Here is a 57514-nt window from a genome sequence, read left to right as displayed (position 1 = left end):
GACGGCGGACGAGGACGGCACGCACGGCGGCGGCGGTGTCCTCGTCCAGCCCCTGCCGCAGGGCATGCAGCAGTTCGCTCCGCGACCGCAGGCCCTCCGGCGTCCCGGCCGCCGCGCCCCCGTCGAGGTAGCCGGCCAGGACCACGGCGTGGGCCCGCCGGTCCCGGGGTCCGGCGGCGGCTGCCAGATCGAGGACGGCACACACCCGCTTGAGTGTCCGGCTCTCGACGGGCCAGGAGTTGAGTTCGTCCGCGAGGGCCCTGCTCACCCGCGGGGTCCAGTGCTCCAGAAGCAGGCGCCGGGCCTGCTCCCGCTCCGCCTCGGAGCAGGCGCCGGGCAGGGTGCGGCGCGCCAGATGACGCGCCACCGCGGTGGCCTCCCGCTCGGTCAGGTTCTTGAACGGGCTCAGGCTCAGCAGTCGTGCCACATCGCGCAGTTGGCCGACGCCCCGGTCGATGTCCCTCACCACCACCGACAGGAGGTCGAGGTCCCGCAGGTGCCGCAGAGCCTGTTCGGCGTCGTGCGGGGTGAGCGGGTCGCGATGGGACAGCAGGTGGGTGAGCAGGGTCTCGATGCCCTTCTTCTGCCTCAGGCCCAGCAGTTCCGCCAGGTAGGCACGGCCGTGCTGGGTGCCGGGCTCCTGCGGGAGCTGCCCGGCGAGTACGGCATGGCACTGGTTTCCCCTGGGGCGCAGCGCGAAGGTCAGCCGCAGCTCGTGGTCGGCGCCGTGCCCGGCCCAGGTCGCGGCGGTCAGCCAGGCGCGGCTGCCGTACGGCAGCAGGGCGCAGATCCCGTCGAGCACGGCGACCCGGGTGACGGCGTTCAGATGGGCGTGGTCGGGGGAGAGGGTGATGGCCACATGCCGCCCCTCAAGGAGCAGCGCGGCGGACCGCGCCGCCCACTCGAACCCGATGCTCCGGTCGATGTACCGGGCCAGCTCCGCGACATCGACGGGTGCCGCGCCGAGAACGGTGTACGGCGGGTGCGGGGCGTCCGCGCCCATGGCCGGCCACTCGGCGTCCAGCGCGGCGTTGTAGAGCGAGGACCAAGTGAGCCCCGCGTCGGCGGCCGGCTGCCAGTCGAGGAGCAGCAGCCGGGCCGAGTAGCTGATCCGGCCGGTGGCGTCCCGCCCGCCCGACCACACGGTCTCCACCAGGCCGGTCGCGGGCCTGCCGGCCTCGATACCGCCGAGGAACGCCACCCAGGGCAGCGCGTCGGGGGCGTGGGCCCGGTCGGGGCGTGGCGTCTCCGTGGACGCCGCCCAGAAGTACTTCTGGGCGATCCGGGGCTCCACGCTGCCCGCCTGTACGTCGTAGGCCACCTGGCCCGGCGCCTTGCCCTGGAGGGACCAGGCGGCGCGCACCGAGGGCCCGGTCCGCGGCCCGCTCACCTCCGCCCCCACCGCAGCCTGCCGCCGCGCGGCGGCCGGTCGGCCGTGCCCCGCAGGCCTCCCTCAAGGGACAGCAGCGGTTCGATGATGTTGATCGGCATCGGCGGAGAGCCGCAGATCCGCCCGCCGTCCGGCTCCACATTGACGTAACTGCGGTAGTCGAACTGGTTGTGGGGGTTGAGCCGGAAGCCGATGGCGGAGCTGGCGTAGTAGGACATCCGGGCGGGGTGGAAGAAGTTGCGGAGGGCGTCACGGACCAGGCGGGCGCTGCCGCCGCGGAAGCTGTCGCACATCCAGTCGAAGTAGCCCGGTGCCTGGTGGTCGGGGACGCACGGGATGTCGCCCGTGCGCTCCTGGGTGACCCAGCCGGCCCGCAGCGCCGGCTCGAAGACATCCGGGTGGTCGAACTTGGTGATGCACACCGCGACGTGGTGCGGCAGCCGGCCGTTGGCGAGGAGACGGCCCTCGTCCCGTACCCGGCCGGCGATCTGACTGGCCATCCCGAAGAAGTAATTGATGCTCGCGGTCTGCTGGTTGGCGTCCAGGAGCGGGTCGAACAGATAGACAAGGCCGCCGCAGTTCGTCAGATGGGTCACGGCCCGGTCGTGCAGCTCCTCGCCGACCTGGTTGGACCTGGGGTTGAACGCTTCCCCGGGGAGGTCGAGCACTTCGAGCGCGAAATTGACCCGGCGGGCACGGAGGCCCCGGGCGCCCGGCAGCTCGCCGGAGAACGACCACCGGAGGTCGCGCTGCGCCCGGGTCGCCTGCGGGAACCGCTGCTCCGACACCAGCTGATCCACGCTTTCGTGCAGGAACTCCGCGGAGGAGGGGTCCATCCCGGCGACCACCAGGTTCGCCCGGCCGCGTCGCTGATGCTGCATCGCGGCGATCGGCACGGCGCCCAGGAACGTCGTCTTCCCGGAACCGGAGGCTCCCCACACGCCGATCCTGACACCGCCGGGAGAGGCGCCCGGTACGCCTATCGGTGGCATGACCCGGTCGGCCACGCTGTGGTTGTCGGTGGCGGCGGGCCGCGGCGGGTCGTACGCGGGCAGCGGAGGCGGGACGGGGGGCGGTACGGCGCCGCCGGGCGGCGCGACGTCGCGGCCGAGTGGCTGCCAGGCGCGGCTCGTATCGGAGTGCCCGTTGGGGGAGTACCCCTCGTCCGGGAAGCGGTCCCCGTCCCCGTCGTCCCCGGAGCCCGGGTCAGGTCGATGCGTCGGTGTCGTCATGGAGTGGGTCAGCTCCCAGATAGGTCGGATGGGCGTGGGGGCAGCGGGGGCGCGGCGAACGCCAGCGGGCAGCCGTCGGTGTCGCGTGCCCGTTCGGCGCTGAAGGCGAGTGCCGCCCGCTCCGCCGAGTCGGTGCCGGGCCGGAAGTGGAGGTGGTCCGCGCCCGTCAGGTCCTGCCAGGTACGGGTGAGGTAGTGGCGCAGCAGCTCCCCGCTGGGCACCCCGGGCGCGGCGGGCACGGCGAAAGGCTCGGCCCGGACGCCGACCCGCACGCCCTGGTGGCGCAGGGTCCCCAGCTGCTCCCGCCAGTCCACGGCGCGCGGGCAGCCGGGCACCAGACCGTCCTGCGAGGGCAGCGCCGGCGGCCGGCGGCCGACCACCAGGAGCGCTTGGGTGACCGGCTCGGCGCGCCGTCCCGCGGCCATTTTGGCGGCGGTCCTGAGCGCGTCCTCCAGCGAGGAGGTGAGGGTGTCCCGGGGCAGTATCTCCGGGGGCAGCTCCCGCAGTTGCCGTTGTGCCCGGTCGGGCGGCCCGGGCCGCAGGTACGTGATGAGGTCCCGGTCCCGCTGGTGCTCGTTGCGCGGCGCGTGGTGGTAGTAGCCGATCACCGCGACCCGTAGCCCGCCGCCCGCGCCGCTGTGGCGCTCCGCGGCGCGGATCAGGTCGCTCGTGAAACCGACGCGCTCGGCGACCTCGGCCCGGTCGGTGCCGGACATCTCCACCGCGCAGATGAGCTCCAGGGACCGGGGCCGCCGAAGGTAGCGCGGTACGCCATGGATCAGGGCGCGCAGGTCCGGTTTCCGTCCGTCCGGTGCCCCGGCCAGGGTGTCTCCGCCGCCCGTGCGTACCTCGATCTCGCCCGGTCCACGCAGGACGAAGGTGAGGCGCGCGGAGCCGAGCGCGGGCAGTTCGGCACGGGGCAGGTCGAAGAGCGGGGGGCGGCTGTTCTCCGGGCGGTAGTGACCGGCGAGCAGCGGCAGTACGACGAGCAGGGTCTCGGACGGCGCGGCGGAGCCGCCCGCCGGGGCTCCCGCCCCGTGCGGCGGGGGCAGCACCGGGGGGCCGCCGTGCACGGTGACCGTGACCGTCCGGGTCTCACCGGGCGCGAGCCGCAGACCTGCCTCGAACAGGACGTGGTGATCGAGTTCCACCGGAACGTGGTCACCCGCGCCGGTTCCGGCCCGTGCCAGGAGCAGGGTGTGCGGTTCGCGCAGCGGCACGCCGCGCAGCAGTCGGCGGACCCGGGCCATGACGGCGGACCCCGTGCCCGGACCGGGCGCGGGGTCCGGGGCGCTCTCGGCACTCGGCGCGTGGGTTTCACGCAGCACGGCGGCGGCCCGGTCGAGAAGAGTCCAGCCGGTGCCGCCACGCAGCAGTACCACCGCGGTGGTACGGGTGCCCGTCCCCTCGTACGCGCCGGGCACGACAGTGCGCAGCCAGCCGCGCACGGCCCGGTCGAAGTCCAGGCGGTCCACCGGCTCGACGGTGCCCACACCGCCGGCGAGCCGGAAGCGGCGCAGGGCTTCCCCTGGGCCGAGCCCGGGGACCAGCTCGGCCCAGGAGGTCTCGGCGTACGGCAGCGCGTGCGGCAGACCTGCGGCGTCGACGAACGCCCGTACCACTGCCGCCCGTTGGGTGCCGAACTCGACGAACAGCACCTCGGGTGGCCCACCGGTGGTGAGCCCGGTCAGCAGATCGGCCAGGGCGGACGGCCCGGCCGCCACCGAGGAGCCCGGGGTTCCCGCGTGGCCGGGGCCGCCGGCGGGGTGCCGGACATCGGCGGGGTACGGGATGGGGGCCGGGATACCGGAGGGCGCCGGGCGGAGCAGCCCGGCGATCTCCGCCCGCTCGGCCGGATCGCCCGGCGAGCGCCGGGCCGCGTCGAGGTCCCAGGCATGCGCGGCGGCGGCCAGTTCGGCCGCCGCGGCCCGGTGGTCCTCCTCGGTCGCGGCCCCCAGGACCGGGTCCCCGGCGAGCAGGAATCCGCACCCCCGACAGCGTCGTTCGCCCTGGTCCGGGTGGAGACAGACCGGGCAGCGCACCACCGGGCCGGACCGTATCTCGTCAGCTCCGGGAGAGAGCGGCATGGTCGCGGCGCCGTCTCAGAGCGGCCTGTAGCAACGTACGCACCCGGCACCACCCTTGATGGATCCCATATCCGCCCCTGCCTCTGTTCCGCCTTGATGGCCCGAGGGGTACCCGGCCAAAGCGGGCTCAGTCGTCAACTCCCGGACACCCAGGGGCAGTTCACTGGCTCCCCGCGTTGCCGGACCCATAACTCCAGTCAATCGGACCGTCCGGTCGGGGACTGGTCGGGAGCGGGGTGAATCCTGGCCAGCGGGGTGAACCCCGGCCGGGGAGCCGGGGAGCCGGTCCGCGTGTGTCGCGCGTATCAGTCCGACCACGGCGGCACGATCGCCGCTCGCAGCGGCGCGAGCAGCCGGTTGGCTTCCGTCCCACCGGACGGCGAGCCGAGATCCGGGATGCCACCGAGCGGCACCCCGTCCAGCGACTCGCCCCCACAGCTCTCGAAGCGGTCACCGAAGAGCACCAGAGCGCGATGAGGACGGTTGCGCCGGGACTGCCAGATCAGTCCCATGGCATCGGGCGCCTGGGTCCGGATCTCGCTCGCCCAGCGCCGCGTCTTCGCGTAGCGCTCCCCCTCGTCCTCAAGGAGCCAGGAGTCCTGGCAGACGGCGGCCAGATCGGCCTCGGTGACCAGGGACACGAGGTTCACCTCGCACCGGGTCCGCACCACGCTCAGCGACTTGCCCCTGACCGCGGCGAAGGGAATGAGGCGCATCCTCGACTCCCTGTCGAACTCCATCGAGCGCAGCAGCGTTTCGGCGAGCGCGGTGGCCGGACTGTCGGCCACATACAGATAGGGGTACGGGTCGTACGGCGTGCCGTCGAAGCGATTGCCACCGAAGTGCGCGTCCACGCTGACCGTGTTGAACTGTCCGGCGGGCCGCTTGGCCGCGTGTGCCCGCCACAGTTCCGTGCCGGCCGGGAGCACATGGCGGTGGGGCCGCAACTCGTACTCGGAAGGGGAGAAGGTGCCGGTCATCCGTCCCCCTCCACCAGCGCCGAGGCCGCGCCGACCAGCTGCTGGTCAGGCAGTGCGCCGAGGAGCGAGGCGGGCGGGCCGCCCAGCCAGGTGTTACTGCTGAGCCACCAGTCGGCGGCGCCCCAGGGATCGATGTCGGCGAGGAGGATGCGGTTGACCTGGAGGACGACGCCGTGCGGGGTGCCGTCATCGGCCGGGAACTGGAAGTCGGGGTAACGGTCGCCGCGTTCGGGATCCGCCAGCCGGATCAGTTCGAGCGGCGGTGCCGCCCCGGCGAACCGGGCGCGCGCCTCCTCCGCCGAGAGCGAGGGCGTCCGGAGCAGTCTGCGCCGCACGGCGGCGACGATCAGCGCGGTGTCCGGAGAGATCGAGGGGCGGCCCACGAGCCGCGTCAGCAGCTCCCGCGCTCCCGTCACGACCGGCGGTCCGACCGGCGGTCCGGCAAGCCGGAAGGAGTCCATCGCCAGCTGCACCGGATGGTCGAACGGCAGTGGAAGCAGGGCGAGCCGTACGCCCTGAAGTGCCTTGCGGACCGCTTTGTTGTCGTCCCGCGCCGTGTCGGCGAGCGCCCGCACCCTGGCGAGCAGCAGCTCGTGCTGCTCGTCGTCGAGCTTTTCGCGGACACTGTCCCGATGCTCGCCGATCAGGTCGAGCAGTTCCTCCGGATTCATGCGGTCCTCTCCCGCGGATTTCCCGGGCCCGGATGGCCCTGGTGGATGAATGGGGCCCAGACCGGCAGACGGTCGAGCCCAGGTCGTTCCATGTCACTCAGCAGATCGCCGCTCAGCGAGCCCGGATTCCGGCGATGGGGGTCGAGCATCCACATCTGAGCGGCCCTGAGCGCGTCGACGGGACTCCGCCCCTCAAGCGCCACGTAGTGGTGGAACACCGCCATCATCAGCGCCGACGCGCCGTCCCGGGTCGTCCACCGCGACCCGACCACATCGCGTGCACCGGCCGAGACGAACGCCGTCGTCAGGGTCAGCGCCTCATCGTGGTCACGGGTGCTCAGGTCGGTCTGACAGGCACTCAGGACCACCAACGGCCCGTCGCCGAAGGCCAGTTCACTGATCGTCTGGTCGAGCAGCCGGGTCACGGTCAGCATCCCCAGGTCCGGCTCGGCCCCCGGGCCGCCCTCGGCGGCGGACAGTTCGCCCGTGCGGCCGGGGAACGCGAGATGCAGGGCCGACAGCGTCGGACGCACCCCCGCCGATCCGTGGGAGGCCACATGGAGCAGCGAGGGCGCGTCGGCGAGGAGTGCGAGAAGTTCGTCGGGCGTCCCCGCGGACTCCGGCTCCACGGACGGCTCGAAGAACTCCCCGTACACGCGCGCCCGCGGATAGAACGTCTCGTGGAGCGCCGCGACCTCGCGCTCGGCGTGCGTCAGGTCCATGCGAGGGTCGGCCACCAGGACCGGGGCGGCGGCCGGGTCACGCCGCGTGCGCTTCACCGTGCGCAGGAACTGAGTGCCGGACGCCGCGTACGTGATGACCATGGCCTGACAGGCGTATTCGTGGGCTGCCTCCTCCGGGAGGCGCGCGGCATGCCAGGGGACGATGCCGAGTCGGCCGCAGGGCACCAGGACGATCCTGGGCGGGCCGGAGCGGTCGGTGAGCCGGCTCCCATCGGCCGCGAGTTGTTCCGTGATGACCTCGAACACGGGGGAGATGGCCTGGTACGCCCAGTCGCACAGGTCCGAAAGGGCGTCCTCCCAGACACGTTCGGCAGCGGGGTCGTGCCCGTTGTCGGAACGGGCGGTGGCCGCGTCGAGGTAGCGCTCCAGAGGGCCGCTCTCGGCCCCGGACAGCAGCGGCAGCCCGCCCGCGACCCAGGTGTCGGCGCCCACGATGATCCCCATGCCCTCGGCCTGACCCTCACCGGGGAGCAGATAGACGAGCGCGTCGGCCCCGCTGTAAGCGACCCCGTCCGAGAGTTCTTCCAGCGTGGGAGTGGTGAACAGGCTTCCTTGCTCTCGGTAGCCGAGGGCTTCGAGCGCCTGGCGGCGCAGGGTGCTCGGCAGCTCGCCGGGGAGCCCGCCGAGCGTCGCGGCGTCGGACGCCTCGGACGCCTCGGACGCGCCGGACGCGCCGGAGGCCCGCCACGCTTCGGCCAGCTCGTGGTGCCCGCGCGCCTCAAGGAGTTCGGGTACGGCCCGAGAGGTGGACGCCGTCTGCAACACCAGGGCGCGGCCCAGCTCCAGGGCGGTCAGGGCCTCCTCCACCCGGTAGTGCGAGGCGGCCCAGAGGGCCGTCTGCACGCCTCGGGTGGCACCGGAGCGCGCGGCCAGCAAGCCATGTTCGGGGCCGAGTTGGAGCACGACGTCGGCGGCGAGCGTGAGCAGGGACTCGATCGCGGTGGCCGTGGCGGCGGTGTGATCCGCGGGACTGCCGCTGATGGACCAACGGATCCAGTACGTCCCCGCCAGCTGCCACACGAGGGAGGCGGCGCCCTGCGGTGTTTGTCCCTGCCGGACGCGATCGCGGATCTGCTCCAGCGTGGCGATGGCGGCGTCGAGATCCGCGGGGTCGTCGGTGAGGTCGTACCGCGTGAACAGGGACAGCACCGAGCTGTACAGGTCGATCACCGAGGTGTGCGGGGGATGGGGAGAGAGGGTCGGAACCTGGATCAGATCCGGGTCGCCGGTGATGGCCGCCCGAGTGGCGGCGATGTCGGTCAAGATCGACGCGAGTTGTTCTTGGACGAACGCGGGGCTGTCCGCCAAGGCCTTCTCCTGGTACGCGACGCCCCGCAGCACCATGTCCTGGTCGTTGGTGAGCCTGCCGAGGTCGGTGAGAGCGTCCGCGTGGGCCATCTGGGCCAGGAAGCGGGACAGGCTGCCTCGCGGGATGCCCGCTTCGAGCGCGGCGAGTTCATCCACGAGGGAGCCGACCGCGTCCGCGTCCCTCGCTGTGTTGGCCTCGTGCGCCTGATCGGACAGGGTGAACACGCGTGCCAGGAAAGAGAATTCGGCGGCCACGGGATGCGTGGAGTGAGCCGCGACCTGGTGGAGGTTGTCGGCCACCGTTTTCCTGTACGCGTCGGCGGCCGACTGATCCTGGCGATTGCCACCGACGCCCTCGCTCATTTGCAGCAGGAGACCGATCTGGGCCTCAAGGAGGGTGGCCATCTCATGGCCCGGCGGCAGCTTCGTGTGCGCGGTGCGCATGCGCCCGAGGTACTGGTTGTACGTTTCCGAGTCGCCGCGCCGCAGAGCGTCCCAGAGGCCGAAGACAAGGGGGAAGACGGCCTCCAAGGCGACGGCGTCTGCGTCGGCGTCTGCGTCGGCATCCGCGTCGCCGGAAGCCGGGATCGGGCCCGGCTCCGGCTCCGGGCGTGGCTCCTCCTGCCGTGGCGGGTCGGCGCGTTCCGCACCCGTGGTGGACCCCGACATCTCCGACATCAGGGCGGCCATCAATCGCAGCTGGTTCGAGTGCGGATAATCCGGAGGCATCATGTCCGCGAACTGCTCCACGTCCTCAGGGCGGAGCCGCTTCCCCGAGAGCGCCGAGAGCATGCTGTCCATCTGCCGGAACGGCCTCACGAGGTCCGGCGGCACCGGCAGCCCCGCCGTCTCGGCCAAGAGCGCGCGCATCTCGGTGGTGGCATCGGCCATCTCCTCACCCTTGTGCCGTACCAACCAGTCGACGGCGGCGAAGTGATTGAGCTCCTGCCCGAATCCGCCCCCCATTTCTCGGATGGGCATCACCAGCATCAGCAGGAACAGCGCGGCCCACCGCCTGACCTCCTCATCGGTCCCCGCCCCGACCGCCGTCTCCCGATCCCGCGCGTCCCGCAGCAGCCGTCGCGCACGTTCCCGGTCCTCCGGCGCACCGTCTCCGGCGACATACCGCGTGGCGAGTACGGCCCCGAGCCACACCGTCACGGCACCGCGCAGCGGGGGTTCATGGTCCAACAGACCGGCTAGCGCGGTGAGTTCGGCCACCGAGCTGTCGTACGCGTCCGGGGGCGCCACCGTTCCTCCCGAAACCGGGATCAGCCGCTTGGCCCGCTCCGTGGCGTCCATCACCCAGACGCGCAGCCCCTGGACGCTCCCGCTCTCCCCGTCGTTCACGTGCCTCCTCCGAACCCGCCGTCCGTCGCCGGTGTGTACGCCAACTTCCTCGCGGAACAGTCATGATGGCGCCGACTCGCGCATCGCGCCGCCCGATTCACGTCAACGCCCGGAATCCGCGGAATCCGCCGCGGACGTGCCCAGATCGGCCCGCATCTTCCGCCGCATCTCCCGCAGCCGCTCCCACAGCCTGTCGATGTCGGCCTGCGCGGCGGCCGGTGAGTCGTCGGGGCGCGGGACACCGTCGTCCAGGCGCCTGAGCCTGCCGTACACCGCCCCGAGCCCGTGGCTGACCTCGGCCGTGATGCCGAGGACCGGCTCCGGCATGCGCATCTGGGCCTCCGCGTACACGTCCCGGTGCAGATCGCGGGCCTCGATGAGCCGCTGCCGCGCGGGCCGTCGGTCCTCGTCGCGGCCCAGCGCGTGCAACTGGTCCGTGAGGGCCGCCAGATACTGCCGGGCGGCGGTGTTGAGCGCTACATAGCCCGAGCGCCGCTCCTCGGTCTCGACGCGTCGCTCCCGCAGCCGCTCGACGCGCTCCTGCTCGCGCTGCCGGCCGCGGTCCGCCGCGCGCTGGGTCAGCAGCGCGGACAGGAGCGTCCCGACGACCCCGACGACCGCGACCACCGGGGCGGTCACGCTAGCGGCGTCCACATGGCCTCGATCCGTATGCGGTCACGCTGCCAGCGAAGCACCGGCTCCCCTCGCGGGTGAAGGCCTGTCCCGGGGAACGCCCAGCGTTCGACCGGCTCTCGACCAGGCGGTGTCCCTCACGGGACGACCGTGGGAACCGTGGGAACGGCCGGTACGGTGCGGGTGCGCACGGCGCGCGTGCCGAACGGCCGAACGGCCGAACGGCCGAACAGGCTGATGGGAGCAGAGGACATGTCGTACCCGGAGCCCCGCTACACCGGCGACCAGGGTGAGATCCATGTGGTCCACCGGCCCGCCGACACCCCCGCAGACGTGCGCTCACCGTCCGGCGGCCGGACCCATTTCGTGGCGTCCTCGCAGTCCACCGGGGGCGAGTTCGGGCTGTACCGGATGGACATGGCGCCGCACGGCGGCGGGCCGGGCCCGCACTTCCACAAGACGATCTCGGAGTCCTTCTACGTACTCGACGGGACGGTACGGCTCTACACCGGGGAGGGCTGGATCGACGCGGAGAAGGGCGACTTCCTGTACGTGCCGCCGGGCGGGCTGCACGGCTTCCGCAACGACGCGGACGAACCGGCGTCGGTCCTGATCCTGTTCGCGCCGGGGGCGCCCCGGGAGGAGTACTTCGAAAAGGTCTCCACGGTCGGCCGGATGACGGAGGAGGAACGGTCCGCCTTCTACATCAGGCACGACACCTACTGGGCGGACTGACCACCAGCCCCGGCCACCGGCGCGAGGCCGGTCTTCGCGCCCGCCCCGCACAGCGGTACGACGACGGAGAGACCGGCCCGGTCGGCCCCGTCGGCCCGGTCGGCGCCGTCCGTCCCGCCGGCTCCGTCGCGTACCGCCGCCCAGCAGGCGGCGGCGGTGGACTCCACGAACAGCCCCCGGGAGGCCAGGTCGAGCTGGGCGGCGCGCAGTTGGTCCTCGGTCACGGTACGGAAGGTGCCGCCCGAGGCCCGTACGGCCCGCAGGATCTGCCGGGCGCGCGGCGGGTTCGGGATGGCGATGCCCTCGGCCAGGGTCGGAGCGCTCTCGGCCGGCGCGCCCAGTTCCTCGGCGCCCGCGCGGAACGCGGTCGCCAGCGGTGAGACCGCCTCGGCCTGGACGGCGATCAGCGCGGGGCGTTCGTCGATGAGCCCGTGCGCGGACAGTTCGGCGATCGCGAGCGCCGCGCCCAGGAGCAGGGTGCCATTGCCGACGGGTACGACGATCGTCGCCGGGAGCCGTCCGCCGAGGTCTTCCCACAGCTCGTAGACATAGGTCTTGGTGCCGTGCGCGAAGTACGGGTTGTGGACATGGCTCGCGTAGAACGTGCCCGGCTCGTCGGCGGCGGCGCGGGCGGCCCGCGCGGTGGCCTCACGGTCGCCCGGGACGCGTTCGAGGCGCGCGCCGTGGGCCCGGATCTGCTCGGTCTTCTTGGCCGAGGTGGCCTCCGGCACGTACACCGTGCAGGGCAGCCCGGCCCGCGCGCAGTACGCCGCGATCGCCGTGCCCGCGTTGCCGCTGCTGTCGGCGATCACCCGCTCGGGGCCGAGCCGCCGTGCCAGCTCGGCGAGCATCACCGCGCCGCGGTCCTTGAAGGACAGCGTCGGCATCAGGAAGTCGAGCTTGGCGGAGACGGACGAGGTCAGCGGTACGAGCGGGGTACGGCCCTCGCCGAGCGTCGTGACCGGCGCGGCGAGCGGCAGCGCCTCCTCGTACCGCCAGAGCGAATCGACCCGGGCGGCAAGGGACTTCAGCGGTACGGGTGATGCCTCGAAGTCCAGGTCCCAGGGGCCCCGGCAGACGGGGCAGCACCAGGCGAGCGAATCGACTGGTGAGCGGGTCCCGTCGGCCGGGCAGACGTACATCGTGGTCATGACCGCCAGCATCGCAGTTTCACGGCGCGCACGGCGCGCGGGGAGTACGCGGAGCGCGGGGCGTATCGCGCTTGCTCCGCGGCGCGCGGCCGTGCCCGGTGGTGCGCCCGGTGCGGGATCGGGTCGCCCCGGGGCGTACCTGCGGTAAGTGCCTGCTTAAACGCAAGTCATCACTTCGGGTGAAACTCTGGCCCATGCTTGCGGTGATCAACCGACGGTTGCCACGCTGTTGCTGTCTGTCAACCTGATGGGAGTGGCCCGTGGCCTTCGGTGAGCAGCCCGCCTATCTCCGCGTTGCGAGCGATCTACGCGAGAAGATCGCCAATGGCGCACTGCCGCCGCATACCCGGCTGCCCTCGCAGGCCCGTATCCGCGAGGAGTACGGCGTCTCGGACACGGTCGCGCTGGAGGCGCGCAAGGTGCTGATGGCCGAGGGGCTGGTCGAGGGCCGCTCCGGGTCCGGTACGTATGTCCGTGAGCGCCCCGTCCCCCGCCGGATCGCCCGGTCCGGATACCGGCCGCCGTCCGGCTCCAGTCCGTTCCGTCAGGAGCAGGCGGCGACGGGCACGCGGGGCACCTGGGAGTCCCGCAGCGAGCAGGACCAGGCCGGCCCGGAGATCGCCGCCCGGCTGGGGATCGAGCCGGGCGACCGCGTGATGCGTACGCACTATGTCTTCCGGGAAGCGGGCGAGCCGATGATGCTCTCCACCTCCTGGGAGCCCCTGGCGGTCACGGGGCGTACGCCGGTGATGCTGCCCGAGGAGGGGCCGCTCGGCGGCTGCGGGGTGGTCGAGCGGATGGCGGCCATCGACATCGTCGTGGACAACGTGCTGGAGGAGGTCGGCGCGCGCCCCGGGCTGGCGGAGGAGCTCATGGCGCTCGGCGGGGTGCCCGGCCATGTCGTGATGGTCCTGGAGCGGACGTACTACGCGTCAGGGAGGGCCGTGGAGACCGCGGAGGTCGTCGTTCCCGCGGACCGGTACCGCATCGCGTACCACCTCTCCGTCAAGTGACCGGCGGCCCGGCCGTGTGACCGACGGCCCGGCGCGCACGGGGAGTTGACGGCGCGTACGGGCCGATCGGCCCCGGCGCCCGATCGGGCGCGCGAAACGGCAGGGGGCGTGCGCAGCCGGTCGCCGCCCCGGTTTTCGGCGTTTTCTTGGCTGGATGCGTATCTCTTTGTACAAACACGCATCCGCTCCGTGAAGGTCAGGCGTAGGCTCCGGCATATGCGTAATGCGGTTTCCTGTGGATCTTCGGAGAGATGCAGGTCGGCGGCGGGAGGAGCGCGATGAACGACGGCGGAGCCATGCTCCCGTGGCTCGTCATACGGGAGGACGACAACGGCAACCGCTATCGCGTCGGCAGATATGCCACCCAGGACGAGGCGCAGAAGATAGTCGCGAGCCTCGACGGCCGCGGACAGCAGCGGATCTACTGGGTGGAGCGCGTCGGCCAGACCACCGGCTAGCTCGGACAGGGCCCAGGACCTGTGCGGGCGCCGTGCGTTACGCCCATGGTTGCGCGCGCGTTACGCTCCGGCGCATGACTGATCGTGTGGTGGTGGCGGGCGCCGTGTACGACCGGGGGCGGCTGCTGGCCGCCCGGCGCAGCGCGCCCCCCGAGCTGGCCGGCCGCTGGGAGCTCCCCGGCGGCAAGCTGGAGCCGGGGGAGACGCCCGAACAGGCGCTGGTCCGCGAGTTGCGGGAAGAACTCGGCGTGGAGACCGAGCCGGTGGAGCGGATCCCCGGTGAGTGGCTGCTCAAGCCCGGCTATGTGCTTCAGGTATGGACGGCCCGGCTGCTCTCCGGCGAGCCCCGGCCGCTGGAGGACCACGACGAACTCCGCTGGCTGGGACCGGACGAGATCCACGCGGTGGACTGGCTCGACCAGGACCTGCCGGCCGTGGCCGAGGCGGCCCGCCGACTGCCCGCCGCCTCCGCGCCGACCCGCCCGGCCCCCTGAACCTGGTCCTGCTGAACTTGGTCCTGTCCTGGGGCCTGTCGGGCCGGCAGCGGGGCATGGAGAGTCCGCGAGGAGTGCGCGTCGGTGTGACAAGCGGTACGTCATGTGCGCAGGGGGCGTAGTCCGTTTGTGCCGGTGGACATCCCCTGTGGCGAAGGCTGTGACGGTAGCCGCGATGGATATCGGGTATGTGCTGATTAACCCCCCTAAAAGGGACGCGGGCCTGCCGTCGGTCTGGGGAAGTGATCGGCTTGATCGACACAGAGGGTGGCGCATGCGCCGAATGGACCTTCCCTGCCGAACTCGATGCCGTACGCTCCGCCCGCCATGCCGTCCGTGACACGCTCCACGCCTGGCGGCTGCCGCAGTCGGTCGGCGATATGGCGGTCCTGCTGGTGAGCGAGCTGGTGACCAATTCCCTGCGCTACACCTCGGGACCGATCGGCGTCCTGGTCGCCGTCCGCCCCGTCGAGCCGGGACCGGGAGACCCGGGTGGTCCCGACGGCGCCGGAAGCGGCGCCGCCGTCACGGAGCGTGCCGCGCTGCTGGTGGAAGTCTCCGATCCGCTGCCCGATCCGCCCACCGAACGTCCCGCCGGTCCCGACGACGAGGGAGGCCGGGGACTCCAGCTTCTGGCCGTTTCGGCCCGGCGTTGGGGCACGCGCCGGGGGAAGACTGGTAAGACCGTGTGGTTCGAGCTGCCCCTCCCTGGTTAGAAGTCTGAAAGGGAGAACGATCACAGCGGACTCGGCTCAAAAAGAACGAGACCGTGCTGTGATCGTGAACGCCGTGTCGGCTGGGGCCGTAGTGCTGAATACTGCGGGAATGGCCGGTCCGGTGCGTGAGCTGGAGGGGACGGTCGCGTGAGCGAGATATCCGGGGCGACGGGCGACGTCGCCGACGTCGTATGGCAGAGCAGTCCGCCCGGCTCGATCTATGACTACATCAAGGTCGCTTCGTTCTCGATCGGCCCGGACGGGCTGGTCGACCAGTGGAGCGAGCGGGCCGCCGAGCTGTTCGGCGTCGGTGCCGACGAGGTCAGGGGCCGTGACCCGGTCGAGGTGTTCATGCCCGCCGACCAGCGGTCGCGAGGGCACCGCAAGGTCAAGGAGATCCTGGACGGCAAGGAATGGACCGGCCTCGTCCCGTTCCGTACGGGTGGCGACGCCGGACAGCACGGGCTCGCCGAGGTCTATGTGATGCCGAGCGAGACGGAGCGTGGCGAACGCGCCGCGCTCTGTATCGTCGTCGACGTCAGAGCCCTGCGCCGGATCGAAACCGACCTCGCCTCCTCGCAGGCGATTTTTGGCCAATCTCCTTTTGGGTTCCTGCTGTTCGACACCCACCTCAAGGTGCAGCGCGCCAACCAGCGCTTCGCCACCGTCTTCGGCGGCCGGGCCAACGACCACCGCGGCCGTACGGTCCACGACTATCTCTCCCGCCCCGAGGCCGAGCGGATGACCGCCGCCCTGGAACGCGTCCTGAGGACCGGGGAGTCCGTCACCGACCTCCAGATCGTGGGCACCCGGCCGGGCGACTCGGAGCGCCGGCACTGGTCGATCAACCTCTATCGCGTACACAGCGGCTCCGGCCGCTCCATCGGGGTCGCCGGGGTCGGCACCGATGTCACACGCCGTCACATAGCCGCCAGGGAGGCCGCGAGCGCCCGCCGTAACCTCGCCCTCCTCAACGAGGCCAGCGCCCGGATCGGCAACTCCCTGGACCTGGAGACCACCGCGCGCGAACTGCTCGGCGTGGCCGTCCCCGGCTTCTGCGACCTCGCCTCCGTCGACCTCTACCAGAGCCTGCTCACCGGCGAGGAGGCGCCGCCAGGACGCTGGGGCTCCTCGCGGGCCGATTCCGGCGGCAGCAGTGCCCGGCTGCGCCGGGTCGCCTTCGCCAGCGCCGTCTCCGACGTACCGCTGACCGGGCCCGGCGGCGAGGGCGACGGATATGTCCCGCCGGACGTCGGCGCCGTCCACCGGTTCCCGTTCAGCTCGCTCAGCGCGAACGCGCTGCGCACCGGCCGCGTGCAGACCATCCCCGGCGAGGCGGGCAGCCTCGTACAGTCCACGTTCGCCGTACCGATGGTCGCTCACGACAGCGTCATCGGGCTCGTCCAGTTCTCCCGTACGAAGGGCAGCGAGCCGTTCGGCGAGCGGGACCGGGCGCTCGCCGTGGAACTCGCCGCGCGCGCCGCGGTCTGTATCGACAACGCCCGTCTCTACCGGCGGGAGCACGAACGCGCGCTGATCCTCCAGCGCAGCCTGCTCCCGCCCGGTGACCCGGAGGCCGCGGGACTGGACATCGCCTGCCGTTATCTGCCCGGCAACACGGCCACGGAAGTGGGCGGCGACTGGTTCGACGTCATCGAACTGCCCGGCCACCGCACCGCGCTGGTCGTCGGCGACGTCATGGGGCGCGGCCTGCGGGCCGCCGTCGCCATGGGTGAGCTGCGCACGGCCGTGCGTACGCTGGCGCTGCTCGATCTGGAGCCCGCGGAAGTGCTCTCCGCGCTGGACGAGATCGCCCGGGGACTGGGCTCGCCGAGCGGCGCCCAGCAGGCCTCGCGCGTCGCCCACAAATCGCGCGACGCGGACCTCGCCGAGGTCTATCTCGCCACCTGTGTGTACGCCGTCTACGACCCGGTCACCCGGCGCTGCACGTTCGCCAACGCCGGTCATCTGCCCCCCGTCCTGGTCGAACCGGGCGAGGAGGCGCTGATGCTGGACGTGCCGCCCGGGATGCCGCTCGGCGTGGGCGGCGAGCCGTTCGAGCAGGTGGAGGTTGATGTGACGGAGGGCGCGCTGCTCGCGCTCTACACGGACGGGCTGGTCGAGTCCAGGGACCAGCCGCTGGACGAGGGCCTGAGCGCCTTCCGCGCGGCTCTCGCCCATCCGTCCCGTCCGCTGGAGGACGTCTGCGACCACGTACTGAACACGCTCGACACCCGGCACGGCGAGGACGACATCGCCCTCCTGATGGCCCGAATCCAGGGGCTGCCGGACGAGGCGGTCGGGGACTGGCGGCTGCCCCGCGAGCCGCGCTCGGTGGGAAGGGCCAGGGAACTCGCCCGTACCCAGCTGCTCGCCTGGGATCTCGAACCGCTGGTGGACACCGTGGAGTTGCTGGTCAGCGAGCTGGTCACCAACGCCATGCGGTACGGCGAGGGCGAGATCCGGCTGCGGCTGCTGCGCGACCGTACCCTCGTCTGCGAGGTGTGGGACGCGGGGCTGGTGCAGCCGAGGCGGCGGCGGGCCCGCGACACCGACGAGGGCGGCCGGGGTCTCCAGCTGGTCGGGCTGCTGAGCGCGGCGTGGGGTTCGCGCCGGACGCCGCGCGGCAAGACGGTCTGGTTCGAACTGGCCCTGCCCGACGGTGACTCGTCGGCCGAGCCGACCGTCGAGCAGCTGCTGAGCATGTTCTGACACCCGGTCCCGGCCGCCCGTCCGGCCGGGCCGGACGGGGGCGGCACGCTCCACAGGGCCCGGCCGGGCGGACGGCCGCACGGGCAGGGCCCGGCCGGTCAGCCGCTCTTCAGCGCCGCCAGCCGCGCTTCGACCTCCGCGCGGTCGCCGAGACTGTCCAACTGCTCGAACTGGGCGTCCAGCGACGAGGCGGCGAGCTCCTGCTTACCCATCGCCCTCGCCTCCTCACGCCGCACCTTGTCCTCGAACCGGCCGAGGTCACTGGTCGGGTCCAGGACGTTGATGTTCTTGACGGCGTCCATCATCCGGTTGTGCGCCTGGGCGGACTTGGACCGCGCCACCAGTTCGTCACGCTTCGCCTTCAGCTCGTTCAGCTTCACCCTCATCCGCTCCAGACCGGTCTTGAGCTTGTCCACGACCTCCGTCTGGGAGGCGATGGCGGGCTCCGCGGTCCTCGCCTCCTTCTCGGACTGGAGCTGCCGCTCCAGCGCCACCTTGGCGAGATTGTCGAACGTGTCCGCGTCCGCGGCGTGCCCCGCCGAGCGCAGCTCGTCCGCCTTCTTGCTGGCCGCGAGCGCCTTCTCGCCCCACTCCCGGCCCGCGGCGACATCCTCCGTGTGGTCCTGCTCCAGCAGACGCAGATTGCCGATGGTGCCGGCCACCGCCTCCTCCGCCTCGGCGATGTTGTTGGTGTAGTCGCGGATCAGCTGGTCCAGCAGCTTCTGCGGATCCTCCGCCTGGTCCAGCAGGGCGTTGATATTGGCCTTCGCCAGCTGGCTGACCCGGCCGAGGATGGTCTGCTTGGTCATGGCTCTTCTCCTTGTGGGGAAAACGGAAATCCTGTGGTGATGACGTCAGAACCGGCCGCCGCCGCCCATCCGGCCGCGCGTACCCCCGCCGCCGAAGCTGCCGGGGCCGCCGCCGCCCCGATAGCCCCCGCCGCCCCGGTAACCCCCGCCGAACCCCCCGCCCCCACCGAGGCCGCCCCCGCCACCGAACAGGCCGCCCAGGAGGATCCCGCCGAGCACGGCGCCGCCGAGCCCGCCGCCCGTTCCCTGGACACCTCCGCCGCCGTACCCGCTCCCGAACGACCGCACGTCCTGCTCGGCGAGGTCCTGCGCCGTCCTGGCCAGCGCGTCCGCCCGCTGCGCCTCGGCCAGCGCGCCCTGCGCGTCGCCCGAGACCGACGCGGCGTGCGCCAGCTCCAGCCGCCGCTGCGCCTCCGTCAGACGGGTACGTGCCTGGCTGCCGACCGCCCCGCGATGCGTGCCGATGTAGTCGGCGGCGGCGCCGATCGCCGAGCGTGCCGTGAACATCGCCTGATCGAGGAGCGTGCCGGCCCGGCGGCTGCCCGCCTCGCGCTCCCGCGCCCCGGTCAGCGCCTCGTCGAGGACCGCGTCCGCCTCCTCGACCCGGCGCAGCGCGTCGATCGGGTCGTACCGTCCGGAGTCCAGCTCGCGCCGTACCCCCGAGACCACCGCCTCGGCGCGGCTGATCCGGCCCTGGAGATCGGCCGTGGGCACCCCCTGCGTCGTGCCCCTCAGCAGCCCGCGCGCGTCCGCGAGATCCGTCTCCGTCTCGGTCAGCGCGCCGGGAAGCTTCCCGGCGGCCTCCGTCAGCTCCTGCGCGCGCCGTTCGACCGTCTCGACGAGCGTGGCCGTCTGTCCGACGGCCGCCTCCGCCGCCCGCACATGCACGGCGGCCCTGCCGTTGTCGCCCGCGTCGGTGAGGCCGCGGGCCTCGTCCAGAGCGGTGGACGCGAAGACGAGCCGGTCCTCGGCCTGCGTGACGCTGTCCGCGACGGGCGCGGAGGCCGAGTCGGCGTACCGCTCGCGCATCGCGGCGAGCGTGTCCCGCGCCGACGCGACCCGCCCGTTCAGCTCGCGGAATGTGGCCCCGACCGTCTCGACGGCCCGCGGCGCGTTCCGTTCCAGCGCCCGGAGCCGGTCGAAGCCCTCGGACTCGGCGTCCAGCCGGCCGTTGGCCTCCGCACAGCGGGAGATGATCTCGTCCAGCATCCGGCGGCGGGTCGGGTCGTCCTCCGGGAAGGCGTCGTCCAGTTGCTGGCGCAGCCGGAAGGCGAGCGTCAGCTGCCCCTTCGCGAAGGCCACGGCATCGGTGAACGGCGCCGCCGCCTCCTCGCCGAACTGCGCCGTCGCGAAGCCCAGTTCCTCCTGGCTGGTGCGCAGCGCGTCGTCCGTCTCGACGAGGACCTGCTTCGCCCGGCTGTCGAGCTCGGGCAGCGGAGTGGGCGCGGGCTCCTCCGTACCGCCGGGGGAGCTCCAGCCGCCCCGCCGCCCGCCGTGCGGTGTCGTACGGGCCGCCATCCGCCGCTTGCGTTTGGCGAAGGTGTACGCCCCGATGGCCGCCGCCCCGAGCACCACGACGACGGGCAGCACGAGATTGGTCGCCGCGCCTCCGTCGGCCGCCGGGCCGCCCGGGTCCGCCACCCCGGGGGTGATGGCGGGCTTGGGCACCGGCCGGCCCGCGAGCACCGCGTCGAATCCGTCCGCGGCGCCGATCGCCGCCGCCGACCAGTCGTTCTGTCTCAGTGCGGGCTCGACGGCGGTACGGGCGACCGTGGCGAGCTGGTCGGCGGTGAGGGGCGAGTCGATGTCCGCGGAGTAGGCGTACTGCCGGTCGTGGGTCGCGACCGCCAGCAGCAGGTCGTCACGGCCGAGGCCGTTGCGGGTGGCGGTGGTGTCGGCCCAACTCTGCGGAGAGCGCCCGGAGAAGTCACGTACGTACACGACGAAGAGCTGCACCCGTCGTTCGTTGTAGAGCCGGTCGAGCGCCCGGCTCACGGCGGTCCGCTGGTCGCCGAGCGCCCCCACCTTGTCGGTGATCTGCCCCTGCCGGTCGAGCGGGACCGGCTGCTCGGCGGCCGCCCGCTGAGCCGTGGGTACGACGAGCCACCACGCCATGACCAGCGCGGCCAGAAGGGTCCGGGCGGCTATACGCGTCCGAGGGCGGCTTACGAGTGGGATCACATTTGGGAGGTTATGTCCGGTCAGGGGTGGGCGCGACCGGACGTAGCGCCTCCTGAAACGAGCCCTGGTCCGTCATCAGGTGGCGCCCGGCGCGGGCGCCCGGCGCGACGCCCGGCGCATAGTCTGAGCATCGCCCCGACCGGCCGGTCGGGGCACATGGGGGAGGGGTCGGCCTTGCGGGCACAGTGGCGCGGAATCGGACGGACACTGATACGGGTCTGGCGCGCTCCCCGCGCCCGGTGGCCCAAGCGGGTCGCGCTGGCGCTCGCCGTCCTGCTCGTCGTACCGGCCCTCACCGGCGCGGTCGCGCTGCGCCTCACCTACGCGGGCGACCTCCAGGACGGCACCTGCACCCGCGGCAAGGACGCCATCTGGCTGGGCCACGCCTGGGTGGACGGCCGGAAGAAGGACGCGGATCTCGACGCCTTCGCGCAGCGCGTCCGGGGGACCGGGATACGCGATCTGTATGTCCACGCCGGGCCGCTGGAACATGACGGCACTCTCCCCACGGCCCGCTACCCCCGGGCGCGCTGGCTGATCGACGCCGTCCACCGCGAGCTCCCGGGCGTACGCGTGCACGCCTGGCTGGGCGACAAGCTCGCGACCGAGACCCCCGACGGGCTGCGTCTGGAGCGGGCCGCGTCCCGCGCCGCCGTGGTGGGCTCCGCCGGACAGATCCTGGACGCGGGCTTCGACGGCGTCCACTTCGATCTGGAACCGCTGCACTCCGGCGACCGCGACTATCTCTCGCTCCTGGACGACCTGCGTGCCCTCACCCGGGCCCGGGAGGTGCCGCTCTCCGTCGCCGCCCACCAGATCGATCCGCTGCCCGCGCTGCACTCCGTCGCGGACGCCCTCACCGGACACCCCAAGTGGTGGTCGCAGGCGTTCTTCGCGCAGGTCGCCCGGCGGGTCGACCAGATCGCCGTCATGTCGTACGACACGGCGATGCCCCTGGAGAGCATGTACGGCGGCTATGTCGCGCAGCAGACCACGCTCGCCCTCGAAGTCACGCCGGAGGACACCGACCTGCTGATGGGTCTGCCCTTCTACTACGAGGACGACCTGAGCCATCACGGCCACGCGGAGACCGTCGCGGCCGCGGTCCGCGGCGTCAGGCTGGGCCTGGGGCGCACGGACCGCGACCGGGACCGCTTCGGGGTCGCGATCTACGTGGACTTCGCGGCGACCGAGAAGGACTGGAGGTCCTACCGCGACGGCTGGGGACGTCTTGACAGGACCGGCGAGTAAGAGGCCGCGCCGCCTATTCGCGCGGCCTCCGAGCCCGGCCTCAGATACTGAACCGCTCCTTCGCCAGCAGCGGCCGTACCCGCGAGGTGAATCCGCCCGTACGGAACGGCCGCTGGAGCAGTCCGGGACGCAGCTCCTGGGCGAGCGCGGCGGCGATCATGCCCTGGTCGAGGGCGAGGACGAAGTCGCTGACCCGGCCCGTCCCCACATTGACGGAGTCACGGAAGCCGTACCGGCCGTCGTACGCGCCGAAGTCGGCCGCGATCGCCTTCAGATTGGCGATGGCCTCCCCGCGCGCCTGCGGCAGCGCGAGGAACGAAGCGTGCGGGGTGACGACCCCGTTGGTGTACGCGGACGCCGGCGGCAGCGGCTCGCCGTGGGTGACGAAGGTGCGGTCGGTGTTGGAGGCGTAGCCGTCGGTCTGCATCCCGATCGCGTCGACGCCGTACTCCTGATAGCCGCCCTCGGGCACATTGGAGGGGGAGAAGCCCCAGTAGCCGTACCCGGCCTCCGCCAGCCCGTGTTCGATCTGGGAGCGCACATAGCGGCGGTGGGTGGTGCCCCAGGAGCGCGGCGACCACTCGGTCTCGGGCACGAAGAGCGGCACCATCAGCGCCTCGAACATCGAACCGCCCCAGGTGGGGACGAGCTTGCGGCCCCGGTGGGTGTAGTGGCCCTGCCAGAGGCGGACACCGTCGATGGTCTCGTACGCGCCGCCCGGCGGCTGCTCCTGGCCGTGCTCGGGGAGCATCGTGCGCAGCATGTGCCAGTAGTGGTCGCCGGGGAGCGAGCCGTCGGCGATGCCCAGATAACTGGCCATGCGGGGCTCGGTGTTGAGGGCGCCGTAGTGGTGCGCGGTGGGTTCACCGGTGTCGGTCCAGAAGCCGCCGCGCAGCTGGCCGGGGTTCTTCACCGGGTCGGCCGGGTCGTACGGCGTGTAGTAGTACGACCAGTCCGCGGTCGCGAGGATCGCGGCGACCCGGCCGCGCAGCCGCGGTTCCGCGTCGGCGGCGATCCGCAGGCCGGTGACGAGCCAGGCGTTGTCGACGGAGGAGAGGAAGGGGCGGACCGGGTCGCCGGTGCCGGGCCAGCTGGTGAGGACGGAACCGTCGTACGCGTCGTACCAGTTGAGCCAGAAGCCGTGGTGGCGTTCCAGCCGCTCGATCGCCGAGACGGTGTGCGCCAGTCTGCGGTACATGGTGTCCCGGCCGATGACGCCGAGGCCCGCGGCGGCGACGGTGGACCACAGGCCGCACCCGATATTGGTCGGAGAAGTGTTTCGCGAGGGGACGGGCGTGCCCGGGCCGGAGATATCGATCTTGTCGGCGGTGAGACCGAAGTCGGTCGTCATGGCCTCGATCGAGCGGTACGTGTCCTCGAACCAGCGGTGCAGCAGGGGTAGTTCGGAGGTGGATGCGGCGACGGTCGGTCCGGATCCGGCCGGTCCGAATGGGGCGGGTGCGGATGGGGCGGGTGCGGCGAGGGCGGGTGTGGATACGGCTCCGAGGGACAGAGCGGCGGCCCCGGTTCCCGCTGCGGCGAGAAACGTGCGACGGTCCATAAGAGTCCAGCTCCTGTTGGCGGGTGCGGAGTTGTGTGGTGGGAGTGGGAGTGGGGAGTTGTGGTGGGAGTGGGAGTTGCGGTGGTGGTACGTACGGGGGCCGACGGCGGTCAGGTGCCGTCGGCCCCCGGGTCCGGGGCGGCGGGGGAGAGGGGAATCAGCCGCGGGTGAGGCGCAGGAAGCGGATGCCGGGATTGGGCAGCTCGACGGTCAGCTCGGCGGTGCCTTCGGCGTCCGCGGTGACGGGCGCCGGCGCCTCGGTGGGCAGCTCGTCGGCGGCGCGCAGCTTCCGCCACTGCTGGTCGTCGGGCCAGTCGCCGCCGTCGAGGTCCTTCCAGACGGCCTGGATATTGGCGTGGTGCTCATCGACCCTGCGCGATTCGACGGCGTAAACGGCGCCCGGTTCGAGCCCGATGACACGGACGGTCGCGGCGCGGTCGAGCACGGCCGCGCCGTCGATCTTGGACTGGTCGAGGGTCCCGTTCCAGAGCAGGACGTCCACGGTCGAGCGGTCCTCGGCGCGGGTGGCGAGGGATTCGACGAGCGCCCCCGCGCCGTCGCCGCTGACGGCGGCGGGGATCCGGCCGCCGGTGAGCTGGGAGAGGAGATACAGCGCCCAGAAGCGCGGCTTGCGCAGATTGCCCACCGTCAGCAGCCCGAAACCGCCATGGAAGAGCCGGGGAGGCCAGCCCAGTTCCTCGAACTGGTCGGAGGCCACCCAGTAGGAGAGGCAGTCGGTGGACGACAGCGCGCTCTTCATCCCGCGCAGCACGAACGGCGCGGCGAAGACGGAGTCGCTGACGCGGTGGAAGTGCGTGGGTGTGACGCCCCACTCCGTCCACAGGATCTCCGGCTCCGGCCTGCCGGTCGCCTCCGCGAAGGCGCGGGTCATCGGACGGAAGTCCAGCGGGGCGTTGCCGTAGGTGTGGGTGGAGACGAAGTCGACGGGGACGTCGTGCTCCTGGCAGTACTCCAGCAGCGCGCCGACCCAGCCGGCCGCGGCGGAGGAGGGTCCACCGACCTTGATCCGGTCGTCCACGCCCTTCACGGCGCGTACGGCGATCTCGTAGAGCCGGTGGTAGTCGTCCTGGGTGCCGTTCCAGAACACCGCCAGATTGGCCTCGTTCCAGACCTCGAACTCCCAGCCGGCGACGGTGTCGCGGCCGTACCGTTCCTGGAGGTGGACCGTCAGTTCGCGGCAGAGATCGCCCCAGCGCTCCCACTGGGCGGGGGTGGAGACCAGGGCCTTGTAGTCGAAGACCGTGTAGTGCGGGTCGGAGGCGAGTTCCTTCGGCATGAAGGAGAGCTCGACGACGGGCTTGAGACCGGTGGCCAGGAAGCGGTCGTAGACGGCGTCGAGGCCGGAGAAGTCGAAGGAGCCGTCGCCGCGTACGGTCACGGTCTCGGGCAGGAAGGTGCCGTGCGCGCGGACGGAGCGTACGCCGATCTCGTCGCGGACGATGGCCAGCGCCTCGCCGTACTCCTTCGCGACCTCGGAGCCGCCCGCGCCCGGCTTGTCCCAGGTCAGCAGCGAGAAATGCTCGGCGCCGATCATCCGGTTCCAGACGCCGGGGAGTTCGGTGGCCGGGGCGGCCGCGTCCACGGCCACGGTGACCTCGGCGGGGCGTGACCCCATGGCCCTGGCGGAGCCGGGCACGGCCTCGGACAGCGCGCCGGCGCCGCTGTCCGACCAGGTGGCGACCTTGTAGAAGTAGCCGCGGCCGGGCTGGGCCAGTGTGTCCGCGTACGGCGGGTGCGGTACGGCGAGCACATCGCCGCCGAGGTGGTCGAGCGGTTCGAAGGGGCCCTCGGCGGAGTCGGCGCGGTGCACCAGATAGCCGAGCGCGCCCGGCACCGGCCGCCAGGTCAGCAGCACATGGCCGGTGCCGTCCTCGGCGGCCGGACCGGCGGGAGCGGGAAGCTCCCCGATGCCGGTGAGTCGCCGGTCACTGGGCTTCCCGATGCGCGAGTCCCAGTCGGCGCGAGCGGCGGACTTTTCGGTCATGGAAGTACAAACCTTTTCTTCGAGGGGGGTGTGGAGGTACGGCAGTGCGGAGGTAGGGCAGCGCGCGGAGTTGCGAAGGCGCGCGGAGATACGTGGAAGGTCCGGCGGGCGGCGGAGGGGCGGGCCATTACTTGATGCCGGCCGTGGCGATGCCCTGGGTGAAGTACCGCTGAAGCACGATGAAGACGAGCAGCACCGGCAGGACGATCAGCAACGAGCCGGCCATCAGCATGCCGTTGGAGCCCTCCGACTGATTGGGGTCGGTGGCGAACGTGGCGAGCGCCACCGGGAGCGTGTATTTGTCCGGGTCGTTGGTGGCGATCAGCGGCCAGACGAAGTTGTTCCAGGAGCTCAGGAAGGTGAGGATCGCGAGCGTCGCGAGCGCCGGCTTGACCAGCGGCATCACGATCCGCCAGAAGACGTACCACTCACCGGCGCCGTCCATCCGGGCCGCTTCCAGCAGCTCGTCCGGGATCGACCGCATGAACTGCCGCATCAGGAAGACGCCGAAGGCCCCGGCGGCGAACGGCAGCACCAGACCCGCGTACGAGTCGATCAGCCCCAACGTGCTCATCAGGACGAAGAGCGGCAGCAGCATCAGATTGCCGGGCACCATGAGCGCGCCGAGCACCAGCGCGAACAGCTTGTTCCGGCCGGCGAACCGCAGCCTGGCCAGGGCGTAGCCCAGCATCGAGCAGAACACCAGGTTGGAGACCGTCACCAGCACGGCGACGAGCACGGAGTTGAAGAAGTAGAGCGGCAGGTCGAGCCGGTCGAGCAGGCGCGAGAAGTGCGCCAGGGTCCACTCGGTGGGGAGCCACACCGGCGGGTCGGCCGCCAGTTCGCGGTCGGTCTTGAAGGCGGACAGCGCCATCCACAGGAACGGCGCCGACATGACCAGCACACCGAGCGACAGCAGGACGTACACGCCGGTTTTCCCGCGCCGGCCGGTACGCCCTTTGCGGCGCGGCGCCGCCTGCTGGGTCGAAGTCTCCGCGGCGCTCATTTCGTGTTGTCCTTCAGCAGACGGAGCTGGAGCACCGTAATGCCCATGATGACGACGAAGAGCACATACGCCATGGCGCTCGCGTAGCCCATGTGGAAGAAGTTGAAGCCTTCGCGGTACATGTTCAGCGAGACGGTGAGGGTGCTGTTCGAGGGGCCGCCCTCGGTCATCACGAACGGCTCCTCGAAGACGTTGAGGTAGCCGATGGTGGTGATGACCGTGGCGTACAGCGTCGTCGGCCGCAGCAGCGGCACGGTGATCCGGCGGAACTCCTGCCGGAGACCGGCGCCGTCCAGCCGCGCGGCTTCCCGTACGTCGGTGGGAATGGCCTGGAGACCCGCGATGAACAGCACCATCACCGTGCCGAGATTGCGCCAGACCGCCATCAGGATCAGTGACGGCATGGCCAGCGCTTCGGAGCCGAGGAAGTCGGGGGTGGTGAGGCCGACTTCGGAGGCCAGGCCCGCGATCAGCCCCTCGGACGGATCGAGGACGAACGTCCAGACGACGGCGACGGCGACGATACTGGTCACCACCGGGGCGTAGAAGCCGACCCGGAAGAAGGTCCGCGCCCGGTCGATCCCGCTGTTCAGCAGAACGGCGGCGGCGAGTCCCGCGCCGATGGTGAGCGGTACGCCGATGACCACGAAGTACGCGGTGTTGAACAGCGCCTTCAGGAACTTCTCGTCGCCGAAGAGCTTCGTGTAGTTCTCGAAACCGATGAACTCCGCGGAGAGCGGGTCGGTCACATTGCGCAGCCCGAAGTCGGTGAAGCTCATGGCGAGCGTGGCGACGATCGGGAAGGCCATGAAGACCGTGAAGAGCACCAGGAAGGGGGTGGAGAACAGCCACCCTGCCAGATTCCGCTCTCCCAGGGAGCGCGGCTCACGGCCCTTCGCACCGCTCGTCGGCGAACTGGCCCCGGCCGGTGCCGGGGCGGCGTCCGCGGCGGATTCGGTCGTGGTGGTCATGGCGGCTACTCCACGAGCCCTTCGATTTCGGACTGCGCCTTGTCGGCGGCGTCCTTGGCCGAGGACTTGTTCTGGGTCACCGCGCCGAGGGCCTCGTCGACCTTCGAGGTGATCTCGCTCCACTTGGCCAGGACCGGCGTGCCCTTGGCGGTCTCCATCTGCTCACGGAAGACCTGGAGCCCCGGGTCGTCGGAGAGCTTGCCGGAGTCCCAGGCGCCGGTGTTGGCGGGCAGGTCGCTGGTGCGGGTGAACCAGTCCTTCTGGCCCTCGGTGCCGGTGAGGTACGTGATGAAGTCCGTGGCCGCGGCCTTGTGCGTGCTGTCCTTGGAGACGACCAGGCTGGAGCCGCCCGCCATCGAGACGGAGGCCTTGTCACCGGGGACCTTCGCGACGCCCCACTTGCCCTTGAGGTCGGGGTAGTCGTCATTGATCAGGGTCATGATCCAGGGGCCGGAGAAGAACATCGGCACGTCACCGGAGTTGAAGTCCTTCAGCACCTCGTAGCCGGGCGGGGTGGTCTTCTTGGTGAGCCCCTTGTCGAAGTACGAGGCGTACTCCGTCATGGCCCTGATGGATTCGGGGCTGTTGAAGACCGCCTTGCCGTCCTCGGACACGATCTCGCCGCCGGCCGAGTACAGGAAGGGGTACCAGCTCTGTACGGTGTCCAGACCGCTGGGCTGGAGGTAGAGGCCCCACTTCGTACGGGCCTTGTTCTGGTAGGCGGTGGCGAGCTGCCCCAACTCCTGCCAGTTGGCGGGCGCCTTGCTGACGCCGGCCTTCTCGGCGAGGTCGGTGCGGTAGTAGAGGACGCGGGTGTCGACGTACCAGGGGACGCCGTACACCTCGCCGTCCACCTCTCCCTGCTTCCAGGCGGCGGGGAAGAAGTCGTCCTTCTTGAAGGCGGCGGTGTCGACGGGCTCCAGCACGCCGAGTTCGGCGAACTCGCCCATGTACGTCCCGCCCATCTGCGCGACATCGGGCAGGGTGCCGGCGGCGGCCGCGGAGACCAGCTTCTGGTGCGCGACATCCCAGCTGATGGGGGTGACCTTGACGGTGATGTGCGGGTTGGCCTTCTCGTACACCTTGGCGACGTCCGCGAGCTTCTCGCCCTCGGCGCCCATGGCCCACACGGTGAGCGTCTGCTTCTTGTCGGCGGCGACGCCCTCACCACCCGAGCTTCCGCACGCGGTGAGTCCGAATGCCACCGCGAGTGCGGTGGCGGCAGAGGCGGTTCTGGCGGTGCGGTGCATGGACGGCTCCTCCTTGAGCTCTCCGATGTATGCGCTGCCTGTAAGCGCATACATCACTCTGCCGTCGCGTTTCGGAAAACCGCAAGAGGCGGCTAGGTCACGCTCGTGCAACATGTGCGACATCTGCGCGTGCGACGTCTGCTCACCATCGCCGCGCCTGCCCCGCCGGACGGATTCGACACGTTCTGGCGGGACCGTTACGAGGCGGCCGTCCTGTCTTCAAAGCAGCGCCGTCCGCCCGGAGGACGGGCTCGGCTGTGGGTGACGGAGCGGGTAGCGGGATCCACCCTCCGTGGTAGCTATGGTCGGCCTCATGACTGCGGCTTTCGTTCCCAGTGACGTTCACCATCTCGCTTGCGGCATCTGTCCTTCGCGGGCGCTCCCTGTCGGGCAGTTCGATGTCTACGAGCGGCCAACGGAAGAGTGCCCTTTCAACCCCGACGACGGGCACCGGTACGCAGCGGACGGCACCCCGGTCTGTGTCCACCCGGATAAGGCCGGGCTCCCGCCAGGGCTGTACAAGAGCGGGTAGCGTTCGGGCGGTGTGCCCCACGCGTGGACGTAGGCGGTGTGCGTGTAGTCGCCGGTGGTGTGGTCGTGGTGCTCTTTGTCGGTCTGGTGGATGACTGCGATACCGACACGTCCCGCGATGCGTGCGAGCAACTGGGGTTGCGCGATCATGGCGTGCATCATCTCGTCCACCGGTACGGCAATCGGGATTTCCGTCATGGTCTCGTCCTGGCCGCCGAGTTCGTAGACAGCGGCTTTGAGGGCGAGGGCCCGAAGTCCCTCGGTCAGTAGCGGGCGCTTGTCGGCGCCCAGGTCCCAGTTACTGATGACCGGGAATCCGGTAAAGCACGTCCATGCTTCGTCGTACTTGAGCGCGGCGGCGCTGAACGCGCTGAACTCCGGGTCCCGCGAAAGGGCCGTCATGATCTCTCGGGCTCGCTCCGCCACCGTTTCGGGGGCAGGGCGGTTATCGGTGGTGGTGTTCACGTTGCACACTCCTTTTTGGGGTTGTGTGCTGTGATGACCCCGCCCTGGTGGTTGGCGACTGTCCGAGGGCCGCTGTACGTCGTGCTCCACCAGGGCGGGGGTTTCACCCGTCCCTGCCGGGGGTTGGTGGTGGCACCTCGGCAGGTGTCAACGGACAGCGGGCTGTCCGGGTGAGCGGACATCTCAGATCCTTGTGTGCGGACAGTTGACCTCCCTGTCCGGTACGTCTATCCGTCCCTCGGATGGGGGATATAGCGTCGCCATCATGAGACCCCTGACTGACACCGCCACCGACCAGGCGCCGGCTGATCCGGCTGCCACTGACGACATGCTGGCCACTCAGCCCATCGGATACTGGAGTGGCCTCGCGCAGGCGGCCGTCACTCGGCAGCTGCGTGACGCTATGGCCAGGATCGACGTCACGCAGCCGCAGTACTGGGTGCTCAACCGGGTGAACGGTGGGGCCGCGGCGCCGAGCCGCGAGGAGGTCGTCATCCAGCTGACGCCCCTCGCGGACGGGCCGCACGAGATCGCTCGTGTCATCGACCAGCTGCTCCACCGCGGCTGGCTCAGGATCGACACCGGGCAGCGCCTGCAGCTCACCGATGCCGGGGAGGCTGCCAGGGTGCGGCTGCGCGAGCTGGTGACCGAGCTGCGCGGTGTGGTCCACGAGGGCATCAGCGACGAAGAGTACGTAGCCGCGCTCAAGGTGCTGCGCAGGATGGTCGCCAACGTCGAGGGCAGCAAAGCCTCCTGGCCAGGTTCTTCCTCTCGGCCGGCCGGCGAACCCGTCAGCGCAGACACGTTCTAACCCGGCTGGTTCAGCGGGACGACGCCCTGGCCGGTGGTGGCCTGGGTCAGTCGCAGGCTGGAGCCTTCGCCGCTCGTCCTCGAAGCGTTGGCCCGGAGACTTCACCGCCCGGTGACGTTCAGTGAGTCAGGCTTCCCCCCCCCCGTCGCCCAACCAGATGAAACAACCCGCCAGTACCTTGGAGGGGTTGATCGATCTGGGAAGGCAAGACATGGACCCGTCCCGCCGGACTGTTCTCGGCGCGGGGCTTTTCTCTGTGGCGCTCGCCATCCCCGGCTGGCCTGATGTTGTAGGTCGGCTGGAGGCCATTAGAGCTGATCCACAGATGCGTATCGGGCAATCGGAAGTCCAAGCTGTTTCTGCAATGACTGATCGTCTTGCAGCCAGCGATGAAATCGGGCTCCGCGATCGGGTCACTACGCGGACCATGACTCCTCCAGGATTTCTTCGATGATCCGCGTCCACTCGGATTCCTCGGCCGCAAAAGGGATCGGATCGAAGGAGTTGATCTTCGCTGCAAACTGGGTGTTTAGTTGATCGAGGTCTGCACCTGAGCGACAGGCGTCCGTGAACTCCCGAAAAGCGAGAAGAGTGTGGACGAGCGACTCCACATCCCGATGGAGTTGCACATACGCGTCAAGAGGATCCCCTTCCGGGAACGCGTACACCTTCCCGTCCGTCGGGTCCAGCGCGATGACCATGTATGAGAACCAGCCCAGTTCAAGCCAGTTCTCGCACTGCGAGGGAAGTTCCTCATCACGATGCGCATATTTTTCCGAGAGCAGGATCGGCGCACCCTCCGCTCGTGTCATGAATTGCTCATCGTGCGGCAATCCGACAGAACTCAGAAAACTCACCGTCTCCTCATGGAGGTGCGCACCGGTTTCGTAACGCGGAAAATAAACGACGCCGGTGATTCCGTATCGGCGAATCAGCTCTTCGGGCGTGATTGCGTGATGCATAGCCATACCTTACCTATTTGGCCTCGAATTAGCGACCACGGGCGATCTTCGGATCGGCGATGAACACATCGCCAGGCACTGTCCGAAAACCGACGGGGAGTGGGTGCACCCGCTGTCGCACTTGGAACCATTCCGTCCGCAACTGGGGAGGGCGCCAACCACTTACAACACGCCATACGGGTACGGGTGGTGGCTTGAAACAACCTTTAGGTGCCCAAGGTGTCCACGTTACGGTTGTGGCATTGCGCCCTACACGGGGTTTGGGCGTATGCAGAGTGAATGGGGGGCGGCCTGGCGTATTGGCAGGTGACTTGATCCCTGTTGGTGGGTGGAGGGCGTCTCCAAAAGGGAAACGATGACGTCTACGTTCTTGGAGGACGAGCAATGGATCCGGTCGCGGGATTGGTTTTCGGCGTAGGGCTGATTGCGCTGGGCGTGATGATTCATTACGTGAAGAACCAAGTTGCGAGCGGAAGCATCCAGCGCAACTCCGCGATTGGAATTCGAACCAAGGCGACGATGTCATCGGACAGTGCATGGCAGGCAGGACATGCCTCGGCGGCTCCGATGCTGACGGTGACTTTCCTGACCGCCTACGCCGTGGGGGCGGCTTCTTTGGCAATCAGCTTGACGTTGACGCTGAGCGATGCCAAGAATCCGGCTGTCATCATCGTCCCGATGGCTGGAATCATAGTGGTTCTCACGCTCCTCACCACAGCAGCGATCAAGGCGAATTCGGCTGCACGCGCAGTCGGTCATTCGGATGGATAGTTCAGCTCACGCTGAGCTGCATCACGTGTTAGGGGAGGACAGTGTGAAGTTCAGATCGAGAAATATAGTTGCCGCGATAGCGGCCGGCTCCATTCTTGTGGCGGGCGGCTTTACTGCCCAAAGTGCCTTTGCTGACGACGGCCGCGGAGCTTCCGCGCCGGGCAAGGCGCAGCTCAAGGTGGCGGCACAGGACACCGTCAAGTACAGCGACGCGGAGCTTCTTCAGCTGCTGCTCGCCGCCCAGGGGCCGATCGCGGATGCGCACCCCGAGCTGAAGCGGATGCTCGGGTTCAACCCCGATAAGCCTCACACCAATGAAGAGGCGCTGAACCAGATCATCGGGGAGTACCTGGCTGCCCACCCCGGGTTCCACCAGGACGTGGCGGTTCCGTTCCATTCCGGCGACCCTGTGCGCGTTGACGCGGCTCTCCGTGACTTCTCGATCTCCTTCAACAAGTGGATCAAGGAGACCGCCGAGCCGGCGAACGACGGCAAGGCGCAGGCGCAGGCGAGCGGCTGGTTCTACATGGGCGCGTACGTGGCCATCTACGTGAACGCCGTAGGTGCCGCCAACGCCGTCGTGTACACGAACGCCGGCGTTGCCACCAACGCCCTCGCGACCGTCGTGGTTGTCACCTGGTATCTGGAGGATGGCAGCCCGACCGGCTCGGGTATCGAGCGCGACGCGTTCGTCGACGCCCTGACCTCCGCGCTGACGTGAGTCGCGGCCCGGTGACCACCGAGCAGAACACTGACGAGCGGACCGCCGAGGGGAGCGACCTTGAGTCGATTCGCTCAGTATCAGGTCTGGTCTCTGCTGCGGGCGGCATCCTCGTGGTCGGAGTTCTGCTGGCCGGATCGATCTTCTTCTCACTTCCGAGCAACGTACTCTCCACGCGCGACGGAGGTGATCTTCGGTCGCTCTCAGCGAGGTTTTTGCCCCAGAGCTGGGCGTTCTTTACGAAACCTCCGAGCGATCCTGAGTTCGTTCCTTACGTCGTGTCTGACGATGGTGTCGCCTATGCGGCGCGACTGCCGAACTCGCGCTCGGACAATCTCTATGGGTTAACGCGACGACAGCGTGCGCAAGGCCCGGAGGTTGCCAGTATGGCGAACCAGGTGCAGGCGTGGAAAGACTGCGAGGAGATAGAGGGAGATTGTCCAGCGGTGGTTGCCGGGTCCTCGGTTCCTACCTCTGTCACGAACTCGTCGCCGGTCCCAACTCTTTGTGGGCGATTGGTGCTTGTGGAGTCGAGGCCCATTCCGTGGAAGTTTCGCGAAAAATATGAGGGATGGCGCCTCGACAAGAAGGCTGCTCTTGTGGAGGCGAAGTGTTCGCGAAGCGATTAGCTGTGCTGATGGAGCGGTCTGTCCGGCGCTTTCCTGCCGAGTCCCGGGCGCTCGGGATGGGCAGGTCAATGATCGCACTTGCGCAAGCGTCGATCTTGATCTTCACGCCGGCATCTTATCTTTTCGTTCCGGTGGGTGGGGCTGAGATCGAGGTTGACTGTTCGACCCCGGTCCAGGCCGTTTCGGTGTATTGCCTGGCGGGCTCTGCGGATCGTCAGCTCCTCAATCTCCTCGTTCTGGCCTTGCTTCTGATTGTCGCGAGCGGGATTCTTCCCCGGTACACGACGGTGTTGCACTTCTGGGCGTCTCTCTCCATCGGCCAGTCGATATCGCTACCTGACGGCGGCGATGCTGTTGCGCAGGTTGTCACCTTCTTCCTTCTTCTGGCTTGCGCCAATGACAAGCGGAGGTGGCATTGGCAGAAGTCCAATAGCGAAGAGGGGAAGGGGTCGATCTGGCAGGGTCTCGCTTGGGCCGGCTGGTGGGGTGTGCGACTCCAAGTCGCATACATCTATCTCAATAGTGCCCTGGCGAAATTGCCCGTTGATCAGTGGGCGGAAGGCAGTGCGACTTACTATGTCGCACGTATGGAGAACTTCGGGGCCGCCGGCCTGTTCGCCGACCTGTTTCGCTGGGCAACGGGTATCACTCTTATCGCTCTTCTGTCCGCCTGGGGGACAATTTTCGCGGAAGGCTTGATCGCGTTTTTCTTGTTGCGGCGCGGGTCCTGGCAGGCGGTGGCTGCGACTATAAGCGCATCCCTTCACGTTCTGATCATCCTGCAGATCGGGATCATCTCCTTCGGATTCATTATGGTGGGAGCGGTAATCTGCGCGGCGTCCCGGGGCATCGATTCGAGTGCCCCGCGATGGAAAAGCCTGCTCTCGCGCACCCGGAGTTCCACTCGGGGCAGTCACTCGTCCGTGCCGACGGATCCTGAGCCGGCCGGCAAGACCGACGCGGTGACGCTCGGGGCGTAGGGCGAACCGAGTCGCGAGTCGATGTCCGGCTACTCGGCCACCACCACGATGAGCCCCCGCGCGTCAGCCGCAGCCGCAGCTCGCCCGGCGGGCCACCGAGACCGGGAGCATCAGGGACACCGGTTCGCGGGTCGGTTCCGTGAGTCGCTGTACGAGCAGTTCCACCGCCTCCTCGCCGAGCCGGCGGATCGGCTGGCGTACGGTCGTCAGCGCCGGTCGCACCATGCGGCTCAGCGGGATCCCGTCGAAGCCGGCGACCGCGATGTCCTCGGGTACCCGTACCCCGCGCCGCTCCAGTGCGTGGAGCGCGCCGATCGACATCTGGTCGTTGGCGAAGAGCATCGCCTGCGGGCGGCCACCGTCCCGGTCGGCGCGGTCGAGCAGCGTTTCGGCGGCTCGTTCTCCCTCGGCCTGCGTCATCATCACGGCGCGCAGATCGGGTTCGTCCGGCACCGGCAGTCCGGCCTCGGCGCAGGCGTCCCTGAACCCCCGGAACCGCGCCTCCGCGTCCGGTGAGTCCTTCTCGCCGCCGACGAAGACGAGCCTGCGCAAGCCGTGATCGCGGATCAGATGGCGGGTCAGTTCCCTTTCACCGTCGGAGTTGGCCACCTCGATGTGGTCGAGATGGTCGATCTCGCGCGGCCCGGCCAGCATCACCACCGGCAGTCGGCGCGAAATGACCTCAAGGTCCTCGGTGGGGACGGTCCGCGCCAGTACGGCGAATCCGTCGACCCGCCCCGCGACCTTCGCCACCAGTGACTCCGGCCCGCCCTTCAGGGACGCCGCGATCAGCAGCGCGTAGCCGTGCCGCCGCGAGGCCCGCTCCATGCCCCGGATGATCTGGTCCGAGTAGAGCATCACCGCGGAGTCGTCATACGCGTCGACCGCCTCGGCATCCGTCTCGGCGTCCGGATCGGAGTAGTCGTTGAAGCAGAGCCCGAGTACGCCGGTGGTCCTGCTGGCCAGACCGCGCGCGTTTCCGCTGGGTACGTAACCGAGCGCGCGCGCCGCTTCCAGTACCCGGTCGCGGGTCTGGACGCGTACGGAATCGGGGTTCCGGTAGACCCGCGAGACCGTAGCGATGGAGACGCCCGACCGCTCGGCGACGTCGTACACCGTGGGGGCACTCACCCGACCGACCGTCCCCTTCTTCTCTTCGGTGATATCCGCTGATGTTCGGTGCTGTTCGGTGCTATTCGGTGCTGAACCCGCTGTTCCCTCGCCGCTTCCGCCGCCAACCCGACCTCGGCGACGCGTACGCGTGGATGCGTGTGTCATGAAAGCGCATTCACCCTAGGCGCCGTGCGGTCCGGTGAGCAAGGCGGCCCCTCCGGGCCCGGGTCAGGATCCGGTCAAGAACGACAGGCAAACTTCCAAGGTTTCCTGCCCATCTCCTACGGTGGACGGATGTACGAGGAGTCCGAGCGGCCCGGAGACCCGACACCGGAGCAGGTAGCCGCCGATCTCACCGCTGTGGTCGGCAGACTGATGCGACGGCTGCGCACGACCTCACCGGACACCGGGCTCACGCCCTCCCAGCGCTCGGTGCTGGCACTGCTGGACGGCGAAGGGCCGTCGACCACGGCCGCGCTGGCCCGCGCGGAGTACGTACGTCCGCAGTCCATGCGGCTGACGCTCGGCGCCCTGGAGGATCAGGGCATGGTCGCGCGGACGCCCGATCCCGACGACGGGCGGCAGTCCGTCGTCTCGGTCACCGACACCGGCCGCCGCACGCTCGTCGCGGTCCGCGCGGCCAAGCAGGGCTGGCTCTCCGACGCGATCGCGGGCGAACTGGACGGCGCGGAGCGCCGGACTCTGGCCGAGGCCGCGGTCCTGCTGGAGCGGCTGGTGGCCGGTGGAGCGGAGTGAGTGACACGGAGCCGCGCGGGACGGAAGCGGGCACGCGCGGCGTATCCGCGGGCCAGGCGCATGCCCCACCCGGGAGCATGCCCCGCCCGGGAGCATCGGGCCCGCGGCCGGGCTCCGGCGCACCGCCCGGCGCACCGCCCGGGACACCGGCGCCAAAGCGGCCTCACCTCGGATCGGCCTCACCTCTGATCGGCGTCACCGACCGGGCGCCACACGTACACCGATAACCGCCCCACTCCGCACCGCGAGGAGCACCACCATGACCGTCACCACCCTCGACCCCAAGACTGCCCTGGTCGTCGTCGACCTCCAGAAGGGCATCGCCTCCCTGCCCACCGTCCCCCACCCGGCCGCCGACGTCGTGGCGCGCTCCGTCGAGCTCGCCGCCGCCTTCCGCGCCAGGGGCCTGCCCGTCGTGTTCGTACGAGTCACCGGCGGCGCCCCCGGCCGTACCGAGGGTCCCGCGCGCGGCGGGCAGCCGGCCGCCGACTGGGCCGACCTCCTGCCCGAACTGGGCGTCCAGGACAGCGACATCGTGGTCATCAAGCAGCAGTGGGGCGCCTTCTACGGCACCGATCTCGACCTCCAGCTGCGCCGCCGGGGCGTCACCCAGGTCGTGGTGACCGGTATCGCCACCAGCATCGGCGCCGAGTCCACCGCCCGCGCCGCGCACGAGCACGGTTACCACGTCACCGTCGCCGTCGACGCGGTCGCCGACATGGACGAGGGCGCGCACCGCAACAGCGTCGAGAAGATCTTTCCCAGGCTCGGCGAGACCGGCACCACCGAGGCGATCGTGAAGCTCCTCGGCTGACGCACCACCGCTGACGTACCACAGCCGGGAGGGGCCCGGAATGATGGGCCCCTCCCGTATCCGCGCGGCTAAGAGGTCCGCATTCACGCGGCTAAGAGGTCCGCGCGGCCTCTAAATCACTCGCCGCGCCGCCGGATCTTGTTGCCCAGCCACACCAGCGGGTCGTACTTCCGGTCCACGGCCCGTTCCTTGAGAGGAATCAGCGCGTTGTCGGTGATCTTGATGTTCTCCGGGCACACTTCCGTACAGCATTTGGTGATGTTGCAGTAGCCGAGGCCGTGCTCGTCCTGGGCGGTCTTCTTCCGGTCGAGCCCCGATTCCTCCGCCGCGTCCAGCGGATGCATGTCCAGCTCGGCCACCCGCATCAGGAAGCGCGGCCCGGCGAACGCGGTCTTGTTCTCCTCGTGGTCGCGCACCACATGGCAGGTGTCCTGGCACAGGAAGCACTCGATGCACTTACGGAACTCCTGCGAGCGGTCCACATCCACCTGCCGCATCCGGTACTCACCGGCGGCGACCCCCGGCGGCGGCACGAACGCCGGCACCTCCCGCGCCTTCGCGTAATTGAAGGACACGTCCGTCACCAGATCCCGGATCACCGGGAAGGCCCGCAGTGGGGTGATCGTGATCGTCTCCTCGCGCGAGAAGACGGACATCCGGGTCATGCACATCAGCCTCGGCCGGCCATTGATCTCCGCGCTGCACGAACCGCACTTGCCCGCCTTGCAGTTCCAGCGCACCGCCAGATCCGCCGCCTGGGTCGCCTGGAGCCGGTGGATGATGTCGAGGACCACCTCACCGTCGTTCACCTCGACGGCGAAGTCCTTCAGCTCACCGCCGTCGGCGTCGCCCCGCCAGACCCGGAACTTCGCCTCGTATGCGGTCGACGCGCTCGCGCTCGTACCCGTACTCGCACTCACTCGTGAAGCTCCTCTTCGGCGAGGTACTTGACCAGCTCTTCCTTGTCGAACAGGGCGAGCAGGTCTGGACGTATGGGCTCGGTCGTCCGGCGCGTCAGCGCGATCCGGCCGGCCGTGGGATCGGTGGCCGCGCTCTCCTGCGTACCGGCGAGCCGGCAGTACAGATTGACCCGGCGCCAGTCGGGGGCCATGCCGGGCCAGTCCTCCCGGGTGTGGCCGCCCCGGCTCTCGGTACGTTCCAGGGCCGCCCGTGCGACGCACTCGCTGACCAGCAGCATGTTCCGCAGGTCGAGCGCGAGGTGCCAGCCGGGGTTGAACTGGCGGTGGCCCTCGACCCCGGCCCGGCCCGCCCGTACGCGCAGCTCGGCCAGCTTCTCCAGCGCCTGCTCCATCTCCGTCTCGCGCCGGATGATGCCGACCAGGTCGTTCATCGTCTGCTGGAGCTCTTGATGGAGGGTGTACGGATTCTCCGCGGGCCGGCCACCGGGACCGCCCGCGCCACCGGGACCGCCCGCGTCACCGGGACCGCCCGCGTCACCCCGCGACGTCTCACCCGCGCTGAACGGGCGCAGCGCCTCGGCCGCCGCCGCGTCGATCTGCCCCTCGTCCAGGGCCGGGCGTACGTCGAGCCCGGCCGCGTACGCGGCGGCGTGCAGCCCCGCCCGCCGGCCGAAGACCAGCAGATCGGAGAGGGAGTTCCCGCCGAGCCGGTTGGAACCGTGCATTCCGCCCGCGACCTCGCCCGCCGCGTACAGCCCGGCGACCCCGGGCGCGGCGGCGGTCTCCGAGTCGACGGCGATCCCGCCCATCACGTAGTGACAGGTGGGGCCGACCTCCATCGCCTCCGCCGTGATGTCGACATCCGCCAGTTCCTTGAACTGGTGGTACATCGAAGGCAGCCGGCGCCGGACCACCTCGGCGGGCATCCGCGTCGAGACATCGAGGAAGACACCGCCGTGCGGAGAGCCGCGGCCCGCCTTGACCTCGGAGTTGATGGCGCGGGCCACTTCGTCGCGGGGGAGGAGTTCGGGGGGACGGCGGTTGTGGTCCGGGTCCTCGTACCAGCGGTCGCCCTCGTCCTCCGACTCCGCGTACTTCTCCTTGAAGACATCCGGGATGTAGTCGAACATGAACCGCTTGCCCTCGGAATTGCGCAGCACCCCGCCGTCGCCGCGTACCGATTCGGTGACCAGGATGCCCTTGACCGAGGGCGGCCAGACCATTCCGGTCGGGTGGAACTGCACGAACTCCATATTGAGGAGCGGAGCGCCCGCGAGCAGCGCCAGCGCGTGGCCGTCGCCGGTGTACTCCCAGGAGTTCGAGGTCACCTTGAAGGACTTGCCGATGCCGCCCGTGGCGAGTACGACGGACGGGGCCTCCAGCACGAAGAAGCGGCCGGATTCCCGCTCGTAACAGAAGACGCCCGCGACCCGGCCGCCGTCGTCCGCGCCGCCGTCCCCCGGGCCGCCCTCCTTGAGGATCCGGGTGACCGTGCACTCCTGGTAGACCTTGATCCGCGCCTCGTAGTCCCCGTACTCGCGGAAGTCCTCCTGCTGCAACGCGACGATCTTCTGCTGGAGCGTGCGGATGAGCTCCAGCCCCGTACGGTCACCGACATGGGCGAGGCGCGGGTACTCATGCCCGCCGAAGTTGCGCTGGGAGATCTTTCCGTCGGGTGTACGGTCGAACAGCGCGCCCCAGGTCTCCAGCTCCCAGACGCGGTCCGGCGCCTCCTGGGCGTGCAGCTCCGCCATCCGCCACTGGTTGAGGAACTTCCCGCCGCGCAGGGTGTCGCGGAAGTGCACCCGCCAGTTGTCGCCGGAGTTCACATTGCCCATGGAGGCGGCGATCCCGCCCTCGGCCATCACCGTATGGGCCTTGCCGAAGAGGGACTTGCAGATGACGGCGGTACGAGCGCCCCGCTCGCGCGCCTCGATGGCAGCGCGCAGGCCCGCACCTCCCGCACCCACCACCACGACGTCCCACTGCCGGCGTTCGAGTTGCGTCATATCGGATGGCTCTCCCTAAAAAGAGGCGCGGATCGTCAGAAGAGGCTCGGCGAGGCTCAGAAGAGGCGGGGGTCGTCGAAGGCTCCTGTGGCCAGCAGGTACACGTAGAAGTCGCAGAGGGCGACGCTGATCAACGAGGCCCACGCGAGCTGCATATGGCGGTTGTTGAGCTTCCCGGCCCAGCCCCACAGCCGGTAGCGCACCGGATGCTTCGAGAAGTGCCGCAGCCGGCCGCCGATGATGTGCCGGCAGGAGTGGCAGGAGAGCGTGTACGCCCAGATCAGCACAGTATTGGCGAGGAAGATCAGCGAGCCCAGACCCATATGGCCCCAGGCGTACTCCTCGTCCCGGAACGTGAGCACGGCGTCGTACGTGAGGATGCCGGCGACCGGCACGGCCGCGTAGAAGAAGTACCGGTGGATGTTCTGCAGGATCAGCGGGAAGCGGGTCTCGCCGGTGTACTTCGCGTGGGGCTCGGCGACGGCGCAGGCGGGCGGCGAGGCCCAGAAGCCGCGGTAATACGCCTTGCGGTAGTAGTAGCAGGTCAGCCGGAAGCCCAGCGGGAAGATCAGGATCAGCAGCGCGGGGGACAGGCCCCACCAGCTGCCGAAGATCTCCCAGTTGGGGCCGCCGCGCATCGGCGCGCAGTTCTCCGCCAGACAGGGCGAGTAGAACGGCGAGACATACGGCGCCGCGTAGTAGTCGCTGTTCGCGAACGCCCGCCAGGTCGAGTACACGATGAAGGCGAACAGTCCGGCGGCGGTCATGGCGGGCGCCAGCCACCAGCGGTCCGTCCGCAGATGGCGGGGCGCGATGGCGGCGCGCGAGGCGCCGTGCACGCCCGTACCGCCGGATACGCCCGTACTGACAGCCGGAGGTTCGGTACCGGTGGCCAACGAGGACTCCTGACTGCTAGGGAGCTCGCCGGTCGCGTACGCCCAGGCCCTCGTCGTCCGAGTCCGTCCACAGCGCGCTGTCGTACGGAGTGTCGGGGATGGTCACCAGGTCTTCGACGCGACCGGCCGGCTGGGGTCGGGACTCGTTCTCTCGCAGGAGCGCGAGATTCTGCTCCAACCGTCCGACCGTCCGGACCAGGTCGTCCAGGCATCGCTTGACCGCTGTCAGATCGTCTTGCAGGGACATGAGTTGCCCTCACTTCCACGGTGTCGGGTGGCATGCGGGGATCGCGAGGGTCACCCCTCGGACGGCTCTCTTGTGCGCCTGACTGTGTTCCGTGCGCCTGCGAGTGTTCCGCGTCACATCCCCTGTTGTGAAGCGGTAGGTCACTAGTTTCTGCCGAGCCGGTCCGTCCCGGGACCGCTTTGAGCCAAGAGCCGGGGCCGGGCGCGTTGGGCCGCTCGGGTGGGTTTGGCGGCACGTAACGCCGTGTCTGCGCCGCCGCTGACTCGCGGTCCCCTTCAGTGAGTGGGCAAATAGGTGTGATCATCTCTAAATTCCACAAACAGGACGAAGAGGTACAAGCCATGTCCCACGTCGGCGCCCCACGCGGGAGGACATGCTCCCGAACGCTCCGCTCCCGAACTCTCCGCTCCGTCGCGCTTCTCACCACCGGTGTGCTCGCCCTGTCCGCGTGCACCTCGGAGGAGGACGGGAGCGAGCCCTCGGCCGCCGCCGCCCCGGACATCTCGGCCGTGAAGCGTGACGGGGTCGCGCAGGGCGGCACCATGCACTGGGCGGTCGACACCATGCCCGCGACACTCAACAGCTACCAGGCCGACGCGGACGCGGCCACGAGCCGGATCGCCGGTGCCGTACTGCCCGCCCTCTTCACACTCGACAAAAGCGGCAGGCCCCAGCGGAACCCCGACTATCTGGAAACCGCCAAGATCGTCGAGCGCGAGCCCAAGCAGGTCGTGCTCTACAAGCTCAACCAGCAGGCGGTGTGGAGCAACGGCCGGGAGATCGGGGCACCGGACTTCGTGGCGCAGTGGCGTGCGCTGCGCGGCAAGGACTCCGCGTACTGGACGGCACGCAACGCCGGGTACGAGCGGATCGAGAAGATCGAGCGCGGTGCCAACAACCTTGAGGTCAAGGTCACCTTCAACAAGCCGTACGCCGACTGGGAGTCGCTGTTCAGCCCGCTCTACCCCAAGGACGTGATGGGGACGCCCAACGCGTTCAACGACGGTGCCAGGAAGAACCTGAAGGTGACGGCAGGGCCCTTCACCGTCAAGAAGGTGGACAGCAAGGCCAAGGAGACCACGCTCGCCCGTAACCCCCACTGGTGGGGAGAGCCCGCCAAGCTCGACCAGCTGATCATGCGCACGGTGCCCAGAGGTGAGAGCGCGGCGGCGCTCGCGGCCCGCAAGGTCGACATCGTCGAGATCGACAGCAGCGTGGTGAAGCGCATGGCCCTGGCGGAGAAGGACGCCGAGTCCGGCGGCGGACAGCCGCTCACCCACGGTCCTGGCGTCAACGTCACCCCGGGCTCCGCGCTCCGGTCCTGGGCGCTGGTCAACGGCTCCGACGAGGAGCGGGCCGAGGAGGCGATGGAGGCGCGCAAGCGGAAGGCCGAGTCCATCGTGCGGTACGCGCGGGAGCAGAAGGGACTGCGCGGCTGGGAGGTCCGCAAGTCGCTGGAGCCCGCGTTCACGCAGCTCGCGCTGAACGGCGAGTCGGGACCGCTCGCGGATGAGCGGGTACGGCGGGCGGTGGCCCGCGCGATCAACCGCCAGGAGCTGGCCGACACGGTGCTCAAGCCGCTCGGACTGCCCGCGAATCCGCCCGGTAGCCATCTGGCGCTGATGGGCCAGAAGGCGTACGCGGACAGCAGCGAGGCGCTTGGCAAGCAGGACACCCTTGAGGCGCAGGCTCTGCTGGCCGACGCCGGCTGGACGCCGGACGGTGCCAAGAAGAAGGTGACCGCCAAGGCCGGCAGCAAGGCCCAGAAGAAGCCCGTGGAGGGCGAGGAGGGCGACGAGGAGCTGACCGAGGAAGAGGCGGAGGCGGCGGCCGAGGCGGCGGCCCAGGCGAAGCGGCCCGACGCCAAGACCGAAGAGGCCGAGAAGAAGAAGGCCGAGGAGCAGAAGCGGAAGTACGAGGAGAAGGCCGCGGCCGAGGAGAAGAAGAAGGGCGACAAGAACGACGACAAGGACGCGGCCCGCGACGTCCCCTCCGACGAGGGCCTGTACATCGTCGGCGACAACAAGCCCGGCAGGACGGCCCCCCGCCCCGAGTCCGCCACGCATGTCCTCGCCCCCGCGTCCGTCGCCCGCATCCAGGGCGTCGCGCTGCTCCGGCAGGCCGACGCCGTGGACGACTCCGACAAGAAGCCGGGTGGTGTGGCGGGCGCCTACGCCCCGCGTGGCACGGCCGCTCCCTCCCCGTCCCCCTCCGTCGCGACCGTCCCGAGCGGCCCGCTCGGGAAGGACGGAAAGCAGCTCAGCCTGCGCTTCGTACTGCCCGCGGGCGCGGGCGCCGAGTCGCTGCGCTCCGTCGGTGAGCGGATCTCGCGGATGCTCCGGCGCATCGGTGTCGGTACGGAGATCAGCAAGGTCGCGGACGAGGAGTACTTCAAGGACCACGTCGCCTCGGGCCACTACGACCTGGCCCTCTACTCCTGGCCGGCCAGCGCCTTCCCGGCGACCGACGGCCGGCCGATCTACGCCAAGCCCGTGCCCGCCAGCGACGGTTCGCTGCTGGTGGAGCAGAACTACACCCGCGTCGGTACGGACCACATCGACCAGCTCTTCGCCAGCGCCGCCGCCGAGCTGAACGAGGGCAAGTCCCGCGATCTGGTCAGGCAGGCCGACGCCCGCATCTGGGCCGCGGCCGGATCCATCCCCCTCTACCAGCGCCCGCAGCTGGTCGCGGTGAAGCCGACGGTCGTGAACGCGGGAGCCTTCGGCTTCCAGACCCCCCGCTACCAGGACATCGGATTCAAGGAGGGCGGGGCCGCCGGCCCGGACACCAAGAAGAAGAAGTAGCGAAGAACCGGCGACAAAAGCGGCAACGGAAGCGTACATCCGGCGAAGACCGAGAGAAGAAAAAACGGTCCTGTTTCCGAAATCGCAGGTCAGAGCCTGCTCGGAAGCTCAGAGTCCCATCAATTCGCTTGCCCGCCGGCCCCCCCCGGCGGGCAAGCTCGTTTCTGCCCTGACCCGGGCAGCTCCGCACCCTCCCGCGCATCCCCAGGCGCCCCCGCACAGCCCCAGCACAGCCCCCGCACACCGTGATTTCGGCCTCTCCGATCGGGCTGGGAAGCCCGCGACGCCTCGGCCCCGTACCATGGGACTAGCCGTGGCGTGTCCGCCCGGCGGGCGTACGAGGAAACAACGCCGCATCCCACGATCGAGAGAAGCGCCAGCCAGCATGCCCACGCGCCACGACATCCGTAACGTCGCCATCGTCGCCCACGTCGACCATGGCAAGACCACTCTGGTCGACGCCATGCTGAAGCAGGCCGGAGCCTTCGCCGCGCACGCCGCCGAGCACCTCGACGACCGGATGATGGACTCGAACGACCTGGAGCGTGAGAAGGGCATCACGATCCTGGCCAAGAACACGGCCGTGAAGTACCACCCGAAGACGGGTGGCGACCCCATCACGATCAACATCATCGACACCCCCGGCCACGCCGACTTCGGCGGCGAGGTCGAGCGCGGACTGTCGATGGTCGACGCCGTCGTGCTCCTCGTCGACGCCTCGGAAGGCCCGCTTCCGCAGACCCGCTTCGTGCTCCGCAAGGCGCTCCAGGCGAAGATGCCGGTCATCCTCTGCATCAACAAGACGGACCGCCCGGACTCCCGGATCGCCGAGGTCGTCGACGAGACGTACGACCTCTTCCTGGACCTGGACGCGACCGAGGAGCAGATCGAGTTCCCGATCGTCTACGCCTGCGCGCGGGACGGCGTCGCCTCGCTGACCAAGCCGGAGGACGGTACGGTCCCGGCCGACAGCGACAGCCTGGAGCCGTTCTTCAGCACGATCCTGTCGCACGTACCGGCTCCGGAGTACGACGAGGAGGCGCCGCTCCAGGCGCACGTCACCAACCTGGACGCCGACAACTTCCTCGGCCGTATCGCGCTGTGCCGCGTCGAGCAGGGTGAGCTGAAGAAGGGCCAGACCGTCACCTGGATCAAGCGTGACGGTACGAAGTCCAACGTCCGTATCACCGAGCTGCTGATGACCGAGGCTCTTACCCGCAAGCCGGCCGAGAAGGCCGGTCCTGGCGACATCTGCGCCATCGCCGGTATCCCGGACATCATGATCGGCGAGACCCTGGCCGACCCGGAGAACCCGATCGCGCTGCCGCTGATCACGGTCGACGAGCCCGCGATCTCGATGACCATCGGTACGAACACCTCGCCGCTGGTCGGCAAGGGCGGCAAGGGCCACAAGGTCACCGCCCGCCAGGTCAAGGACCGTCTCGACCGCGAGCTGATCGGTAACGTCTCGCTCCGTGTCCTGGACACCGAGCGCCCCGACGCCTGGGAGGTCCAGGGCCGCGGCGAGCTGGCGCTGGCGATCCTCGTCGAGCAGATGCGGCGTGAGGGCTTCGAACTGACCGTCGGCAAGCCCGAGGTGGTCACCAAGCAGGTCGACGGCAAGACGCACGAGCCGATCGAGCGCATGACGATCGACTCCCCCGAGGAGCACCTCGGCGCCATCACGCAGCTGATGGCGACGCGCAAGGGCCGTATGGAGACCATGACCAACCACGGCTCGGGCTGGATCCGCATGGAGTGGATCGTTCCGTCACGTGGACTCATCGGCTTCCGTACGGAGTTCCTGACCCAGACGCGTGGTACGGGCATCGCCCACTCGATCTTCGAGGGCCACGAGCCGTGGTTCGGCGAGCTGCGCACCCGCCACAACGGCTCGCTGGTGGCGGACCGTTCGGGCTCGGTGACGCCGTTCGCGATGGTCAACCTCCAGGAGCGCGGTGTCATCTTCACCGAGGCCGGCACCGAGGTCTACGAGGGCATGATCGTCGGTGAGAACTCGCGCGCCGACGACATGGACGTGAACATCACCAAGGAGAAGAAGCTCACCAACATGCGCGCCGCCTCCGCGGACACCACGGAGAACGTGGTGCCGGCGCGGAAGCTCTCCCTGGAGCAGTCCCTGGAGTTCTGCCGCGACGACGAGTGCATCGAGGTCACCCCGGAGACGGTCCGGATCCGCAAGGTCGTCCTGGACCAGAAGCAGCGCGGCCGTACCGCCTCGCGCGCGAAGCACGCCTGAGGCGACGGGCGCACGCCTGACGCGACGGGGGCGGGCGTACGGCGCCTGCCGCCCGGACAGTACGACGGCCCGGCCACCGCGGATGCGCGGCGGCCGGGCCGTCGCCCGTTCCGTATCCGTTCCGCGTCCGTTCCGTGTGCGAGGGCAGCGGGGCGGAATCGGAATGGCATCGGAAACCGGACGGAATCACGCGGCTCTGGAGCGTGACGATTCCGATGACTTCGCGGCGGCTTGACGTCAAGTTCGTTTTTGTGGGCAGCGTCCGATTATCGGCGGGTGGTCACCGGATGGTGTGTTAACGGTCCGTTTCGCGGGTGTCTGCCTGGGCTAACTTTGTCCGGATTTCGGGCGGACGGGGGGTGTCGATGTTGCCAAAACGAGACCCTTTAAGTGTGGTTTACGGCCCGGTCGTACTTAATAGTTGGCCATTGAGCTCGGGTCAATGGGTCATGCGCTGTGGGGGGCGTGGGCTCACGAGCACACTTCGGGGTTACTTGAAAACGCGTGCTGTCAGGGGTGTCAGCGCGCGTAGACAGTGCCCTTCTTGTTGTGACAAGTGGACTCATGAGGAGGACCCCATGCGTGGTGCCATCAGCACCAAATGGGTCGGGCGCGCGGTAGTGATCCCCACGGGGGACGAGCGATCGTGACAAGTCCAGTACAGACCGAGGGCGCCGAGGCGTCCACCGTCCCCGACGCCAAGGGTGGGTCGAAGGACGGGACCCAGGAGGCCAAGACGCTGACCGGGCTCTCTCCCGGGCAGTTGATGTGGCGCCGCTTCAAGCGTGACCGTACCGGGGTCATCGCCGCCGTCGTCGTCATCTTCTTCTTCGTGATCGCGTTGCTCGCGCCGGTGATCAAGATGGTGTACGGCAAGGACCCATACACCCTGTACGGCCAGGACAGTCTTGATCTGCTCGACGAGTTCAACATGCCGACCGGCACCTTCGGCGGCATTTCCGCCGATCACTGGTTCGGTATCGAGCCCAACCTCGGCCGCGATGTGTTCATGCAGCTGATCTACGGCATGCGCACCTCGATCTACACCGCCATGGCGGCGACCATCCTCATGGTCGTCGTGGGTGTGCTGATCGGGCTCGTCGGTGGTTACTACGGCGGCAAGGTCGACTACTGGCTGGGCCGGCTGACGGACTTCCTGCTGGGTTTCCCCAGCCAGTTGTTCTTCATCGCCTCGATGCCGGTGGTCGTGGCCGCGTTCGTACGTCCGGACGAGGAGACCCCCACGGCTCTCCGCGCCGGAGCGATCATCGCGGTGCTCTCGTTCCTGGGCTGGATGGGTCTGTCCCGGTTGATCCGCGCCGCCACTCTCTCCCTGCGCGAGCGGGAGTTCGTGGAGGCCGCCAAGATCGCGGGTGCTTCGCCCTGGCGCATCATCCGCAAGGAGCTGCTGCCGAATCTGGTCACACCGATCCTGGTGCAGGCCACGCTGCTGCTTCCGTCCACCATCCTCTCGGTGGCCTTCCTCTCCTTCGTGGGTGTCGGCTTCGTCGAACCCACGCCTGACTGGGGCCGGATGTTCGCCACGGGGGCCGACATCTACGAGCAGGACCCCGCCTACATGGTCTTCCCGGGTGTCGCCATGGTCATTTTCGTCGTGGCGTTCAACCTCCTGGGCGACTCGGTCCGGGACGCCTTCGACCCGAAGTCCGGACGCTGACGTTCAGCTGAGGGGACAGCTGCCACCCGGGCGCCGGTCCGTGCCGGATGCGCCAGGCAGCACAGTTGGATCACTACTGACAGATAGGTACTCATCACCATGAGCATCTTTGGCACGCGCAAGACACGTGCTGTCGTCGTCGCCCTGGCGGCCGGCTCGCTGGCGCTGACCGCCTGTGGCGGCAACAACAGCGGCAGTGACAGCAAGGACAAGAGCAAGACGCAGGAGGACGCCGCCAAGCAGTCGGCGGCCGTCACCTACGGCGACGCCAAGGCATCCACCGGCCCGGCCGCGGAGGTCCCCGGGGCCAAGCCCGGCGGGACCATGACCGTCTTCCAGGAGGCCGACTTCTCCCACCTGGACCCGGCCCAGACCTATGTCAGTGACGGCAAGCTGCTCGACCGTCTGCTCCAGCGCGGCCTGACGCAGTACCAGGAGGACGACGAGGGCAAGCAGACCCTCGTCGGCGACCTGGCCACCGACTCCGGCACGGCGAGCGACGGCGGCAAGACCTGGACCTTCACGCTCAAGGACGGGCTGAAGGACCAGAACGGTTCCGCGATCACCTCGGCCGACATCCGCCACAGCATCGAGCGGATGTACGCCCCGTTCATCACGGACGGCCCGACCTACGTCCAGCAGTGGCTGTCCGGCACGGGCACCACGTACCGCAAGGCGCTGCCCGACGGCCCGTACAAGGGCAAGCACCTGCCCGACTCGGTCCTCGCGACCCCCGACGCCAAGACGGTCGTCTTCAAGTTCAAGGAAGCGCAGCCCGACCTGCCGCAGGCGCTCGCGATGCCCGGCTACTCGGTGGTGCCCGAGAAGACGGACACCAAGGAGAAGTACGACACGGCCCCGGTCGCGACCGGCCCGTACAAGATCGCTGAGTTCAAGCCGGGCAAGTCGATGAAGCTCGTCAAGAACACGAACTGGGACCCGAAGACCGACTCGGTCCGGCACCAGTACGTCGACGGCTTCAACCTTGAGTACAACCACGACGACGACGACCAGACCAAGACCCTGCTGGCCGACCGCGGCGAGGCCAAGAACACCGTGATGTTCACGGGTCAGGTCTCCACCAACCAGGTGCGCAACGTCGTCGAAGACCCCGAAGCGATGAAGCGCACGATCCAGGGCTACGCGCCCTACGTGTGGCAGCTGAACTTCAACCTGGACCGGATGAAGGACAAGAAGGTCCGGGACGCCATCACCTACGCCCTGCCGAGCGCGCAGATCTACAAGCTCGACGGTGGTGCGTACGGCGGTGAGACCGCGACCGGTCTGATGTCCCCGACCACCCCGGGTTACGAGAAGGGCTACGACCCCTTCGGCAAGCTGAAGAAGCCGAACGGTGACGTCGAGAAGGCCAAGGCGCTGATCAAGGAAGCCGGCGCCGAGGGCCAGAAGGTCGTCTACGCGTACAGCAACACCCCGGTCCGCCAGCAGCAGGCCGTTGTCATCGCCGACCGTCTGAAGGCCATCGGCCTTGAGGTCGTCAAGAAGGAGATCGACTCCGCCACCTGGTACGAGCAGGTCGGCAAGGTCAACAACGGTCTCGACCTCTACATGACCGGCTGGGGCCAGGACTGGCCGTCCGCCTCCACGGTCTTCCCGCCGCTGTACGACGGCACGCAGCTGCAGGACGGCTCGTCGATCTACTCGCACATCAACGACCCCAAGGTCAACTCGGAGATCGCCCGCATCCTGAAGATCACGGACCCGGCCGAGGCCCAGAAGGCGTGGACCGCGCTGCACCACGACATCGTGGAGCGGATCAACCCGGCGGCGCCGATCTACTACACCAAGGTGTTCCAGATCTTCGGCTCCAACGTCGGTGGCCTCCGCTACTCGTCGGACTCCAGCTACGTCGACGTCACGCGTCTGTACCTGAAGAAGTAAGCACCGCGTAGGCAGGACCCGGAGGTGCGCACACGGCGGAGTGCGCACCTCCGGGCCGCCGATCCTCTCCTCTCGACCCCCTCCTCACAGCCGCCGTCCTGAGAGCAGCGACCAGCCATGCTTCAATTCCTCCTTCGCCGGACGTTCGGCGCAGTCCTGACCCTCTTTCTGATCAGTGCCGTCACGTTCTTCATGTTCTTCGCCATCCCGCAGGACCCGGCTCTGCTCGCGTGTGGAAAGAACTGCACTCCGGACGCGCTGGCGGTCATTCACCAGAACCTCGGCCTCGACAAGCCGGTGCCGGTGCAGTTCTGGAACTTCATGGTCGGTATCTTCGCCGGCCGGGACTTCGCGGTCGGGCACTGCGCGGCGCCCTGTTTCGGAATCTCCTTCAACAACCAGCAGCTGGTGTGGGACACGATCGTCGACCGGTTCCCCCTGACGCTCTCCCTCTCCATCGGCGGCCTCATCGTCTTCCTGATCGTCGGCCTGGGCGCCGGCATGATGGCCGCGTGGAAGAAGGGCACCGCCACCGACAAGGCGTTCAGCTCCGCCTCGCTGGTGCTCAGCTCGCTCCAGATCTACTTCCTCGGCCCGGTCGTGCTCGGACTCTTCGTCTACAGCACCGGATGGCTCGACAAGCCGAAGTGGGTCCCGATCACCGAGAGCCCGAGCGCCTGGTTCATGGGCCTGCTGATCCCCTGGTTCGTGATGTCGGTGATCTTCACCGCCAACTACACCCGTATGTCACGGTCGACCATGATCGAGCAGCTCCAGGAAGAACATGTCAGAGCGGCCCGTGCCAAGGGCATGACCAGCCGCTACGTCTTCTTCCGCTACGCGTGGCGCGGCTCGCTCATCCCGATCGTCACCATTCTCGGAATGGACCTCGGCGCGCTCTTCGGCGGTGCGATGGTCACGGAGATCACCTTCGGGCTGCCGGGTATCGGTCTGCTCGCCCGTGACTCGGTTCTCAACAAGGACCTGCCGCTGACCATGGGCGTGATGATCGTCAGCGCCGCCTTCATCCTTCTGTTCAACGTCATCGTGGACGCGATGTACGCCCTTATCGACCCGCGCGTGCGTCTGTCCTAGGAGAACGACCGTGACCACACTCACCAAGACCGAGGACGCCCCGGCCCCGACCGAGCCGGACGCGTTCCTGTCGGTGCGCGACCTGCGCGTCCACTTCTCCACCGAGGACGGCATCGTCAAGGCCGTGGACGGGCTCTCCTTCGACCTGGCGCGCGGCAAGACGCTCGGCATTGTCGGGGAGTCGGGCTCCGGCAAGTCCGTGACCAACCTGTCCATCCTGGGACTGCACAACCCGCAGTCCACCGAGATCACCGGTGAGATCCTGCTGGACGGCCAGGACCTCACGGACGTCTCGTCCAAGGAGCTCGAAAGGCTCCGCGGCAACAAGATGGCGATGATCTTCCAGGACGCGCTGACCGCCCTGTCGCCGTACTACACCGTCGGCCGGCAGATCGCCGAACCGTTCATGAAGCACACCGGCGCCAGCAAGAAGGAGGCCCGCGCGCGGGCCATCGAGATGCTGGGCAAGGTCGGTATCCCCGACCCGAAGAACCGGGTCGACGACTACCCGCACCAGTTCTCCGGCGGTATGCGGCAGCGCGCCATGATCGCCATGTCGCTGGTGTGCAACCCCGAACTGCTGATCGCCGACGAGCCGACCACGGCTCTGGACGTCACCGTCCAGGCGCAGATCCTCGATCTGCTCAAGGATCTCCAGCAGGAGTTCGGCTCCGCGATCATCCTGATCACCCATGACCTCGGCGTGGTCGCCAATATCGCCGACGACCTGCTGGTGATGTACGCGGGCCGGGCCGTGGAGCGCGGCTCTGTCCGTGAGGTCCTCAAGCAGCCGGAGCACCCCTACACCTGGGGCCTGCTCGGCTCGATGCCGCGACTCTCCTCCGATGTGAGTGAGCCGCTGCGGCCCATCCCGGGCACTCCGCCCAGCCTGTTGAACCCGCCCACCGGCTGTGCGTTCAACCCGCGGTGCGACTACGTCGACCTGGTCGACGGTGGCCGCTGCACGCACGAGCGCCCGCTGCTGCCCGAGGGACGCGGCTCCGCGTGCCATCTGACGGCGGAGCGCAAGCAGCAGGTTTTCATCGAGAAGATTCAGCCCCGGCTGGGCTGATGTACCAGCGACTGGGGCTATGACCATGAGCGAGAAGAACACGAACACCACCGTCACGGACGCGGTTCCGCCGCAGCGTGACCCGTCGACCGAGCCCTTGCTCGAAGTGAAGGGCCTGACCAAGCACTTCCCGATCTTCGGCGGCTTCCCCATCAAGCGGCGGGTCGGCGCGGTCCAGGCCGTCGACGGCGTGTCCCTGAGCGTCTACCCGGGCGAGAGCCTGGGCCTGGTCGGTGAGTCGGGCTGCGGCAAGTCGACCACGGGCCGGCTGCTGACCCGGCTGCTGGAGCCGACCGGCGGCACGATCACGTACAACGGCCAGGACATCACCCGGGCCAACCGCAAGCAGCTGGCGCCGATCCGGTCCGAGATCCAGATGATCTTCCAGGACCCGTACGCCTCGCTGAACCCGCGGCAGACCGTCGGCACGATCATCTCCAGCCCGATGGAGATCAACGGCATCAAGCCGGCCGGCGGCCGTGAGGCCCGGGTGCGTGAGCTGCTGGAGATCGTCGGTCTCAACCCGGAGCACTACAACCGCTTCCCGCACGAGTTCTCCGGCGGTCAGCGCCAGCGCATCGGTGTCGCCCGCGCGCTCGCGCTGGAGCCGAAGCTGATCGTGGCGGACGAGCCGGTCTCGGCCCTCGACGTCTCCATCCAGGCGCAGGTCGTCAACCTGCTCCAGGATCTCCAGCGCGACCTGGGGATCGCCTTCGTCTTCATCGCCCATGACCTGGCGATCGTGCGGTACTTCTCGGAGCGCGTCGCGGTGATGTACCTGGGCAAGGTGGTGGAGGTCGCGGACCGCGACTCGCTGTACAACCGCCCCCGCCACCCGTACACCCACGCGCTGCTTTCCGCGGTGCCCGAGGCGGACATCGACATCGCCAAGAGGGAGCGGATCCGGCTGGCCGGCGACGTACCCTCGCCGATCATGCCGCCGTCCGGGTGCCGGTTCCGTACCCGCTGCTGGAAGGCGCAGGACAAGTGCGCCACCGAAGAGCCGCCGCTGGTGCAGATCTCGGGCAGCGCGGACGGGCATCTGACGGCCTGTCACTTCCCGGAGGAGCCGACGACCGAGGCGCGCGAGGAGGATGTCGTACTCGACCCGGCGCTGGTGGCCATCGAGAAGGAACTGAACGACTGACCGGCTGGTCTGTTGTGGGCGGGGCCCGCGCCCGGGGAATGCCTCGGACGCGGGCCTTCGTGCTGCGCGGCATTCGTGTTGCGCGGCCTTCGTGCCGCGCGGGCCTTGTTACGCGGGTTCCGGCGGCCGGTGCGGTGATACAGGCGATTCCGTGGTCGCCTCGATCCCGGCGCGGACGAACGCGCGCGCCAGCTCCCCACGCCGGTGGAGCCACTCCTCGGTGCCCGGACCGTCCGCCGTTCCGTACCGCCGTCGGTGGATGTCCTCGACGACCGCCGCGGGCGCGCCCTGGGCACGCAGCTCGTCCAGCGCCTCCCGCTTGGTGACCAGCCGGCCGTCGCGCAATGTCACGGAGGCGCGCGCGAACGTCAGCATGGCCGCGTCCACCCAGGCGTCATGGACCCAGAGCTCCGGCTTGGCGGTCACGGGCAGCCAGTAGTCGCGCAGATCGCGGCGGATGAAGTCCGTCAGCTCCGCGTCGCTCACCCCGGGCAGCTCGCCGACGGGGGAGGGCCCCGTCAACACCAGTGCGCCGGTGGTCAGTTCACGCCGCCCCACCGGACTCACGGGCCGCTCGAACCACTCGCCGAGCGCCCAGGTCGGATGAGACCGTCCGGCGTCCGCGGCGTCCTGCCGGGGCAGGTAGGTGCAGTGCAGCTTGTCGGCGAACGGCGCTTCGGCGAAGAGCCGTTGATGGAGGGCGCGCAGCCGCTCCCGCTGCGCGTCCGTCGGTTCGGTGCCGACGAGGGCCACCAGATCGAGATCGCTGCGGCCGGGCTGAAAATCCCCGAAGGCCAGTGAACCGTGCGCCCACAGGGCGACGAGCGGCACGGCGGCGGAGACGTCCGCCATGAATCGGTCGAGAAGTCGCGTCACCCCGGGCTCGGTCATGGGGCCACTCTCGCACGCGGAAGTCGTGCGTAACATCCGGCCGGGCCGAAGCGTGTTCCTGGCGAGAGGGAAGAGCGGACGAGGGAGTGGGAGCGGGGGGAAATATGCCGGACAGGATCGAAAGACCTGACAGGTCGGAGGAGTTCGACGCGTTCTACGCCGCCACGGCACGGCGTCTGGTCGCCGCGGTCTACGCGATGACCGGAGATCTGGCGGAGGCCGAGGACGCGGTTCAGGAAGCCTATGTGAGGGCGTGGCAGCGCTGGTCGAAGCTGACGCGCGAGGGTGATCCGCTGCCATGGGTGCGGACGGTCGCGATGCGGCTGGCGATCAGCACCTGGCGCAGGACGCGCAGTCGGCTGCGGGCGCATCTGCTGCATGGTCCGCAGGCGGATGTCCCAGGGCTTTCCGCGGACCGGGTCGCGCTGGTCGCGGCGCTGCGGGAGCTGAGCCCGGATCAGCGACGGGCGGTGGTGCTGCACCATCTGCTGGATCTGCCGGTGGATCAGGTGGCGCGGGAGACCGGCGTCTCGAACGGTGCGGTACGGACCCGGCTGAGCCGGGCCAGAAAGATCCTCGGCGAGCGGTTGGCCGATTCCAGTTCCAGTTCCAGTTCCACTTCCGGTTCAAGTGTTCTGCGCGAGGGGGTTGTCAGCCATGGCTGAGGTCGAAGAGGTCCTGGACGATGTGGCCATACGGATGCCGAGCGCCGCGGAGATCAGGGCCCGGGGCTCGCGGCGCCGGGCCCGCAGGCGGCTGAGCGCGGTGACGGCCGTCGCGGCGGTGGTGATAGCGGGCGGGTCATGGGTGCTGCAGCCGGGGCCGGGGGGCGACGAGGTACGGCCGGCGGCCCCGCCCGCGGAGGCGAATCCGTACAGGAAGAACGGCGTGGTCGAGACGATGGACGGCCGGGACGTGCCGTTGTTCGGTACGTATCACTGGAAGAAGGACAGCGATGCCTTCTTCGACGCGCTTCCGCTCCTCGGCTTCTCCGACGCCTGTCCATACACGCTGCCGCCGCCCAACGTGGAGATGATCGAGCAGTTCCGGTACAGCGCCGCGTACGACGGTGCCGGCACGGCTCTGGCCCGGCATCGCGTCATCGAGTACGACGACGCCGACCAGGCGGCCGAGGACCTGGCGGCGCTCCGCGACTCCATCGCCGCCTGTGGTCTGAAGCAGTACGGCGAGGGCAAGGACGCCTACTACGCCGGCAATGCCTCGAAGGGCGGTCAGTGGCTACGGGTCTCTGTGGAGCACGGCAGGACCTGGACCTCTGTCGTGGAGGTGCAGAGCACCTGGGAGTGATGCCCGATCCGCTCGGGGAAAAGCCGTTGCGCGACGGGCGCCCCCACCGGAAAGTAGCCTCCATGTCCCTTTTCATACGTCCCGCCACGCTCGACGACGCCCCCGCGATCTGTGAGCTGCTGAACGCCATCGACACCGTCGAGATCGGGAGGCCCGAGACCGGTCTCAACGAGGTGGAGGCCGACCTCCGCCATTCCGAGGTGCGGCTCGCGCGGGACTCCTGGCTGGCGTACGAGAGCGACCGGCTCGTCGGGTACGGACTGCTCTGGGACGACTCGGGCGCCGAGCGCATCGATATGGATCACTATGTGCTGCCGGACCGTCATGACGCGGCGGTCCGACTGTTCGAGCTGATGGAGGCCCGTGCCGTCGAGCGGGCCGGGGAGAACGGCGCCGGCCGGACCGTGGTCCATATGCAGCTCCATACCGAGCCCACCCTCGACACCGCGATCATCGAGAGCCGGGGCTGGGGGCGTGTGCGCCGGTATCAGGTGATGGTCCGTGAGGTGTCCCGGGAGGCCACGCCCGTGCCCGTGGCGCCGCCTGGGGTGACCCTGCGGGACTGTGTCGCGGAGGCGGACCGCCGGCTGGCGTACGAGCTGTGCGAGCGGACCTTCGCCGACCACTTCGACCACCAGCCCCGCACCTACCAGCAGTGGCTGGACGACCGGGAGGGCGACCGGCTCGACTGGTCGCTGGTCCGGATCGCCACCGTGGAGGGGCTCGGTGACGCCGGAGTCCTCGTCAGCCGTAACGACCGGGTGTCCAAGGGCTGGATCAGCATGATCGGGGTGCTCAAGGAGGCCCGTGGCCGGGGGCTCGGAGGCTATCTGCTGCGTCATTCCTTCGCGTCCTTCGCCGCCCTTGGCCGCGAGACCGTCGGGCTCGGGGTGGATACGGCGAATGCCACGGGCGCGCTGAAGCTGTACGAGGACAACGGCATGCGGGTGCACTTCGCCGTGGACACCTGGGAGGTCACTCTTCCGGTGTGACCCGGGCGAGTGGTTCCGATGGGGCGTTCGCGTTCCGGGACCGCGCCTACAGCCGCCATCACGACACGACTCATCACTGTAGGGGGTGTATTCGGGGGCGAATGGGAGGTGCGTCTGATGAGGGAGCCACTTCATGCGAGGACCCGCACACACCGGACGGGTCGCCTGCGCGGTGGCTGTCGTCCTCACCGCGTCGGGCTGTGGCGGGGCGTCCGACGTCATCGGTGGTCCCAACGGTGTGGTGCGTTCCTCCTGGGGTGATCCGCAGAATCCGCTGGAGCCCGCGAACACCAACGAGGTCCAGGGCGGCAAGGTCCTCGACATGGTCTTCCGGGGGCTCAAGCGGTACAACCCGAAGACCGGCAAGGCCGAGAACGCCCTCGCCGAGAAGATCGACACGACGGACTCGACCCACTTCACGGTCACCGTCAAGGACGGCTGGACCTTCAGCGACGGCGAGAAGGTCACCGCGAAGTCCTTCGTGGACGCCTGGAACTACGGGGCGTATCTCGACAACAACCAGAAGAACGCCTACTTCTTCCAGTACATCGACGGATACGACAAGGTCCACCCGGCCTCGGGGCAGCCCACCGCCCGGACCCTGTCGGGGCTGCGGGTCACCGGGCCCCGGACGTTCACGGTCAAGCTGTCGCAGCGGTTCTCCACCTGGCCGGACACTCTGGGGTACGCGGCGTTCGCGCCGCTTCCCAGGGCGTTCTACGACCACCACGCCGCCTGGCTCGCCAGGCCCGTCGGCAACGGCCCGTACACGGTGCGGAACTACACCAAGGGCTCCCAGATGTCGCTGCGCACCTGGAAGGGCTACCCGGGCGCCGACAAACCACGCAACGGCGGTGTGGATCTCGTGGTCTACACCGACAACAACACCGCCTACACCGATCTGGTCGCGGGAAACCTCGATCTGGTCGACGACATCCCCGCCTCACAGCTCAAGAACGTGCGCTCCGACCTCAGCGGCCGGTACATCAACAGCCCGGCCGGCATCATCCAGACCCTCGCCTTCCCGTACTAC

General features: G+C 69.3%; 48 protein-coding genes (2 of these 48 only partly in view). 25 read left to right on the top strand and 23 right to left on the bottom strand.

Features of this window, described 5'->3' with window-relative positions; translation table 11 throughout:
* The 7 genes from ACFRMN_RS11950 to ACFRMN_RS11920 form a co-directional block, all read right to left on the bottom strand.
* Positions 1-1390 carry the beginning of a hypothetical protein gene (locus ACFRMN_RS11950; protein WP_383017108.1) on the bottom strand. 1406 nt of this gene lie to the left of the window's left edge, so 1390 of the gene's 2796 nt are visible here — the first part of the coding sequence; its start codon is at positions 1388-1390; the stop codon falls past the left edge of the window.
* Positions 1387-2622 (bottom strand): hypothetical protein, encoded by a 1236-nt coding sequence (locus ACFRMN_RS11945; RefSeq protein WP_383017105.1) that lies wholly within the window; start codon positions 2620-2622, stop codon positions 1387-1389. Before ACFRMN_RS11945 ends, ACFRMN_RS11950 begins: the two co-directional genes overlap by 4 nt.
* 8 nt (positions 2623-2630) lie before the next feature.
* Positions 2631-4709: a hypothetical protein gene (locus ACFRMN_RS11940; RefSeq protein WP_383017102.1), complete on the bottom strand. Its 2079-nt coding sequence runs from the start codon at positions 4707-4709 to the stop codon at positions 2631-2633.
* A gap of 305 nt (positions 4710-5014) precedes the next feature.
* On the bottom strand, positions 5015-5689 hold the full coding sequence (locus ACFRMN_RS11935; RefSeq protein WP_383017099.1) for an RES family NAD+ phosphorylase: 675 nt from the start codon (positions 5687-5689) through the stop codon (positions 5015-5017).
* Positions 5686-6360 (bottom strand): hypothetical protein, encoded by a 675-nt coding sequence (locus ACFRMN_RS11930; protein ID WP_383017096.1) that lies wholly within the window; start codon positions 6358-6360, stop codon positions 5686-5688. Before ACFRMN_RS11930 ends, ACFRMN_RS11935 begins: the two co-directional genes overlap by 4 nt.
* Complete coding sequence (locus ACFRMN_RS11925) at positions 6357-9761, bottom strand: CHAT domain-containing protein (protein WP_383017093.1); 3405 nt, start codon at positions 9759-9761, stop codon at positions 6357-6359. Before ACFRMN_RS11925 ends, ACFRMN_RS11930 begins: the two co-directional genes overlap by 4 nt.
* Positions 9762-9863: 102 nt before the next feature.
* Positions 9864-10400, bottom strand: coding sequence for a hypothetical protein (locus tag ACFRMN_RS11920; RefSeq protein ID WP_383017090.1), 537 nt, complete (start codon positions 10398-10400; stop codon positions 9864-9866).
* Positions 10401-10646: 246 nt separating this feature from the next.
* Between ACFRMN_RS11920 and ACFRMN_RS11915 the strand changes: the two genes are divergently transcribed.
* The gene (locus tag ACFRMN_RS11915; protein ID WP_383017255.1) at positions 10647-11129 is read left to right on the top strand and encodes a cupin domain-containing protein; all 483 of its coding nucleotides are present in this window, start codon (positions 10647-10649) and stop codon (positions 11127-11129) included.
* Here the strand turns inward: ACFRMN_RS11915 and ACFRMN_RS11910 are convergent.
* Positions 11114-12280 (bottom strand): threonine synthase, encoded by a 1167-nt coding sequence (locus ACFRMN_RS11910; protein ID WP_383017087.1) that lies wholly within the window; start codon positions 12278-12280, stop codon positions 11114-11116. The genes ACFRMN_RS11915 and ACFRMN_RS11910 overlap by 16 nt on opposite strands.
* A gap of 260 nt (positions 12281-12540) precedes the next feature.
* Between ACFRMN_RS11910 and ACFRMN_RS11905 the strand changes: the two genes are divergently transcribed.
* The 5 genes from ACFRMN_RS11905 to ACFRMN_RS11885 all read left to right on the top strand — a co-directional run bounded on the left by ACFRMN_RS11905 (position 12541) and on the right by ACFRMN_RS11885 (position 17673).
* Positions 12541-13293 carry a GntR family transcriptional regulator gene (locus ACFRMN_RS11905; protein WP_383017085.1) on the top strand — a complete coding sequence of 251 codons (753 nt, stop codon included), beginning with the start codon at positions 12541-12543 and terminating at the stop codon, positions 13291-13293.
* Between the two features lie 278 nt (positions 13294-13571).
* Positions 13572-13751: an SPOR domain-containing protein gene (locus ACFRMN_RS11900; RefSeq protein ID WP_383017082.1), complete on the top strand. Its 180-nt coding sequence runs from the start codon at positions 13572-13574 to the stop codon at positions 13749-13751.
* 74 nt (positions 13752-13825) lie between these two features.
* Positions 13826-14245 (top strand): (deoxy)nucleoside triphosphate pyrophosphohydrolase, encoded by a 420-nt coding sequence (locus ACFRMN_RS11895; protein WP_383017079.1) that lies wholly within the window; start codon positions 13826-13828, stop codon positions 14243-14245.
* A gap of 242 nt (positions 14246-14487) precedes the next feature.
* Positions 14488-14961: an ATP-binding protein gene (locus tag ACFRMN_RS11890; RefSeq protein WP_383017076.1), complete on the top strand. Its 474-nt coding sequence runs from the start codon at positions 14488-14490 to the stop codon at positions 14959-14961.
* A 147-nt stretch (positions 14962-15108) separates the two neighbouring features.
* Entirely contained in the window at positions 15109-17673 is a 2565-nt protein-coding gene (locus ACFRMN_RS11885; RefSeq protein WP_383017073.1) for a SpoIIE family protein phosphatase, read from the top strand.
* 98 nt (positions 17674-17771) lie between these two features.
* On the opposite strand, the gene ACFRMN_RS11880 is transcribed toward ACFRMN_RS11885, so the two are convergent.
* Together ACFRMN_RS11880 and ACFRMN_RS11875 are read right to left on the bottom strand one after the other, a co-directional pair.
* Positions 17772-18482 (bottom strand): PspA/IM30 family protein, encoded by a 711-nt coding sequence (locus tag ACFRMN_RS11880; protein ID WP_383017070.1) that lies wholly within the window; start codon positions 18480-18482, stop codon positions 17772-17774.
* Positions 18483-18527: 45 nt separating this feature from the next.
* Positions 18528-20597 carry a TPM domain-containing protein gene (locus ACFRMN_RS11875; RefSeq protein ID WP_383017253.1) on the bottom strand — a complete coding sequence of 690 codons (2070 nt, stop codon included), beginning with the start codon at positions 20595-20597 and terminating at the stop codon, positions 18528-18530.
* 222 nt (positions 20598-20819) lie between these two features.
* Between ACFRMN_RS11875 and ACFRMN_RS11870 the strand changes: the two genes are divergently transcribed.
* Positions 20820-21914, top strand: a complete 1095-nt coding sequence (locus ACFRMN_RS11870; RefSeq protein WP_383017067.1) for a hypothetical protein — start codon at positions 20820-20822, stop codon at positions 21912-21914.
* 40 nt (positions 21915-21954) lie between these two features.
* On the opposite strand, the gene ACFRMN_RS11865 is transcribed toward ACFRMN_RS11870, so the two are convergent.
* The 6 genes from ACFRMN_RS11865 to ACFRMN_RS11840 all read right to left on the bottom strand — a co-directional run bounded on the left by ACFRMN_RS11865 (position 21955) and on the right by ACFRMN_RS11840 (position 29703).
* The gene (locus ACFRMN_RS11865) at positions 21955-23475 is read right to left on the bottom strand and encodes a glucoamylase family protein (RefSeq protein WP_383017064.1); all 1521 of its coding nucleotides are present in this window, start codon (positions 23473-23475) and stop codon (positions 21955-21957) included.
* 157 nt (positions 23476-23632) lie between these two features.
* Positions 23633-25480 (bottom strand): glycoside hydrolase, encoded by a 1848-nt coding sequence (locus ACFRMN_RS11860; protein ID WP_383017061.1) that lies wholly within the window; start codon positions 25478-25480, stop codon positions 23633-23635.
* A 127-nt stretch (positions 25481-25607) separates the two neighbouring features.
* Entirely contained in the window at positions 25608-26486 is an 879-nt protein-coding gene (locus tag ACFRMN_RS11855; protein ID WP_383017058.1) for a carbohydrate ABC transporter permease, read from the bottom strand.
* Positions 26483-27457, bottom strand: coding sequence for a carbohydrate ABC transporter permease (locus tag ACFRMN_RS11850; RefSeq protein ID WP_383017055.1), 975 nt, complete (start codon positions 27455-27457; stop codon positions 26483-26485). Before ACFRMN_RS11850 ends, ACFRMN_RS11855 begins: the two co-directional genes overlap by 4 nt.
* Before the next feature lie 5 nt (positions 27458-27462).
* Positions 27463-28707, bottom strand: coding sequence for a sugar ABC transporter substrate-binding protein (locus ACFRMN_RS11845; protein ID WP_383017052.1), 1245 nt, complete (start codon positions 28705-28707; stop codon positions 27463-27465).
* Positions 28708-29109: 402 nt separating this feature from the next.
* Positions 29110-29703, bottom strand: coding sequence for a hypothetical protein (locus tag ACFRMN_RS11840; RefSeq protein WP_383017050.1), 594 nt, complete (start codon positions 29701-29703; stop codon positions 29110-29112).
* Positions 29704-29968: 265 nt separating this feature from the next.
* Here ACFRMN_RS11840 and ACFRMN_RS11835 point away from each other — a divergent pair, with 265 nt between their 5' ends.
* Positions 29969-30514 (top strand): MarR family winged helix-turn-helix transcriptional regulator, encoded by a 546-nt coding sequence (locus ACFRMN_RS11835; protein ID WP_383017047.1) that lies wholly within the window; start codon positions 29969-29971, stop codon positions 30512-30514.
* Between the two features lie 416 nt (positions 30515-30930).
* Here the strand turns inward: ACFRMN_RS11835 and ACFRMN_RS11830 are convergent, their stop codons facing one another.
* A complete protein-coding gene (locus ACFRMN_RS11830; protein ID WP_383017043.1) occupies positions 30931-31476 on the bottom strand; it encodes an SUKH-4 family immunity protein in 546 nt (181 codons plus the stop codon).
* A gap of 384 nt (positions 31477-31860) precedes the next feature.
* Between ACFRMN_RS11830 and ACFRMN_RS11825 the strand changes: the two genes are divergently transcribed.
* Genes ACFRMN_RS11825 through ACFRMN_RS11810 form a run of 4 tightly spaced genes read left to right on the top strand, consistent with a single transcriptional unit; the run spans position 31861 to position 34577 of the window.
* Positions 31861-32247, top strand: a complete 387-nt coding sequence (locus ACFRMN_RS11825) for an SdpI family protein (RefSeq protein WP_383017040.1) — start codon at positions 31861-31863, stop codon at positions 32245-32247.
* Positions 32248-32290: 43 nt separating this feature from the next.
* On the top strand, positions 32291-32968 hold the full coding sequence (locus ACFRMN_RS11820) for a hypothetical protein (RefSeq protein WP_383017037.1): 678 nt from the start codon (positions 32291-32293) through the stop codon (positions 32966-32968).
* An 11-nt stretch (positions 32969-32979) separates the two neighbouring features.
* A complete protein-coding gene (locus ACFRMN_RS11815; RefSeq protein ID WP_383017034.1) occupies positions 32980-33597 on the top strand; it encodes an SdpA family antimicrobial peptide system protein in 618 nt (205 codons plus the stop codon).
* Positions 33579-34577, top strand: a complete 999-nt coding sequence (locus tag ACFRMN_RS11810; protein ID WP_383017031.1) for a sporulation-delaying protein SdpB family protein — start codon at positions 33579-33581, stop codon at positions 34575-34577. Before ACFRMN_RS11815 ends, ACFRMN_RS11810 begins: the two co-directional genes overlap by 19 nt.
* A gap of 63 nt (positions 34578-34640) precedes the next feature.
* On the opposite strand, the gene ACFRMN_RS11805 is transcribed toward ACFRMN_RS11810, so the two are convergent.
* The gene (locus ACFRMN_RS11805; protein ID WP_383017028.1) at positions 34641-35708 is read right to left on the bottom strand and encodes a LacI family DNA-binding transcriptional regulator; all 1068 of its coding nucleotides are present in this window, start codon (positions 35706-35708) and stop codon (positions 34641-34643) included.
* 276 nt (positions 35709-35984) lie between these two features.
* Between ACFRMN_RS11805 and ACFRMN_RS11800 the strand changes: the two genes are divergently transcribed.
* On the top strand, positions 35985-36446 hold the full coding sequence (locus ACFRMN_RS11800) for a MarR family winged helix-turn-helix transcriptional regulator (RefSeq protein ID WP_383017025.1): 462 nt from the start codon (positions 35985-35987) through the stop codon (positions 36444-36446).
* A 259-nt stretch (positions 36447-36705) separates the two neighbouring features.
* Positions 36706-37260 (top strand): isochorismatase family protein, encoded by a 555-nt coding sequence (locus ACFRMN_RS11795; RefSeq protein WP_383017022.1) that lies wholly within the window; start codon positions 36706-36708, stop codon positions 37258-37260.
* Positions 37261-37376: 116 nt separating this feature from the next.
* On the opposite strand, the gene ACFRMN_RS11790 is transcribed toward ACFRMN_RS11795, so the two are convergent.
* The 4 genes from ACFRMN_RS11790 to ACFRMN_RS11775 are packed head-to-tail and all read right to left on the bottom strand — an operon-like array spanning position 37377 to position 41332.
* Positions 37377-38180, bottom strand: coding sequence for a succinate dehydrogenase/fumarate reductase iron-sulfur subunit (locus ACFRMN_RS11790; protein ID WP_383017019.1), 804 nt, complete (start codon positions 38178-38180; stop codon positions 37377-37379).
* Positions 38177-40189, bottom strand: coding sequence for a fumarate reductase/succinate dehydrogenase flavoprotein subunit (locus ACFRMN_RS11785; protein WP_383017016.1), 2013 nt, complete (start codon positions 40187-40189; stop codon positions 38177-38179). The genes ACFRMN_RS11790 and ACFRMN_RS11785 overlap by 4 nt, the downstream gene beginning before the upstream one ends.
* A gap of 56 nt (positions 40190-40245) precedes the next feature.
* Complete coding sequence (locus ACFRMN_RS11780) at positions 40246-41085, bottom strand: hypothetical protein (RefSeq protein WP_383017013.1); 840 nt, start codon at positions 41083-41085, stop codon at positions 40246-40248.
* 16 nt (positions 41086-41101) lie between these two features.
* Positions 41102-41332, bottom strand: a complete 231-nt coding sequence (locus tag ACFRMN_RS11775; protein ID WP_383017010.1) for a hypothetical protein — start codon at positions 41330-41332, stop codon at positions 41102-41104.
* 341 nt (positions 41333-41673) lie between these two features.
* Between ACFRMN_RS11775 and ACFRMN_RS11770 the strand changes: the two genes are divergently transcribed.
* The 7 genes from ACFRMN_RS11770 to ACFRMN_RS11740 all read left to right on the top strand — a co-directional run bounded on the left by ACFRMN_RS11770 (position 41674) and on the right by ACFRMN_RS11740 (position 53290).
* Positions 41674-44136: an ABC transporter family substrate-binding protein gene (locus tag ACFRMN_RS11770; protein ID WP_383017007.1), complete on the top strand. Its 2463-nt coding sequence runs from the start codon at positions 41674-41676 to the stop codon at positions 44134-44136.
* Between the two features lie 385 nt (positions 44137-44521).
* Complete coding sequence (typA, locus tag ACFRMN_RS11765) at positions 44522-46396, top strand: translational GTPase TypA (RefSeq protein WP_383017004.1); 1875 nt, start codon at positions 44522-44524, stop codon at positions 46394-46396.
* 646 nt (positions 46397-47042) lie between these two features.
* Complete coding sequence (locus ACFRMN_RS11760; protein WP_383017000.1) at positions 47043-48074, top strand: ABC transporter permease; 1032 nt, start codon at positions 47043-47045, stop codon at positions 48072-48074.
* A 99-nt stretch (positions 48075-48173) separates the two neighbouring features.
* On the top strand, positions 48174-49976 hold the full coding sequence (locus ACFRMN_RS11755; protein WP_383016997.1) for an ABC transporter substrate-binding protein: 1803 nt from the start codon (positions 48174-48176) through the stop codon (positions 49974-49976).
* Positions 49977-50093: 117 nt separating this feature from the next.
* Positions 50094-51071, top strand: coding sequence for an ABC transporter permease (locus ACFRMN_RS11750; protein WP_365747328.1), 978 nt, complete (start codon positions 50094-50096; stop codon positions 51069-51071).
* A 10-nt stretch (positions 51072-51081) separates the two neighbouring features.
* A complete protein-coding gene (locus ACFRMN_RS11745) occupies positions 51082-52143 on the top strand; it encodes an ABC transporter ATP-binding protein (protein ID WP_383016994.1) in 1062 nt (353 codons plus the stop codon).
* A 25-nt stretch (positions 52144-52168) separates the two neighbouring features.
* Entirely contained in the window at positions 52169-53290 is a 1122-nt protein-coding gene (locus tag ACFRMN_RS11740; protein WP_383016991.1) for an ABC transporter ATP-binding protein, read from the top strand.
* 108 nt (positions 53291-53398) lie between these two features.
* On the opposite strand, the gene ACFRMN_RS11735 is transcribed toward ACFRMN_RS11740, so the two are convergent.
* Positions 53399-54181: a hypothetical protein gene (locus ACFRMN_RS11735; protein WP_383016988.1), complete on the bottom strand. Its 783-nt coding sequence runs from the start codon at positions 54179-54181 to the stop codon at positions 53399-53401.
* Between the two features lie 104 nt (positions 54182-54285).
* On the opposite strand from ACFRMN_RS11735, the gene ACFRMN_RS11730 reads away from it, so the two are divergent.
* The 4 genes from ACFRMN_RS11730 to ACFRMN_RS11715 form a co-directional block, all read left to right on the top strand.
* On the top strand, positions 54286-54846 hold the full coding sequence (locus tag ACFRMN_RS11730; RefSeq protein WP_383016985.1) for a SigE family RNA polymerase sigma factor: 561 nt from the start codon (positions 54286-54288) through the stop codon (positions 54844-54846).
* Entirely contained in the window at positions 54839-55489 is a 651-nt protein-coding gene (locus tag ACFRMN_RS11725) for a hypothetical protein (RefSeq protein ID WP_383016982.1), read from the top strand. Before ACFRMN_RS11730 ends, ACFRMN_RS11725 begins: the two co-directional genes overlap by 8 nt.
* A 62-nt stretch (positions 55490-55551) precedes the next feature.
* Positions 55552-56481, top strand: coding sequence for a GNAT family N-acetyltransferase (locus ACFRMN_RS11720; protein ID WP_383016979.1), 930 nt, complete (start codon positions 55552-55554; stop codon positions 56479-56481).
* A 133-nt stretch (positions 56482-56614) separates the two neighbouring features.
* Positions 56615-57514, top strand: the 5' portion of a protein-coding gene (locus tag ACFRMN_RS11715; RefSeq protein ID WP_383016977.1) for an ABC transporter substrate-binding protein. 726 nt of this gene lie beyond the right edge of the window; 900 of the gene's 1626 nt are visible here — the first part of the coding sequence; its start codon is at positions 56615-56617; its stop codon lies beyond the right edge, outside the window.

Source organism: Streptomyces sp. NPDC056835 (assembly GCF_042789485.1).
Lineage (GTDB): Bacteria > Actinomycetota > Actinomycetes > Streptomycetales > Streptomycetaceae > Streptomyces.
Note: the sequence above shows the minus strand (reverse complement) of the source record. Positions and strands in the feature narration are given on the sequence as shown.

What these genes read in the sequence shown, in the direction of transcription:
- ACFRMN_RS11945 (WP_383017105.1), bottom strand. Translation starts at nt 2,622, where the DNA reads ATGACGACACCGACGCATCGACCTGACCCGGGCTCCGGGGACGACGGG.
- ACFRMN_RS11940 (WP_383017102.1), bottom strand. Translation starts at nt 4,709, where the DNA reads ATGCCGCTCTCTCCCGGAGCTGACGAGATACGGTCCGGCCCGGTGGTG.
- ACFRMN_RS11935 (WP_383017099.1), bottom strand. Translation starts at nt 5,689, where the DNA reads ATGACCGGCACCTTCTCCCCTTCCGAGTACGAGTTGCGGCCCCACCGC.
- ACFRMN_RS11930 (WP_383017096.1), bottom strand. Translation starts at nt 6,360, where the DNA reads ATGAATCCGGAGGAACTGCTCGACCTGATCGGCGAGCATCGGGACAGT.
- ACFRMN_RS11915 (WP_383017255.1), top strand. Translation starts at nt 10,647, where the DNA reads ATGTCGTACCCGGAGCCCCGCTACACCGGCGACCAGGGTGAGATCCAT.
- ACFRMN_RS11910 (WP_383017087.1), bottom strand. Translation starts at nt 12,280, where the DNA reads ATGACCACGATGTACGTCTGCCCGGCCGACGGGACCCGCTCACCAGTC.
- ACFRMN_RS11900 (WP_383017082.1), top strand. Translation starts at nt 13,572, where the DNA reads ATGAACGACGGCGGAGCCATGCTCCCGTGGCTCGTCATACGGGAGGAC.
- ACFRMN_RS11895 (WP_383017079.1), top strand. Translation starts at nt 13,826, where the DNA reads ATGACTGATCGTGTGGTGGTGGCGGGCGCCGTGTACGACCGGGGGCGG.
- ACFRMN_RS11880 (WP_383017070.1), bottom strand. Translation starts at nt 18,482, where the DNA reads ATGACCAAGCAGACCATCCTCGGCCGGGTCAGCCAGCTGGCGAAGGCC.
- ACFRMN_RS11875 (WP_383017253.1), bottom strand. Translation starts at nt 20,597, where the DNA reads ATGGCGTGGTGGCTCGTCGTACCCACGGCTCAGCGGGCGGCCGCCGAG.
- ACFRMN_RS11870 (WP_383017067.1), top strand. Translation starts at nt 20,820, where the DNA reads ATGGGGGAGGGGTCGGCCTTGCGGGCACAGTGGCGCGGAATCGGACGG.
- ACFRMN_RS11865 (WP_383017064.1), bottom strand. Translation starts at nt 23,475, where the DNA reads ATGGACCGTCGCACGTTTCTCGCCGCAGCGGGAACCGGGGCCGCCGCT.
- ACFRMN_RS11860 (WP_383017061.1), bottom strand. Translation starts at nt 25,480, where the DNA reads ATGACCGAAAAGTCCGCCGCTCGCGCCGACTGGGACTCGCGCATCGGG.
- ACFRMN_RS11855 (WP_383017058.1), bottom strand. Translation starts at nt 26,486, where the DNA reads ATGAGCGCCGCGGAGACTTCGACCCAGCAGGCGGCGCCGCGCCGCAAA.
- ACFRMN_RS11850 (WP_383017055.1), bottom strand. Translation starts at nt 27,457, where the DNA reads ATGACCACCACGACCGAATCCGCCGCGGACGCCGCCCCGGCACCGGCC.
- ACFRMN_RS11845 (WP_383017052.1), bottom strand. Translation starts at nt 28,707, where the DNA reads ATGCACCGCACCGCCAGAACCGCCTCTGCCGCCACCGCACTCGCGGTG.
- ACFRMN_RS11835 (WP_383017047.1), top strand. Translation starts at nt 29,969, where the DNA reads ATGAGACCCCTGACTGACACCGCCACCGACCAGGCGCCGGCTGATCCG.
- ACFRMN_RS11830 (WP_383017043.1), bottom strand. Translation starts at nt 31,476, where the DNA reads ATGCATCACGCAATCACGCCCGAAGAGCTGATTCGCCGATACGGAATC.
- ACFRMN_RS11825 (WP_383017040.1), top strand. Translation starts at nt 31,861, where the DNA reads ATGGATCCGGTCGCGGGATTGGTTTTCGGCGTAGGGCTGATTGCGCTG.
- ACFRMN_RS11800 (WP_383017025.1), top strand. Translation starts at nt 35,985, where the DNA reads ATGTACGAGGAGTCCGAGCGGCCCGGAGACCCGACACCGGAGCAGGTA.
- ACFRMN_RS11795 (WP_383017022.1), top strand. Translation starts at nt 36,706, where the DNA reads ATGACCGTCACCACCCTCGACCCCAAGACTGCCCTGGTCGTCGTCGAC.
- ACFRMN_RS11785 (WP_383017016.1), bottom strand. Translation starts at nt 40,189, where the DNA reads ATGACGCAACTCGAACGCCGGCAGTGGGACGTCGTGGTGGTGGGTGCG.
- ACFRMN_RS11775 (WP_383017010.1), bottom strand. Translation starts at nt 41,332, where the DNA reads ATGTCCCTGCAAGACGATCTGACAGCGGTCAAGCGATGCCTGGACGAC.
- ACFRMN_RS11770 (WP_383017007.1), top strand. Translation starts at nt 41,674, where the DNA reads ATGTCCCACGTCGGCGCCCCACGCGGGAGGACATGCTCCCGAACGCTC.
- typA (WP_383017004.1), top strand. Translation starts at nt 44,522, where the DNA reads ATGCCCACGCGCCACGACATCCGTAACGTCGCCATCGTCGCCCACGTC.
- ACFRMN_RS11755 (WP_383016997.1), top strand. Translation starts at nt 48,174, where the DNA reads ATGAGCATCTTTGGCACGCGCAAGACACGTGCTGTCGTCGTCGCCCTG.
- ACFRMN_RS11750 (WP_365747328.1), top strand. Translation starts at nt 50,094, where the DNA reads ATGCTTCAATTCCTCCTTCGCCGGACGTTCGGCGCAGTCCTGACCCTC.
- ACFRMN_RS11740 (WP_383016991.1), top strand. Translation starts at nt 52,169, where the DNA reads ATGAGCGAGAAGAACACGAACACCACCGTCACGGACGCGGTTCCGCCG.
- ACFRMN_RS11735 (WP_383016988.1), bottom strand. Translation starts at nt 54,181, where the DNA reads ATGACCGAGCCCGGGGTGACGCGACTTCTCGACCGATTCATGGCGGAC.
- ACFRMN_RS11730 (WP_383016985.1), top strand. Translation starts at nt 54,286, where the DNA reads ATGCCGGACAGGATCGAAAGACCTGACAGGTCGGAGGAGTTCGACGCG.
- ACFRMN_RS11725 (WP_383016982.1), top strand. Translation starts at nt 54,839, where the DNA reads ATGGCTGAGGTCGAAGAGGTCCTGGACGATGTGGCCATACGGATGCCG.
- ACFRMN_RS11720 (WP_383016979.1), top strand. Translation starts at nt 55,552, where the DNA reads ATGTCCCTTTTCATACGTCCCGCCACGCTCGACGACGCCCCCGCGATC.